This window comes from Vibrio sp. QJM3NY_15 (assembly GCF_057785995.1).
On record NZ_CM173517.1, the window covers coordinates 3,516,183 to 3,573,853 of the forward strand.

Consider the following 57,671-nt stretch of genomic DNA (forward strand, 5'->3'; position numbering starts at 1 on the left):
CTAAGGTCTCCACATCGGCAGTATCGACGTCATCAACAACAGTAACCACATGCGGGTTACCCATGCTTACGGCACCGCAGAACAAGGTGTGTGCATCCGTTCTCAGGATATACGTCTTCTCTGACTGCTTTGCCTTGAACGGAATTTTGCCTGGTTCGAACTCAGGAATACCCATGTTCACAGTGATCTGGTCATTGTCTTCAATCTTGAGAACCATTTTTCCTTTCTTGGTGCTCACGTTGATGCTGTACTTATTCGTTAAGCCTTTCATGCGAACGAATCGTGCAAAACAACGAGCGCCATTACCACACTGTTCCACTTCACTGCCATCCGCATTGAATATGCGGTAATGGAAGTCAGTTTCTGGATCATAGGGAGCCTCAACCACAAGTAGCTGATCAAAACCCACGCCAGTGTGACGATCCGCCAAACGACGGATCAAATCTGGAGAAAAGAAAATATTTTGAGTAATGCAGTCCACGACCATGAAATCATTGCCCAAACCATGCATTTTAGAAAAGTGGAAGTGCATAACGCTTAAAATTACTCCGGAAGAATGTTTTCAAGTTCCCACAGACTCGTAAGCTCTTCACGCTGACGAACCAAGTGAGTTTTATCGCCATCAACCATCACTTCAGCCGCACGCGAACGAGTGTTGTAGTTAGATGACATAGCGAAGCCATAAGCACCAGCAGAACGAACGGCCAGTAGATCGCCCTCTTCAAGAACAAGGTCACGATCCTTACCTAGGAAGTCACCTGTCTCACAGATAGGGCCAACCAAGTCGTAAGTCACAGCTTCACCCTGACGCGGGCTCACTGGCACAATATCTTGCCAAGCTTGGTAAAGTGCCGGGCGCATCAGATCGTTCATTGCCGCATCTATGATGGCAAAGTTCTTATGCTCAGTAGGCTTCAGGAACTCGACTTTCGTTAATAATACACCAGCGTTAGCAGCAATCGCTCTTCCAGGCTCGAAAATCAGCTCTAGATCAGAATGATTGTCTAGACGAGCCAACAAAGCTTTCGCGTAGTCTGAAGGTTGTGGTGGTAATTCATCGCGGTAAACCACGCCTAAACCGCCACCGACATCAAGATGTTTGATGTTGATGTCATTAGCACGTAGTTGGTCGATCAGTGCAAGCAGGCGATCAGTGGCATCGATGAAAGGTTCGATATCCGTTAACTGAGAACCGATGTGGCAATCAATACCATGGATAGACAAGTTATCGAGTGTTTTTGCAAACGCATAAACAGCAGGGGCACGGTCGAAGGCAATGCCGAACTTGTTATCACGCAGACCCGTAGAAATGTAAGGGTGAGTGTTCGCATCAACATCTGGGTTAATACGCAGTGAAATCGGCGCCTTAACACCAAGCTCACCAGCCACTTTATTCAATCGCTCTAGTTCTGGCTCAGATTCTACGTTGAAACATTTAATGTTCAACTCAAGCGCACGCTTCATTTCAGCGGCTGTTTTGCCGACACCAGAGAATACAACTTTTGCTGGATCGCCACCGGCAGCAACTACACGCTCTAGCTCACCGCCAGAAACGATGTCGAAGCCAGAGCCCAAGCGAGCCAAAGTATTCAACACGCCAAGGTTCGAGTTAGCTTTAACGGCATAACACACTAAGTGTGGGTGCTCGCCAACCGACGAATCAAACGCATTCCAGTGGCGTTCTAATGTTGCACGAGAATATACATACAGCGGTGTACCATATTGCTCTGCTAGTTGTGAAAGTGCGACGTCCTCAGCCCAAAGCTGGCCATCTTCCTGATAGTTGAAGTAATCCAAAGTTCTTATCCCTTATAAATAACGATTTCTGCGTGTTTTCACTTATTGTGATTGTTCAGTCTGCTGAACTTCATCAGGATCGTACAAAGGACCCGTTTGACCACAACCAGAAAGTCCAATAACGGACACCATAAACAGAGCGGTAATTAATTTTTTCATTTTGCATATCGTGATTATTAACTCAATGCCCCCTATAATCGCACCACACTCAGGAAAAGCAATAGGATAGAAAGGATGAACGAGACTGAATTTCATCAACTGGTCGATATACAGATGCAAAACATCGAAGAAGCTATCGATGAATCAGAGGCAGATATTGATTACGAAGTGACTGGTAACGTAATGACGCTGGAGTTTGAGAACCGCAGCCAAATCATTATCAACCGCCAAGAACCAATGAAAGAAATCTGGTTAGCGTCTAAATCTGGTGGTTTTCACTTCAAGCTAATCGACGATAAGTGGACATGTTCTAAGACGGGCATGGAATTGTTTGAGATGGTTAAAGAAGAATGCGCGAAGCACGCAGATGAAGAGATCGATTGGGTCTAATCATTTGTAAGCAAAACTAAAAAAGGAGTGAATCAATCACTCCTTTTTTAATATCAATCAGTCTTAGTAATACTAGATGTTGACTATTTTTGAGCTCCGAGAAGCTAAAGTCGCATCGTTACGATAAGGTACAACGTAAGAGTTGCCCTCTTCTGGATGAACGATTTGGTAGTACTGAGGTAGATTAAAGTTAATCAACTTAGACGACATCTTCGACTCATCTTTTACCGACGTGTAGAAAGAATTCACGCTCGCGATCATCTCATCTTTTTCACCGCTGTACTGGTGATACACCTCAACTTGATTCGACTCGTCCAATACATAGATATTGAAGCCTTTGTCAGTATCTTCGAAGAAAAATTGAATTAACCCTTCACTCGCAAAGCCATCAACCACATCTGGCAACTGATACTCTTGCTCTTTATCAAGCATCAGTAAAGGTGAGCCCTTAAGCTTGTTGGTTGAGATACTGCGGTAGAAATCGACCGAGTTTTCCAACATCTGTACCGAAACGCCACGACGTTCAAAGAACAGACCAAACATCTTGTTGGCTAAACGAATAGCTTTAAAGCGGCGACGTTTCTCTGGTTCAATCGGTTTCAATCGCAAGTCGATACACTCGGCAAGCAGCTGGTACACCATGTTACGCATGACACCGCGTAGGTTTTTGCTGTAACAGAACACATCGACCGACTCTGGCGGTAAGGCATCTTGGTGCATTTTACCCAGCACCGTCTTGAGCGCGTCCAGCATCGCGGTATCACCTTGGAAATGAAGCGTACGTACTTCATGCCAAGAGTTACGATAAACCAGATCAACACTGCCGACTAAACTCTTACCTTCTTCACCAAAACTGAAGATATCGGCGTTCTTAAGATCAACCTTCAATGCGCGACCACTTAATTCAGAAGTCGGGTCATTTTCAAAGTTGATGAACATCGCCAGTTGGCTAATTTCACACGGGCTCGCCAATGCTTGCATACTTGGGCGGCGCTTACGCAAAGAAAAAGTATTACGAAGGTCACTCACCATTTGATAGAACTTATCGATATCAATGTGGGCGTCACGAACCACAGAGTGCAAACGCGTCGATTCAGTAATCAAACCATTAAAGAATGACCAAGCCACCAATTTACTCAAGTACTCATGGTGCTCAAGAGATGGTTGACCAAGAATACGGTGAGCAATTAATGGTTGTTTATATAGATACCAACCTGGCTTATTTGCCTGACCTTGACGAACTTCGATGAAGCTCAAATCCGGTTCATGCAAATCCGGAGAGATTTGAGGATTCAATAAGGTCACTTTACCCGGCAAGACCTCAAATGCAGCATAAAGCTTACGAGCCAAAATACTGATATCTTGCGGGCTGATAGCTGAAGTGATGTCATTGCGACGTGCAAACTGAATCAGATTACGGTAGCTCAGCATCAAGGCATCAAGCAATGCATGGTGCACCACTTTAACCTGCTCAACCTTCCAATTACGGCGGTTGTCGAGCTCAGCAATGGTTTCTTGTCCCCAGTTCCAAGATTTAGTCATCTCAGTTAAGGCTTCACGACGCCATGCCACAGAACCAATGCCTGCTTCACGCGACAACTTCTCATGAGTCTTAAGGTAGAAACAACGTCTCACCAGATCCAAACGAGTGTGGTCGTTAATACGTTCTAGATAGCGCGTTACCTTCTCTAGCATCAGATAGTAACTATCCATACCATACAGATCAGGTTCATCCGCAAAGAAGCGACGCTTGGTATCAATACTCAGCAGTTGGGTATTTGGGTATTCCCATGAATATGCTTCTAACAGGATCGCCTTCAACACCGATTTATACGGTGAGTCGATACTCTTATAAAGTTGCCATAGGTTTGAACCAAAGTATTCTTCAGCAGGAATGCGATTCAGCTTGCCGAAATCGATCCACTGTGAACAATCAAGATAACCATCCTGACATAAGCCTTGAACGTATTGGTCATAACACTCTTCCATCTCAGGAGGAATGATTTGCCATAGCAAACGTTGGCCAGCCAAGCGAACTGCTGAGCGATAAAACTCATCAAGCAACAACAAGTGCTGTGAAGAACCGCAGTTATCACCGGTCATCTCTTCAGAATGGTTCGAGCGAAAACGCTGTTCATCCATCAAGAAGAAATTTGCCTCAACCCCTAAGGTTTCCGCCCAATCAGTAATAAGCAGACATTTATTGGTCAGGCTATCGCGCGATGCGCCATCCATATCTGGAGACACACACACCCAGATATCAAGATCACTTGAGGTGCTTTGGCCAATAGAAGAGGTGCTACCCATGGTGTACAAACCAAGGATTGCCGGTTCAGCAGCCTCAGTGAGTTTTCCACCAAGCGTTAATTCGGTATCAGACACAAATTGCTTTTGGAATTCATTAAGCGTGAAGCTACGAATTCCAAAAGGAACTTGCTGGTCATAGTAACCAGGCATCATTGGATGATTGAAATGAAGCAGTGCGGGGATAAGGTTGAAAACTCGCTGACCTTGGACATTCATCAACGCCAACGCACGATCAATGCGCTGCTGATTTAGATTGTCTAACCGTTGAATCAAAGTCTGAGTGTAAGCCTGCAAGGTAAGTCCTTGGTTTGAGATTAAATGCACTTCTGTTTAGTTACTGAACGAAAGCAGCAACAAAACGTGATCAATTTAACACTTTTACCCTTATTGGTAAAGTAAAGGAAGCCGTCATACTGGCCAATCCCTTGATGACAGAAAGTTAAACTCACGGCGCCGTAGTGTCCTCTTTATTGACTATTTCTAATAATAGCCCATGTTTCAAATGAGATACTAATCACACTATTTTGGTGAACTCATGAAAATCTCCCAGCTATCAAAGCATGGAATGATCAAACAGTAAGAATTTTCCCCTCACAATGTTAGGATTAAGCTATTACAGAACCTATATCGGAAACACCATGACAAATTCAGCACCAATCCGTATCGCTACCAGAAAAAGCCCTCTTGCCCTTTGGCAGGCATACTTTGTAAGGGATGCACTTCAAGCTGCTCACCCTGGTTTAGAGGTTGAGTTGGTAACTATGGTGACCAAAGGTGACATCATCCTTGATACTCCGCTTGCTAAAGTGGGTGGTAAAGGGCTGTTCGTTAAAGAACTCGAAGTGGCAATGCTAGAAGGTCGTGCTGACCTCGCAGTTCACTCAATGAAAGATGTGCCAGTCGACTTTCCTGAAGGTCTAGGTCTGGTAACTATTTGTGAGCGCGAAGATCCTCGTGATGCATTCGTATCAAACACTTACAACAACATTGATGAATTGCCACAAGGCGCTGTCGTGGGTACGTGCAGCCTACGTCGCCAATGTCAGTTACTAGAATACCGCCCTGATTTAATCATCAAAGAACTACGCGGCAATGTAGGTACTCGTTTAGGTAAACTCGATGACGGTCAATACGATGCGATCGTACTGGCTGCAGCTGGCCTTAAACGTCTGGAACTAGAAGAACGTATTCGTAGCTTCATCGAACCAGAACAATCTCTACCAGCGGTAGGTCAAGGCGCTGTAGGTATTGAATGTCGTCTTGATGATGAACGCTTAATCAAACTTCTTGAGCCACTGAACCACAAAGACACCGCCGATCGCGTACTATGCGAACGTGCAATGAACCTAACTCTGGAAGGTGGTTGTCAGGTGCCTATCGGTAGCTACTCACTATTAGACGGCGACAACATCTGGCTGCGTGCACTTGTCGGTGAACCAGACGGTTCTAAAATGGTTCGCGGCGAGATATCTGGTTCTCGTAAAGATGCTGAAGCGCTTGGCGTGACTCTGGCGAATCAACTGCTGGATGACGGTGCGAGAGAAATCTTAACCAAGCTATACGCAGACCAAGAATAACTATGACAGTGTTGGTGACTCGTCCCGGTTCAGAGGGACAATCGCTTTGCCAACAACTAGCGGATGAAGGGATTCAAGCAATCCATCATCCGCTTATTCGTATCGTTGATAATCCAGACTCAGTGGATCTAAGCACCCAGCTTAATAACAGCGATATTATTATTGCAGTCAGTCACCATGCCGTGACCGCTGCCCAAAGCATCCTTTCGAAAACTTCATCTATTTGGCCTACTTCGCCGCTTTATCTTGGCGTTGGTCAAAAAACTGCGCACGTTTTAAGCAAAGTCTGTAAACAAAAAGTAAACTATCCCCAAGTTAGTGATAGTGAACATCTTCTTAAACTTACTGAACTTAATGGCGTAGATAATAAATCCATTTTGATACTGCGTGGCAATGGTGGGCGTGAGCTCATTCGAGATTCTTTACTCATTCGAGGTGCACAAGTCTCTTATTGTGAGACCTATCGTAGAGAATATATTCCCATTAGCGACCACAATACCTATCAAACATGGATAAACAAAAACACGTCCAAAGTTGTCATCACTAGTCAGGAGCAATTGGAGTATCTCTGCTCAATTACCCCTGATGAGTATTTGGCTTGGCTTTCAACAAGACAACTATTTGTCCCAAGCCAGCGCATAGCAGATCGAGCACAACAACTCGGATTCTCTAGCGTGACCAATACTCAAAGTGCTACGAACCAAATATTACTGGCTGCTCTCCGGCCTTAGCTAGAAACAGGAAATAAGCATGACAAGCAAAAAAAATAATGAGCATATTGAACCTGAACAGAAACAAGACACTCAGCCAGTAGTTGTTGAAAACGAAAAAGCTGAATCTACAGAGACAAAACAGCCTGAACAAAAACTTGATGCCTCTGCGTCAAATACCGCTCTAAATGAACAGCCTCAAGCTGAACATAAAGAGCAAATAGAGAAAGCGGAAAAGCAAGGTAAGCGCGGTGTCAAACTAGGCGCTATTGCGATCGCTATTTCTATTATTTTCAGCGGCGGCATCGCGTTTCAAATGCAACAAAAGAGCGCAGAGTACTCAGCTCAGATCGCAGCTCTTCAAGCACAACTGCAAAATACTCAATCTGCAGTAAATAAAGACCTACAAACCATCAAGCAAGAGACCATCCAAGAAGCATCACATGCGGTGGAGAAAACTCAAGTCGTGCAATCTCAGCAACAGAAGAGCATTCAAAGCCTACAGCTAGCGGTTGCTGACGTTAAAGGTCGCCGTCCAAATGACTGGTTGCTCGCTGAAGCTGATTACCTTGTGAAACTTGCTGGTCGTAAACTGTTCCTAGAGCATGATGCCGTTAGTGCCACCAAACTAATGGAAAGCGCCGATCAACGTATCGCCGCACTGAATGACCCAAGCTTGGTCTCTCTTCGTCAATCAATGACCAATGACATTACTAAGCTTCGCACTATCCCCCTGATCGACCGTGATGGCTTAGTTCTTCGTATCACAAGCCTACAAAAACAAGTCGATACTCTACCGCTTGCCAATGCGATTCTTCCAGAAGCTGCGGTTGTTGAGAAAAAAGCCGTATCGCAAGACATCAATGATTGGCAGAACAACCTAATGACGTCGATGAAAGATTTCTCAGAAAACTTCATCACCTTCCGCAGTCGTGATGGAGAAGTCATTCCTCTACTATCACCAGAGCAGCACTTCTACCTGCGAGAAAACATCAAAGGTAAATTAGAAACCGCGATTCGCGCTATCTACAAAGAGCAAGGCGATATCTACAGTGCAGCACTGCAAACAGCTAACGAGTGGTCGAAGTCGTACCTAAACCAAGATAACAACTCAGTGATTGAGTTTGAGAAGGCAATTAAGCAGCTGAGCGAGCAGAATATTTCTGTGAAATACCCTGTGAAACTTGAGTCTCAAAATGAGTTGTCAGATGTGATACGCGAGCGCCTGCGTCGTGAAGTCACCGTTATGACCACGGAGGAAAAATAATGATTCGTTGGATTTTTCTTTTTCTCGTTCTAGGTGCTGGGTTAATTGTTGGTACTCAGTTCTCAGGTCAACAAGGCTACGTTCTGATCTCAATTGCGAATAAGACTATTGAGATGAGCGTGACAACACTGGTTATCTTTGTCATTGCTCTTCTAGCGGCTCTATTCGGCTTAGAGTACCTATTTAAAAAGCTTATGTACGCAAGCTCGACAACTTGGAACTGGTTCAGTGTTCGTAAACTGAAACGCTCTCGTCGCTATACTAATGAAGGCATCATCAAGCTTCTTGAGGGTGACTGGAAAGGCGCAGAGAAGAAGGTAACTCGTTGGGCTAACCACCACGACATGCCGCTACTTTGTTATTTAGTCGCTTCTCAAGCTGCTCACGAACAAGGCAACACAAGTGAGCGTGATAAGTACATCGAGCTTGCTAGCCAACAAGAGGACTCTCTATTGGCCGTTGAACTAACGAAAGCAAAACAACAGATCAGTGAATCGAATTACGAAGCGGCTTTCGATACACTTTCAACATTGAAAGGTTCGTACCCGAATAACACAGCTGTACTTGGCCTGCTAAAAGCCACTTACATGCAGCTTAAACTTTGGCAGCCATTGTTAGAGCTAACGCCAAAACTCGCTAAGAACAAGCTTCTTACAGCTGAGGAGCAAGTTGAGTTGGAGCAGAAAGCACAATGTGGCTTACTTCACGATGTCGCACAGCAGCAAGGTAGCGAAGGTTTAATCAGCCATTGGAACAAGCTTTCAAGAAAGCAGAAACAAAGCTCTCACCTTGTTTCCTGTTTTGTGAAGCAACTGATCGCTCGTAAAGCTGATTCAGAAGCCTTTACCGTGATTAAAGAGAACATTGCGAAGAGTGGTTCAAATGAGCTCTATATGTTGCTTCCTGAGCTTAATCTTGCTGATCACCACCCAGTAGTCGTAATGCTAGAACGCGCTATCAGTAAAGATGGTAGTAATGCCGAGGCACACAGCGCATTGGCTCAGTTCTACCTAAGAGAACAGAGGTGGGCAGAAGCGCAAAGTCACTTTGAAAAAGCACTAGCACTTCGCTCAAACGTATCAGATTACGGATACCTATCTGATGCACTAGAAAAGCAAAACCTAACGAAAGCAGCTCACGAGGTTTCTCGTAAAGCGCTCGCTCTAGTTCAACCAGCGTAATTCAAAACGACTCAAACTAAGCCGATGTCTGGCATCGGCTTTTTTGTATCTGTTATTTGCCTCTACAACACATCTCATCGAACCCTGCGCGTCCAACGTCACGCCACCAAACTAACTAACTATTAAATTACGCAATGGAGCCTCTCAAACACACGGAGAACTACTTTAATTGTGTCTGTATGTAGTTTTGCGACTTTTATAAACAAGCTCTTAGAAGAGGTTAGAGAGGTATCATAAATAAAAGTGACGCCTCTAATCTGAAGAGTAAAAGGAGCTCACTTTGAGAGAGGACATTTAAAGATATCTACCAACAGACCGAAAGCCGCGTTAAATCACGCTGAATTAGCAATTAAATGGCCATCAATATTCCAACTATAAAACGCTAAAGCCGGGGCTTCACGTAACTGCTTAATAGGTTCATCTATCAAACAGTAGAGATATAGCAAGAGTTGCCGAACCAGCAAAACCTTGTGAATAAAGACGAGACATCTTTATCAACCAGTTCAAATTAGTAGGAAGTAAACCTCACTAAGACATTCTCTAAAGGTTAATCATTGAATCGATAGCCACAAATATCAACTAACGTAATCAAGCGCTTCTAGAAAGAGCAGGACTTTTATAATAAGTGTTGGAATATCAGAGTTCGTGAGCAACGAAAAACGCTTCAACAAAAGTCGGAGACGAATAATAAACTCAGATGCCGGAAACGACGAAAGCCTAGTCGTCAGACTAGGCTTTCTAATATGTGCCGATATAGCGTGAAGTGCAGGGGCGAGATAGCTTTACAGCACTCATACAACCTAGCAGAAAAACACTTTTCTCCAAATGTAAAAAAGCCCTGCTATTTCTAGCAGGGCTTCTCTAATAAGTGGCGGAGTGGACGGGACTCGAACCCGCGACCCCCGGCGTGACAGGCCGGTATTCTAACCAACTGAACTACCACTCCGCAGTGGTCAACTCACTAAGTGAGCGTCCATATCTCCAGGTCGGTCAACCTAAAGATTTAATTTAAAGCCTGGCGATGTCCTACTCTCACATGGGGAAGCCCCACACTACCATCGGCGCTATTGTGTTTCACTTCTGAGTTCGGCATGGAATCAGGTGGGTCCACAATGCTATGGTCGCCAAGCAAATTTTAAAATTCGGAAAACTGATTTAAAAGTCTCTTTCAAACTCATTCAAGGTCTGTCTTTGAGTCCACAAAACCCCTTGGGTGTTGTATGGTTAAGCCTCACGGGCAATTAGTACAGGTTAGCTCAATGCCTCGCAGCACTTACACACCCTGCCTATCAACGTCGTAGTCTACGACAACCCTTTAGGACGCTTATAGCGCCAGGGAAAACTCATCTCAAGGCTCGCTTCCCGCTTAGATGCTTTCAGCGGTTATCGATTCCGAACTTAGCTACCGGGCAATGCCATTGGCATGACAACCCGAACACCAGAGGTTCGTCCACTCCGGTCCTCTCGTACTAGGAGCAGCCCCTTTCAATTTTCCAACGCCCACGGCAGATAGGGACCGAACTGTCTCACGACGTTCTAAACCCAGCTCGCGTACCACTTTAAATGGCGAACAGCCATACCCTTGGGACCGACTTCAGCCCCAGGATGTGATGAGCCGACATCGAGGTGCCAAACACCGCCGTCGATATGAACTCTTGGGCGGTATCAGCCTGTTATCCCCGGAGTACCTTTTATCCGTTGAGCGATGGCCCTTCCATTCAGAACCACCGGATCACTATGACCTGCTTTCGCACCTGCTCGAATTGTCATTCTCGCAGTCAAGCGGGCTTATGCCATTGCACTAACCACACGATGTCCAACCGTGTTTAGCCCACCTTCGTGCTCCTCCGTTACTCTTTGGGAGGAGACCGCCCCAGTCAAACTACCCACCAGGCACTGTCCGTAATCCCGATTCAGGGACCGACGTTAGAACATCAAAACTACAAGGGTGGTATTTCAAGGACGACTCCACCACATCTAGCGACGCGGTTTCAAAGTCTCCCACCTATCCTACACATGTAGGTTCAATGTTCAGTGCCAAGCTGTAGTAAAGGTTCACGGGGTCTTTCCGTCTAGCCGCGGGTACACTGCATCTTCACAGCGATTTCAATTTCACTGAGTCTCGGGTGGAGACAGCGTGGCCATCATTACGCCATTCGTGCAGGTCGGAACTTACCCGACAAGGAATTTCGCTACCTTAGGACCGTTATAGTTACGGCCGCCGTTTACCGGGGCTTCGATCAAGAGCTTCGACCGAAGTCTAACCCCATCAATTAACCTTCCGGCACCGGGCAGGCGTCACACCGTATACGTCATCTTACGATTTTGCACAGTGCTGTGTTTTTAATAAACAGTTGCAGCCACCTGGTATCTGCGACTCTCGTCTGCTCCATCCGCAAGGGACTTCACTGATAAGAGCGTACCTTCTCCCGAAGTTACGGTACCATTTTGCCTAGTTCCTTCACCCGAGTTCTCTCAAGCGCCTTGGTATTCTCTACCCGACCACCTGTGTCGGTTTGGGGTACGATTCCTTACAATCTGAAGCTTAGAGGCTTTTCCTGGAAGCATGGCATCAATGACTTCACTACCGTAGTAGCTCGACATCGTATCTCAGCGTTAATGAAAGTCCGGATTTACCTAAACTTTCCGCCTACGTACTTGAACCTGGACAACCGTCGCCAGGCCCACCTAGCCTTCTCCGTCCCCCCATCGCAATTGTAAGAAGTACGGGAATATTAACCCGTTTCCCATCGACTACGCCTTTCGGCCTCGCCTTAGGAGTCGACTTACCCTGCCCCGATTAACGTTGGACAGGAACCCTTGGTCTTCCGGCGAGGGAGTTTTTCACTCCCTTTATCGTTACTCATGTCAGCATTCGCACTTCTGATACCTCCAGCAGCCCTTACAGACCACCTTCAACGGCTTACAGAACGCTCCCCTACCCCACATACCCTAAGGTACGTAGCCGCAGCTTCGGTGTATAGCTTAGCCCCGTTACATCTTCCGCGCAGGCCGACTCGACCAGTGAGCTATTACGCTTTCTTTAAATGATGGCTGCTTCTAAGCCAACATCCTGGCTGTCTGAGCCTTCCCACATCGTTTCCCACTTAGCTATACTTTGGGACCTTAGCTGGCGGTCTGGGTTGTTTCCCTCTCCACGACGGACGTTAGCACCCGCCGTGTGTCTCCCGGATAGTACTTACTGGTATTCGGAGTTTGCAAAGGGTTGGTAAGTCGGGATGACCCCCTAGCCTTAACAGTGCTCTACCCCCAGTAGTATTCGTCCGAGGCGCTACCTAAATAGCTTTCGGGGAGAACCAGCTATCTCCAGGTTTGATTGGCCTTTCACCCCTAGCCACAAGTCATCCGCTAATTTTTCAACATTAGTCGGTTCGGTCCTCCAGTTGATGTTACTCAACCTTCAACCTGCCCATGGCTAGATCACCTGGTTTCGGGTCTAATCCTAGCAACTGTACGCCCAGTTAAGACTCGGTTTCCCTACGGCTCCCCTAAACGGTTAACCTTGCTACTAAAATTAAGTCGCTGACCCATTATACAAAAGGTACGCAGTCACACCACGAAGGTGCTCCTACTGCTTGTACGTACACGGTTTCAGGTTCTATTTCACTCCCCTCACAGGGGTTCTTTTCGCCTTTCCCTCACGGTACTGGTTCACTATCGGTCAGTCAGTAGTATTTAGCCTTGGAGGATGGTCCCCCCATATTCAGACAGGATATCACGTGTCCCGCCCTACTCGATTTCACTGATTATGATGTGTCGGTTACGGGGCTATCACCCTTTATTGCGAGACTTTCCAGACTCTTCACCTGCATCATTAAAAGCTTAAGGGCTAATCCAATTTCGCTCGCCGCTACTTTCGGAATCTCGGTTGATTTCTCTTCCTCGGGGTACTTAGATGTTTCAGTTCCCCCGGTTTGCCTCCTGTTGCTATGTATTCACAACAGGATACGTGCTTATGCACGTGGGTTTCCCCATTCAGAAATCCCAGACTCAAAAGGTTATTACTACCTAATCTGGGCTTATCGCAAGTTATTACGTCTTTCATCGCCTCTGACTGCCAAGGCATCCACCGTGTACGCTTAGTCACTTAACCATACAACCCGAAAGGGTCTTAGTGTATGGCAACTAACCAAGGTTTTTGGTTGTCATCAAGAAGGGTTAATTCTTGATAACTGTTTGCCGGACTCAATTGTGAATCAAACTAACGTTTGATTCGAATACAAGACACTTGAATGTGTTTGTTGTGTTTATCAATAAAGATAAACATTGAGAACTTTTAAATTTGATTGAATTACTCGTAAGTAATCAATCAGTCAGCTTTCCAAATTGTTAAAGAGCTTGATTTCTTTCGAAACCATTTTTAAAGATTCTTAAGGAAAAACCCTTAAAGATGGTGGAGCTATGCGGGATCGAACCGCAGACCTCCTGCGTGCAAGGCAGGCGCTCTCCCAGCTGAGCTATAGCCCCATCTAGGTATCTAGTCGATATTGGTGGGTCTGAGTGGACTCGAACCACCGACCTCCCGCTTATCAGGCGAGCGCTCTAACCAGCTGAGCTACAGACCCAATATCGTCTCTTTTACTTTCTAAACCTAATCAATCTGTGTGGACACTCATCGTGGTATCTTCGTATAAGGAGGTGATCCAGCCCCAGGTTCCCCTAGGGCTACCTTGTTACGACTTCACCCCAGTCATGAACCACAAAGTGGTGAGCGTCCTCCCCGAAAGGTTAAACTACCCACTTCTTTTGCAGCCCACTCCCATGGTGTGACGGGCGGTGTGTACAAGGCCCGGGAACGTATTCACCGTGACATTCTGATTCACGATTACTAGCGATTCCGACTTCATGGAGTCGAGTTGCAGACTCCAATCCGGACTACGACGCACTTTTTGGGATTCGCTCACTATCGCTAGCTTGCTGCCCTCTGTATGCGCCATTGTAGCACGTGTGTAGCCCTACTCGTAAGGGCCATGATGACTTGACGTCGTCCCCACCTTCCTCCGGTTTATCACCGGCAGTCTCCCTGGAGTTCCCGACATTACTCGCTGGCAAACAAGGATAAGGGTTGCGCTCGTTGCGGGACTTAACCCAACATTTCACAACACGAGCTGACGACAGCCATGCAGCACCTGTCTCAGAGCTCCCGAAGGCACACCTGCGTCTCCGCTGGCTTCTCTGGATGTCAAGAGTAGGTAAGGTTCTTCGCGTTGCATCGAATTAAACCACATGCTCCACCGCTTGTGCGGGCCCCCGTCAATTCATTTGAGTTTTAATCTTGCGACCGTACTCCCCAGGCGGTCTACTTAACGCGTTAGCTCCGAAAGCCACGGCTCAAGGCCACAACCTCCAAGTAGACATCGTTTACGGCGTGGACTACCAGGGTATCTAATCCTGTTTGCTCCCCACGCTTTCGCATCTGAGTGTCAGTGTCTGTCCAGGGGGCCGCCTTCGCCACTGGTATTCCTTCAGATCTCTACGCATTTCACCGCTACACCTGAAATTCTACCCCCCTCTACAGCACTCTAGTTCACCAGTTTCAAATGCAGTTCCGAGGTTGAGCCCCGGGCTTTCACATCTGACTTAATGAACCACCTGCATGCGCTTTACGCCCAGTAATTCCGATTAACGCTCGCACCCTCCGTATTACCGCGGCTGCTGGCACGGAGTTAGCCGGTGCTTCTTCTGTTGCTAACGTCAAGATGTGCAGCTATTAACTACACACCCTTCCTCACAACTGAAAGTACTTTACAACCCGAAGGCCTTCTTCATACACGCGGCATGGCTGCATCAGGCTTTCGCCCATTGTGCAATATTCCCCACTGCTGCCTCCCGTAGGAGTCTGGACCGTGTCTCAGTTCCAGTGTGGCTGATCATCCTCTCAGACCAGCTAGGGATCGTCGCCTTGGTGAGCCATTACCTCACCAACTAGCTAATCCCACCTAGGCATATCTTGACGCGAGAGGTCCGAAGATCCCCCTCTTTGGCCCGTAGGCATTATGCGGTATTAGCCATCGTTTCCAATGGTTATCCCCCACATCAAGGCAATTTCCTAGGCATTACTCACCCGTCCGCCGCTCGACGCCCATTAAATCCTCCGAAGAATCAATAATGTCGTTTCCGCTCGACTTGCATGTGTTAGGCCTGCCGCCAGCGTTCAATCTGAGCCATGATCAAACTCTTCAATTTAAGATTTTGTGACTCAACGAATACTGACTTCAAAACTACTATGTAATTTTAAAGCTATTACCATTCCAACAGAATGGTAATGAATTGACTGTGCCGAATAACTACAAGTAGTTAAACGTATTGGTCACTCAGTTCATTGAAATCATTGTGTTACCGAAGTAACTGTCATTACGCCCTTTCGAAAAAGAACCAATAACGTTTTGATATTCATCAACGAGTGCCCACACAGATTGATAGGTTTAAATTGTTAAAGAGCTTTGCTTTCAGTGCCTTAGCACGTAAGCAGGACGCGTATAATACGCCTTCCACTTTGAAAGTCAACATAAAACTCTAAGAAAACTTAGAACTCTATGGTGACTTGTCTAGAAACTAGACAAAGTCGAAATTAAAGCCTGGCGATGTCCTACTCTCACATGGGGAAACCCCACACTACCATCGGCGCTATTGTGTTTCACTTCTGAGTTCGGCATGGAATCAGGTGGGTCCACAATGCTATGGTCGCCAAGCAAATTTTAAAATTCGGAAAACTGATTTAAAAGTCTCTTTCAAACTCATTCAAGGTCTGTCTTTGAGTCCACAAAACCCCTTGGGTGTTGTATGGTTAAGCCTCACGGGCAATTAGTACAGGTTAGCTCAATGCCTCGCAGCACTTACACACCCTGCCTATCAACGTCGTAGTCTACGACAACCCTTTAGGACACTTATAGTGCCAGGGAAAACTCATCTCAAGGCTCGCTTCCCGCTTAGATGCTTTCAGCGGTTATCGATTCCGAACTTAGCTACCGGGCAATGCCATTGGCATGACAACCCGAACACCAGAGGTTCGTCCACTCCGGTCCTCTCGTACTAGGAGCAGCCCCTTTCAATTTTCCAACGCCCACGGCAGATAGGGACCGAACTGTCTCACGACGTTCTAAACCCAGCTCGCGTACCACTTTAAATGGCGAACAGCCATACCCTTGGGACCGACTTCAGCCCCAGGATGTGATGAGCCGACATCGAGGTGCCAAACACCGCCGTCGATATGAACTCTTGGGCGGTATCAGCCTGTTATCCCCGGAGTACCTTTTATCCGTTGAGCGATGGCCCTTCCATTCAGAACCACCGGATCACTATGACCTGCTTTCGCACCTGCTCGAATTGTCATTCTCGCAGTCAAGCGGGCTTATGCCATTGCACTAACCACACGATGTCCAACCGTGTTTAGCCCACCTTCGTGCTCCTCCGTTACTCTTTGGGAGGAGACCGCCCCAGTCAAACTACCCACCAGGCACTGTCCGTAATCCCGATTCAGGGACCGACGTTAGAACATCAAAACTACAAGGGTGGTATTTCAAGGACGACTCCACCACATCTAGCGACGCGGTTTCAAAGTCTCCCACCTATCCTACACATGTAGGTTCAATGTTCAGTGCCAAGCTGTAGTAAAGGTTCACGGGGTCTTTCCGTCTAGCCGCGGGTACACTGCATCTTCACAGCGATTTCAATTTCACTGAGTCTCGGGTGGAGACAGCGTGGCCATCATTACGCCATTCGTGCAGGTCGGAACTTACCCGACAAGGAATTTCGCTACCTTAGGACCGTTATAGTTACGGCCGCCGTTTACCGGGGCTTCGATCAAGAGCTTCGACCGAAGTCTAACCCCATCAATTAACCTTCCGGCACCGGGCAGGCGTCACACCGTATACGTCATCTTACGATTTTGCACAGTGCTGTGTTTTTAATAAACAGTTGCAGCCACCTGGTATCTGCGACTCTCGTCTGCTCCATCCGCAAGGGACTTCACTGATAAGAGCGTACCTTCTCCCGAAGTTACGGTACCATTTTGCCTAGTTCCTTCACCCGAGTTCTCTCAAGCGCCTTGGTATTCTCTACCCGACCACCTGTGTCGGTTTGGGGTACGATTCCTTACAATCTGAAGCTTAGAGGCTTTTCCTGGAAGCATGGCATCAATGACTTCACTACCGTAGTAGCTCGACATCGTATCTCAGCGTTAATGAAAGTCCGGATTTACCTAAACTTTCCGCCTACGTACTTGAACCTGGACAACCGTCGCCAGGCCCACCTAGCCTTCTCCGTCCCCCCATCGCAATTGTAAGAAGTACGGGAATATTAACCCGTTTCCCATCGACTACGCCTTTCGGCCTCGCCTTAGGAGTCGACTTACCCTGCCCCGATTAACGTTGGACAGGAACCCTTGGTCTTCCGGCGAGGGAGTTTTTCACTCCCTTTATCGTTACTCATGTCAGCATTCGCACTTCTGATACCTCCAGCAGCCCTTACAGACCACCTTCAACGGCTTACAGAACGCTCCCCTACCCCACATACCCTAAGGTACGTAGCCGCAGCTTCGGTGTATAGCTTAGCCCCGTTACATCTTCCGCGCAGGCCGACTCGACCAGTGAGCTATTACGCTTTCTTTAAATGATGGCTGCTTCTAAGCCAACATCCTGGCTGTCTGAGCCTTCCCACATCGTTTCCCACTTAGCTATACTTTGGGACCTTAGCTGGCGGTCTGGGTTGTTTCCCTCTCCACGACGGACGTTAGCACCCGCCGTGTGTCTCCCGGATAGTACTTACTGGTATTCGGAGTTTGCAAAGGGTTGGTAAGTCGGGATGACCCCCTAGCCTTAACAGTGCTCTACCCCCAGTAGTATTCGTCCGAGGCGCTACCTAAATAGCTTTCGGGGAGAACCAGCTATCTCCAGGTTTGATTGGCCTTTCACCCCTAGCCACAAGTCATCCGCTAATTTTTCAACATTAGTCGGTTCGGTCCTCCAGTTGATGTTACTCAACCTTCAACCTGCCCATGGCTAGATCACCTGGTTTCGGGTCTAATCCTAGCAACTGTACGCCCAGTTAAGACTCGGTTTCCCTACGGCTCCCCTAAACGGTTAACCTTGCTACTAAAATTAAGTCGCTGACCCATTATACAAAAGGTACGCAGTCACACCACGAAGGTGCTCCTACTGCTTGTACGTACACGGTTTCAGGTTCTATTTCACTCCCCTCACAGGGGTTCTTTTCGCCTTTCCCTCACGGTACTGGTTCACTATCGGTCAGTCAGTAGTATTTAGCCTTGGAGGATGGTCCCCCCATATTCAGACAGGATATCACGTGTCCCGCCCTACTCGATTTCACTGATTATGATGTGTCGGTTACGGGGCTATCACCCTTTATTGCGAGACTTTCCAGACTCTTCACCTGCATCATTAAAAGCTTAAGGGCTAATCCAATTTCGCTCGCCGCTACTTTCGGAATCTCGGTTGATTTCTCTTCCTCGGGGTACTTAGATGTTTCAGTTCCCCCGGTTTGCCTCCTGTTGCTATGTATTCACAACAGGATACGTGCTTATGCACGTGGGTTTCCCCATTCAGAAATCCCAGACTCAAAAGGTTATTACTACCTAATCTGGGCTTATCGCAAGTTATTACGTCTTTCATCGCCTCTGACTGCCAAGGCATCCACCGTGTACGCTTAGTCACTTAACCATACAACCCGAAAGGGTCTTAGCGTATGGCAACTAACCAAGGTTTTTGGTTGTCATCAAGAAGGGTTAATTCTTGATAACTGTTTGCCGGACTCAATTGTGAATCAAACTAACGTTTGATTCGAATACAAGACACTTGAATGTGTTTGTTGTGTTTATCAATAAAGATAAACATTGAGAACTTTTAAATTTGATTGAATTACTCGTAAGTAAATCAATCAGTCAGCTTTCCAAATTGTTAAAGAGCATAAAGCAAAAAGCTTTAATCAATAACTTACGTTATTAATTAAAGCTCTGGCTTTAACTAAATCTAAACCATCAATCTGTGTGGACACTCATCGTAAGTATCTTCGTATAAGGAGGTGATCCAGCCCCAGGTTCCCCTAGGGCTACCTTGTTACGACTTCACCCCAGTCATGAACCACAAAGTGGTGAGCGTCCTCCCCGAAAGGTTAAACTACCCACTTCTTTTGCAGCCCACTCCCATGGTGTGACGGGCGGTGTGTACAAGGCCCGGGAACGTATTCACCGTGACATTCTGATTCACGATTACTAGCGATTCCGACTTCATGGAGTCGAGTTGCAGACTCCAATCCGGACTACGACGCACTTTTTGGGATTCGCTCACTATCGCTAGCTTGCTGCCCTCTGTATGCGCCATTGTAGCACGTGTGTAGCCCTACTCGTAAGGGCCATGATGACTTGACGTCGTCCCCACCTTCCTCCGGTTTATCACCGGCAGTCTCCCTGGAGTTCCCGACATTACTCGCTGGCAAACAAGGATAAGGGTTGCGCTCGTTGCGGGACTTAACCCAACATTTCACAACACGAGCTGACGACAGCCATGCAGCACCTGTCTCAGAGCTCCCGAAGGCACACCTGCGTCTCCGCTGGCTTCTCTGGATGTCAAGAGTAGGTAAGGTTCTTCGCGTTGCATCGAATTAAACCACATGCTCCACCGCTTGTGCGGGCCCCCGTCAATTCATTTGAGTTTTAATCTTGCGACCGTACTCCCCAGGCGGTCTACTTAACGCGTTAGCTCCGAAAGCCACGGCTCAAGGCCACAACCTCCAAGTAGACATCGTTTACGGCGTGGACTACCAGGGTATCTAATCCTGTTTGCTCCCCACGCTTTCGCATCTGAGTGTCAGTGTCTGTCCAGGGGGCCGCCTTCGCCACTGGTATTCCTTCAGATCTCTACGCATTTCACCGCTACACCTGAAATTCTACCCCCCTCTACAGCACTCTAGTTCACCAGTTTCAAATGCAGTTCCGAGGTTGAGCCCCGGGCTTTCACATCTGACTTAATGAACCACCTGCATGCGCTTTACGCCCAGTAATTCCGATTAACGCTCGCACCCTCCGTATTACCGCGGCTGCTGGCACGGAGTTAGCCGGTGCTTCTTCTGTTGCTAACGTCAAGATGTGCAGCTATTAACTACACACCCTTCCTCACAACTGAAAGTACTTTACAACCCGAAGGCCTTCTTCATACACGCGGCATGGCTGCATCAGGCTTTCGCCCATTGTGCAATATTCCCCACTGCTGCCTCCCGTAGGAGTCTGGACCGTGTCTCAGTTCCAGTGTGGCTGATCATCCTCTCAGACCAGCTAGGGATCGTCGCCTTGGTGAGCCATTACCTCACCAACTAGCTAATCCCACCTAGGCATATCTTGACGCGAGAGGCCCGAAGGTCCCCCTCTTTGGCCCGTAGGCATTATGCGGTATTAGCCATCGTTTCCAATGGTTATCCCCCACATCAAGGCAATTTCCTAGGCATTACTCACCCGTCCGCCGCTCGACGCCCATTAACGCACCCGAAGGATTGTTAGTGTCGTTTCCGCTCGACTTGCATGTGTTAGGCCTGCCGCCAGCGTTCAATCTGAGCCATGATCAAACTCTTCAATTTAAGATTTTGTGACTCAACGAATACTGACTTCAAAACTAATATTCATTCGAAAATGAACATGTAATTCTAAAGCTATTACCATTCCAACAGAATGGTAATGAATTGACTGTGCCGAATAACTACAAGTAGTTAAACGTATTGGTCACTCAGTTCATTGAAATCATTTTGTTACCGAAGTAACTGTCATTACCTAAGTAATAACGTTTTGATATTCATCAACGAGTGCCCACACAGATTGATAGGTTTAAATTGTTAAAGAGCTTCACTTGTTGAGCGTTCCTTTTAAGTAAGGAGCCTCTCGAAGTGGACGGCCATTCTAGCGAATTAACATTCAGTGTCAAACACTTTTTGAAAATTAATTTTTGTCGCTTTCCGCCTGACTGATTCTTGCTGAAGCCTTGTGGCGTCTGCCGTCTCAGTGGTGTCGCATTATAGGGAACCCTCTCAGCTTAGCAACTACTTTTTCATGAAAAATGAATAAATAGAGCTTAAGTGCCTAATAGTTCACCTAAACGGAAAAAAGAGAGTATTTCTGCTCTCTTTTTGCTCTAAATCTAAAAGAATTCTTAGATAAACGCGTAAGCATCTGCGTACATATGGTCACGCTTTGCTTCTTTATTCTGAGTAAATAAGTCTCTTGCAGCACCTGCCATTTCGAAACGACCCGCAATGTAGATATCAAAATCAGCTAATGATTCGAAACTTTGCGTGATTGCTTCAAGTACATTACCCGTTTGACCGTGCCAAACTTCAGGTGCTTCTTCTACTACTGGTACAAAATGTACATTGCTGTGTTTTGCTGCAATGTCGACAAGCTCTTCTTTCGCATACAGTTGGCACTCATCTTTTGCGCCCCAGTATAGATGAATCTCTTTTTTACTGTTCTGCGCGATGCAGTGATCGAGAATAGAGCGCACGTAGCTAAAGCCAGTACCACCAGCAATTAGTAACAGAGGACGATCGCTTTCTTCTTTAACCCACGCATCACCGTGCGGAGCATCAATAGCTATGTCGCCATCTTCAGCTTGCGCTTTCTTCATTGCCTCAACAACTTCTGAAGCGTAAGCATTGTGCTCAGCTGCACCAATGTGTAACTCAAGCTCACCTTCATGACGACAAGGGCTGCTTGCAATCGAAAATGGACGCTTGTCTTTTTCACCCATTTCAACCATCAAGTATTGGCCCGCTTTAAAAGCGACCGGTGTTTCTGGGTGAAGTAGGATTTGGTAAGTGTTACAAGCCAAAGGCTCGATAGATTTCACTTTACATTTAATAGTCATGTTCTTCCTCTCACTAACCCTTAATCGGCAAAGGTTAGAACTAAATTACTTTCTGCAAATGCTTGGCAAGCAAAAACCCAACCTTGTAGCTGCTCTTTCTCTGTGAGCATGGGTTCAAGGTGGTAACTCACTTGGCCTTCTAATTTTTTGCACATGCACATAGCGCATGCACCAACTTGGCAACGGTTTGGAAAATTGATATTGCTGTTGAGCGCAGCATCCAAAACCGTTTGCCCTTTTTCTACGGTAAAACTGATATTTTCTGGGTATAAGACTACTTGGAAGCTCATGAGATTCCTAGTTGTTCCCAGATGCTATCAATCTTTTTAACGACGTCTGGGTTCTTAGTGATTGGAACGCCCCACTCACGTAGGCATTCACCTTCAAACTTGTTCGTCGCATCTAGACCCATTTTTGAGTGTCCAGTTTGGTTTTTCAGGAAGAACGTATCTCTTGCAGGATCCATTCTTGTAGTCACCGCCCAGATAATGTCATTCCAGTCACTGACGTTAACGTCACTATCACACACGATGACAAACTTGTTCTCATCGAACTGAGACCAAACCGCTTCAATGATTTTCTTACCATTGCCTGCCGCTTGTTTATCGATAGACACAACGACCATGCACGCATTGTCATTCTGTAAGTGAATATCAATAATTTCAGGGAAGGTTTCGGTTAGCTCAGCTAGGCAACCTTCAACATGCTGACTATCTATAGGTAAAGATTTAGCATCAGGTGATAGTGCCAACTCCGCATCCCACTTCTTAGTAATGTCTAAACCCATTTTTGAGCCTAAACCTACCACTGGCGATGCGAAATCTAGTGAATCGATAGGTGTGTTCTCTATCATCAGGCTGTCACGAGACGGATCCATATGTTCACACATAGCAGCAGTCACTTGAGACCAATCACGTGCATTCACATCTTCATCGCACACCAATACAAATTTTGTGTACATGAATTGGCGTAGGAAAGACCATACACCCATCATCACTCGCTTAGCGTGACCTGGGTATTGCTTCTTCATGGTCACGACCGCCATTCGGTACGAACAACCTTCAGGCGGCAAGTAGAAGTCTTCTATTTCTGGGAATTGCTTTTGAAGAATAGGAACAAACACTTCATTTAACGCAACACCTAATACTGCGGGCTCATCAGGTGGACGGCCAGTATAGGTACTGTGATAGATCGGATTCTCGCGCATGGTTACATGAGTAATAGTAAACACATGATGCTTTTCTTTCTCGTTGTAGTAACCAGTATGGTCTCCGTACGGCCCTTCGTCTGCGAACTCATTCGGGTCGATGTAACCTTCCATTACGATTTCAGCACTCGCTGGCACTTCTAGGTCGTTACTGATTGATTTAACGACCTCAGTTTTACTGCCACGCAACAAGCCGGCAAACGCGTATTCCGATAAGGTATCTGGAACAGGCGTAACGGCACCAAGAATCGTGGCAGGATCGGCACCAAACGCTACCGATACAGGGAATGGCTTGCCTGGGTTGGTTTCCATCCAATCACGTAGATCAAGCGCTCCACCACGGTGGGCTAACCAACGCATGATGATTTTATTCTTGCTGATCTTCTGTTGACGATAGATGCCTAAGTTTTGGCGTTTCTTGTTTGGACCACGAGTAACCGTTAAACCCCACGTTAGCAACGGTGCGACATCATCAGCCCAGCAACTCATCACCGGAATTTTATCAAGATCGACGTTATCACCCTGCCATACGATTTGTTGACAGGCCGCCTTACGAAGACGCTTAGCTGGCATGTTTAAGACCTGCTTAAACACAGGCAGCTTATCGATAGCGTCTTTAAAGCCTTTTGGTGGCTCAGGTTCTTTTAAGTAAGCAAGCAGCTTACCTACTTCGCGTAACTCTTTGACCTCTTGACGCCCCATACCAATGGCTACGCGATCAGGCGTACCGAATAGATTGGTCAAAACAGGCATGTCATAGCCTACGGGATTTTCAAATAAAAGAGCCGGGCCACCAGCACGTAGAGTACGGTCGCTAATCTCGGTCATTTCATAGTCTGGGTCGACGGGGTGAGAAATGCGTTTCAACTGACCAATGCTTTCAAGATGGTCGACAAAATCACGTAAATCTTTAAAACTCATAGGGCTTCTACATGCTGATTATTCTGCGCTCAGTATATCAAAAAGGGCGACACTGAGATCCCCCTTTTTAGTAAGGTTATTGAGAGCCAAAATCCACTTTAAGGTAATGCTTGCTCGATCAAAGAACTCTTAACCTGAGGGTTATCATTCACAAGATCTTGCAACCAGCGAGTATGGCCTTGTTTTGCCAGCTCACGAGCAACCAACGATGCTTCATCGGCTATCGCCATCCGAGAGACAAGAAACTGTTTCACCTCTTCTGAGAGCGGGTTCACCTTGGTCAATAACATGATGGCTTCATCTTTCAAGCGCGGGTTCTTAGTCGCAGCCATAACCTGTTCAAGCGCGAACGTTTGTTTGGTTTCAGCAAGGCGCACCAGCTCTGCTTGGCTATGGTAATCGGCCTTCATTCGCCATAGAATTTTGTAGACTTCAGGGTCTTCACTGACCTGTGCCAGTCGAACCACAACTTCCGTTGAGGGCAACCAACTTACGATAGACGAAGTGGTCAGTTGCTTAGTCAAATAATCAACGGCTTCAGGGGACAAGCTATCAAGCTCTCTGATTAACAGCGCTTCTCGCGCTTGAACCTGATGTTCTGGGCCAGATAACCACTCTTTTAAATCGAGCTCTTGCTTCTCAGCATCTAACACAAAGACCAGTGTCTTTTGGTCTTGGCGCCATTGTTTGATTAACCGATTAGCAATCGAAGGGTAATTAAAGGCAGGTACCGTAAACTCATAGCCATCGCCACGCTCCAATACTTGGTAAGTTGGCGTAATAGCAAGTTGCTGTTCAATGAAGATAGACATCTTAGGAGTGAGTACGACTTTTTGCTGTTCGAGCTTTTTCAAGAGTTGGTAACGAGCCACCTCTTGCTGAGGAAATGTCAGACGCTCGAGTGCAAAGCGCAGCGAATTGACTTCGTCACGTACGACAAATTCGAGTAATTCAGCAGTTTTCAGTTTTACTTGATCATTCTCAAGCCAAGACTCTACTGTCGTTGGAGACATCTCAGTGGCATAGCTCATACCGACCGGGGAAAGTAACAGTGAAGTAGACAGGAGTAATGATGACAACAGTCCATGTTGCATTTTAACTTCCTTGTAACACTTTTGGTCATTCTGCAAGCTGTCGCTACAAAATGCAAATAAAAAGCGCCACCCGAAGGCAGCGCTTTTTAATAACTATCAGCTAATCAAGACTACTGACGACGCATTGCGTCAAAGAACTCATCGTTCGTTTTGGTCATTGCTAGCTTATCGATAAGGAATTCCATTGCGTCGATTTCGCCCATTGGGTGAACAATCTTACGCAGGATCCACATCTTCTGTAGTTCATCGCTCTTCGTAAGAAGCTCTTCACGACGAGTACCAGAGCGGTTGAAGTCAATCGCTGGGAATACACGCTTTTCAGCAATCTTACGGTTAAGGTGCAGTTCCATGTTACCTGTACCTTTGAATTCTTCGTAGATAACTTCATCCATCTTAGAACCAGTATCAACCAGTGCTGTTGCGATGATAGTTAAGCTACCGCCTTCTTCTACGTTACGTGCCGCACCGAAGAAACGCTTTGGACGATGTAGAGCATTCGCATCAACACCACCAGTAAGAACTTTACCTGATGAAGGAATTACAGTGTTGTAAGCACGAGCTAGACGAGTGATTGAGTCCAGTAGGATAACCACGTCTTTTTTGTGTTCAACAAGACGCTTCGCCTTCTCGATTACCATTTCTGCAACTTGCACGTGGCGAGATGCTGGCTCATCGAAAGTCGATGCGATTACTTCGCCTTTTACTAGGCGCTGCATTTCTGTTACTTCTTCTGGACGCTCATCGATAAGTAGAACCATTAGTTCACACTCAGGATGGTTGCGAGCAATGCTTTGTGCAATATTTTGCAGAAGCATTGTTTTACCTGCTTTAGGCGGAGCAACAATCAGACCACGCTGACCTTTACCAATTGGTGAAGCAAGGTCAAGAATTCGAGCTGTGATATCTTCAGTCGCGCCGTTACCCGCTTCCATTACCATACGTTCGTTGGCATGAAGAGGAGTCAGGTTTTCAAAAAGGATTTTGTTACGAGCGTTGTCTGGCTTGTCGTAGTTAACCGTATTTACTTTAAGCAGTGCAAAGTAACGTTCGCCATCTTTAGGTGGACGGATTTTACCGCCAATCGAGTCACCTGTGCGAAGGTTAAAACGACGAATCTGGCTTGGTGATACGTAAATATCATCTGGTCCAGCAAGGTACGAGCTGTCGCCGCTACGCAGGAAACCAAAACCGTCTTGAAGAATTTCTAGAACACCATCACCAAAGATGTCTTCACCACTTTTTGCATGCGCTTTAAGGATGGAGAAGATAATGTCTTGTTTTCTTAGACGAGCTTGATTTTCAAGACCTAGGCTTTCGCTAAGTTTAACAAGTTCAGACACAGGTCTGTTCTTCAGTTCAGTAAGATTCATAGTGGTGGAAGTTTGTTTAGTCAAAATAGGATCTGTTTTCTTAAGTTAAGAAGGAGTTGGTCACAGGATCGACCAAGAAGAGAAATTCGTTCAATTAACGTGCGATAAATTAGCACTAAAACTAAGACTAGTCCATAGCTTAGAAAAAACAAAACCGCGCATTTGTTAACTGCGCGGTTTCTTTTCAAAGGCTCACCTAATTAAAGGTTAGCGTCTAGGAACTCTTTAAGTTGAGTTTTAGACAATGCACCAACTTTAGTTGCTGCTACGCCGCCATCTTTGAAAAGAAGTAGCGTTGGAATACCACGAATACCAAACTTTGGTGGAGTTCCAGCATTCTGGTCGATATTTAATTTACCGATAGTGAGCTTGCCTTCGTACTCGTCTGCGATTTCATCAAGAATCGGAGCAATCATTTTACATGGACCACACCATTCTGCCCAAAAATCAACAAGAACCGGGCCTGCAGCGTTGATCACATCGTTATCAAAACCGTCATCAGTTAGCTGCAAAATCTTATCACTCATCTTCCACTCCAATGTATTTTTTAGAACTGGTTGGATGATAACCAGTAAATAGATGCCCTATTGGAATGTATTTACTTTCGTATTGCAAGCTTAAGCTGATATTCTATAGCAATGAAAAAGACGCATATCACAGAGCAAAAGTTCGCCGACTTGGATTTACTCCCGCAAGTCATTGAAGGATTGGAGAAAAAAGGGTTCGATTACTGTACCCCTATCCAAGCCTTGGCGCTCCCGGTACTGCTCACCGGCCAAGACATCGCAGGCCAGGCCCAAACGGGTACTGGTAAAACGCTAGCGTTTCTTACTGCTACATTCAACCACCTGCTAAAAACACCTGAGCATGAAGGCCGCAAGCCTAATCAGCCACGTGCGATTATTATGGCACCAACGCGTGAACTCGCGATTCAGATCTACAACGATGCTGACTCTCTGGTTGAAAGCACGGGTATCAAAGCAGCATTAGCTTACGGTGGCGAGAGCTACGACAAGCAACTAGGTAAGATCGAAGAAGGCGCAGATATCTTAATTGGTACGACTGGCCGCATCATCGATTTCTACAAACAAAAGGTATTTAACCTTAACCACATTCAAGCTGTTGTTCTTGACGAAGCTGATCGCATGTTCGATCTTGGTTTCATCAAAGACATCCGCTTCTTGTTCCGCCGTATGCCAGAACCTAAAGATCGCCTGAACATGCTGTTCTCTGCGACGCTGTCTTACCGCGTACAAGAACTTGCATTCGAACACATGCACAACCCAGAGCATGTCGTTGTTGAACCTGAGCGCAAGACTGGTCACCGTATTCAAGAAGAGCTTTTCTACCCTTCTAACGAACACAAAATGGCTCTTCTACAAACGTTAATCGAAGAAGAGTGGCCAGATCGCGCAATCATCTTCGCTAACACTAAGCACAAATGTGAATCAGTTTGGGGCCACTTGGCTGCCGATGGTCACCGTGTTGGTTTGCTAACGGGTGATGTTCCTCAGAAGAAACGTGAAAAGATTCTTGAGCAATTCACTAAAGGTGATGTTGACCTGCTTGTCGCAACGGATGTTGCAGCACGTGGCCTACACATCCCTCAAGTAACACATGTATTCAACTTTGACCTACCTGACGATTGTGAAGATTACGTTCACCGTATCGGCCGTACAGGTCGTGCTGGTGAAAGCGGTCACTCGATCAGCTTTGCTTGTGAAGATTACGCAATCAACTTGCCACCAATCGAAGAATACATTGAGCACGCTATCCCAATGTCTGACTACGATGCTTCTGCACTACTAGAAGATCTGCCAGCACCGATGCGCTTACGTACACGTAACCCGCAACAACGTCGCTCAAACAACAATGGTCCACGCAACGGTAACCGTAAACCAAACCAGAACCGTCGCCCACGCCAACCGCGTCATAACAAGGAAGCTTAGTCGCTTATGAGTCAAACAGTGTCACCCCCGCTTTACGCTGCAATCGACCTCGGGTCGAACAGTTTTCATATGCTCGTTGTGCGTCATATCGATGGCAGCGTTCAAACCATGGCTAAGATTAAGCGCAAAGTGCGTTTAGCTGCAGGCTTAAATGAAAATAATGCGCTTAGTACAGAAGCTATGCAGCGCGGCTGGGACTGTTTGAGTCTCTTTGCAGAGCGACTGCAAGATATTCCAAAAGAAAATATCCGCATTGTCGGTACCGCAACCCTGCGTACAGCGACTAATGTGGATATCTTTCTAGAGAAAGCGAACCAGATACTCGGTTACGACATCAATGTTATCTCTGGTGAAGAAGAAGCTGCGACTATCTATAAAGGCGTAGCACACACTTCTGGTGGCAGCGGCCGCCGACTAGTGGTTGATATTGGTGGTGCGAGTACCGAGATGATCATCGGTGAAGGTTTCTCAGCCAAAGCCTTAACCAGCCTAAAAATGGGTTGTGTTACTTGGCTTGAACGCCACTTTAAAGATCGCCAATTAACCGCAACCAACTTTGACAACGCTATTGAAGCGGCTAAGTCTACGTTAGCTCCTATCCTTGATAGCTACACTGATATCGGATGGGATGTGTGTGTGGGTGCCAGTGGCACTGTTCAAGCACTGCAAGAAATCATGTTGGCGCAAGGCATGGATGAAGTCATTACTCATGCCAAACTTAAGCGTCTACAAAAACAAGCGATGATTACAGAGCGCTTAGAAGAGCTAGAGATAGAAGGCTTAACCCTTGAACGTGCATTAGTGTTCCCAAGTGGTCTTTCTATTCTTATCGCGATTTTTGAGCTGCTTGAAATTGATTCGATGACACTCGCTGGCGGCGCACTACGTGAAGGCCTAGCCTACGAGATGGTTGACGAACTACGCCAAGACGATATCCGAGCACGTACCGTGACAAGCGTTCAATCGCGCTACCAGATGGACGTGAGCTACGGTGAACAAGTGGCTGTATTAGCACAAACGTTGTTTGAACAAGCAGGAGCCGAAACTTGGGTTTCAGAGCCTCAAGCTAGCGTATTGTTGCAAACTGCCGCGAAGCTTCATGAAATCGGTTTAACCATTGATTTCAAAAAAGGCGGTGAGCACAGCGCTTACTTGCTACAAAACTTAGACTTGCCAGGCTTTACCCGAGCTCAAAAGCACTACTTGGGTGAGTTAGCACGTCGCTACCGTGAGCAATTAACCTCACTACCAGAGCAACACGCTGTTTCTGGTACGAGCAGCAAGCGTATTTTACGTATTCTGCGTTTGGCTATTTTGCTTACCCATCGTCGTACTCCTGAACTGGAACCTAAAGTTCAACTGACGACAGAAGGCGACAATCTGACACTTACGATCTCAAAGCAATGGCTGCAAGACAACCCTCTCACAGCCGCAGAGCTAGAAATCGAATCCAATCGACAAACTGATATTGGCTGGCCACTGACTATTTTAGAGCGTTAACACCTAACAAGGCTCTTAAGAACTAATCATTAAACCCTCTCTAGGAGGGTTTTTTATTATCTGTTAATGCTGAATTGAACGTAAAAAGCCGCTCACAACCTGGCTATCTAGTTGAGTGGCCGATTAATTTACAACCACCTCATAGGTAATGTGCTTAACTGTTAATAATAGATAAGGACATCTAACAGCAACCAACGGCCGCGTATCTTTTCGCTGCTGAAGCGAGCCTATTATTAATCGAATAACTACAATCCGGACTGTTTTCCGAGGCAACCAAAGAGGTAATAATGTCGAGCTATCTTGAGACCATTTTCAGTTCACTAAAGGAATACGAATTATTACTGGCGATTCTATTTTTCTGTGTGTACTGGTTACTCAAACGAACCACAGAGAAAACCATCAAAGCATTGGCTGAAAAGAAAACCGTCCACGCAACTCGAACCGCCTTTATTAATCGCTGCTTTAGCATTACCTACTTCAGCTTCTTATTCGCGGTATACATCATTGTTAGTGGGATTGGTTACGGTAACTTCTCTATTTTCATTTCTTCTGTGTTTACCGTTATCGGCGTTGGATTCATTGCTCAATGGTCGATACTCAGCAACATCACTGCAAGCTTTCTTATTTTCTTTGTATTTCCGTACCGGATTGGAGATTCGATCATTGTGGCGGATGGGGATGGTATAGAGGGAGAAATTTTAGATATACGGATGTTTCACACGTTGCTCAAGCACCCTGAGGGTAATGTGATTACCTATCCAAATTCTTTGCTATTACAAAAAAGCGTAACGAAGATCTTACCCAAAGCAGCAACAAAACCTGCCTCAGTTTCAAAACCCATGAACAAAAATCGCAAAGCAAACTGAGAATAAATAAAGCAAAAGAAGAGAAGAGAAGAGAAGAGAAGAGAAACAATAACGTCACTCTCTCAAAGCTAGGCGCTCTAAGACAGTGACGTTTCAAACATGCTAAGCGTTAACGCCCGTTGCTTTGAAGTCAGGATTCACAGCGGTTAGCTTCTTAACCACGTAATTTAGAAGCACACCGTACATTGGAACAAATAGACCTAAGCTGATGATAAGCTTGAATCCGTAGTCGACCAACGCAATTTCAGTCCAGTGCTCAGCCATGAATGGATCTGGGCTTTGGTAGAAAGCAATCGCAAAGAACGCGATGGTATCAATAGCATTACCGAATAACGTTGAACACGTTGGCGCAACCCACCATTGCTTCATTTGGCGTAAGCGGTTGAACACATGTACATCCAAGATTTGACCGAGCAGATAAGCCATGAAGCTTGCCGCTGCGATGCGTGCAACAAACAAGTTGAACTCGCCTAGTTGGCTAAATCCTTGGAATGAACCTTCAAAGAACACCACTGACAATAAATAAGAAACGGCCAGCGCTGGTAACATCACTAAGAAGATGATTTTACGAGCAAGCTGCGCGCCAAAAATACGTACGGTCAGGTCGGTCGCTAGAAAGATAAACGGGAAAGTGAAAGCACCCCAAGTGGTGTGCATACCGAAGACGGTAAAAGGTAGCTGAACCAAATAATTGCTTGATGCAATAATGATCAAATGGAACAAAACTAATAGTGCTAGGGCTTTGCGCTGTTGCGCAGGGGTAAAGTTACTCATGCTGTACCTTTTTAGTTTGGTTTGGGGGTGAGGGAACCCAAATCGAGTCATTTCTTCGAATAAACTAAGAAAGCTCTTACCAATAATGTGAATTAAAAATGTTTCTATAATTTGCTCTATTGAGCGGCGGGCGATTATACATTAATCAATATTGGCTGCAACGGTGAGAACAAACGCAAACGTTTATCCTCACTTTTATTGATGAATGACGTTAGAAGCCAAGTTTTAAAAGCCAGGTTAGAAGATACGTTTCAGAAGCCATGCAAAAAGTTAGAAACCGCGCTTAAAAAGCGTCGCGAGATAATCGAACTCTTCTCGGCTTTCTTCAGCGTTTAACGACTCAAACCAGATTGATTCGCTGTAATGCTCAGACTTTAAAAACATTCGACAATCTTCAAAATCAATCAACCAAGAGTGCATATCGGCGTCCCATTGCTTTTCAACAACAGAAGCTGACAGCAACGCCACCAGCTTTTCACCTAGCACTTCATAAGAATCAAAATCAAAACTTGGAGACGTAATCAATAAACGCCCTTCCTCAGCCAAATACTCTCTTAAGCCAAATTCTGTTGGTTTTGTCATGTCCCTATCAACCTTATTCTTTTTCTATAAGCCCATCGTTTTTATAAGCTAGTCGTTTCTCGCAAGCTAGCCGTGTGTGGTGATGTGTTCTTGAATCAAATCTAAGAATGGGTCTGCGTACTTATCAAGTTTACGCTGACCAACGCCATTGACTGCCAGCATCTCGCCATAAGATGTGGGTAGGATTTCAGCCATATCAATCAGCGTCGCATCACTGAATACCACGTATGGTGGCAAGCCATCTTCATCAGCAATCGACTTACGCAGCTTACGCAGTTTGGCAAACAGCTTCTTATCGTAGTTCTTACTGCTAAGTTTATCGGACTTCGCATTACGCACTGCTGTATCTAAACGAGGTACAGCCAACTCCAAAGACATCTCACCACGCAGTAACGGGCGAGCTTCTTCTGTTAACTGTAATGTTGAGTTACGAGTGATGTTTTGGAACAACAAGCCTTTGTGAATTAGCTGACGGAAGATACTGATCCAGTAATCGTGGCTGTGGTCACGGCCAATACCGTAGGTAGAAAGTTTATCGTGACCATTATCGCGGACACGGATATTCTGCATACCGCGCATCACTTCCACCACATAGCCCATACCAAATGACTGATTAACGCGGTACACACAAGACAACGCCTTCTGTGCCTCTTGGGTCGCATCAAAGTGTTTTGGTGGGTCTAAGCAGATATCGCAGTTGCCACATTGCTTCTCGCGATATTCGCCGAAGTAGTTCAACAGAACCTGACGACGACACGTTTGCGCTTCGGCAAAGGCACTCATCGCGTTCAGCTTGTGCATCTCAACTTGTTTTTGCGGGCCTTCTTCTTTCTCATCCAGCATACGACGCAGCCAACCCATATCAGCAGGGTCAAACAACATCATCGCTTCAGCAGGTAAGCCATCACGACCCGCGCGGCCTGTCTCTTGATAATAAGATTCGATGTTGCGTGGGATATCAAAGTGCACCACAAAGCGTACGTTGGGTTTATTGATGCCCATACCGAAGGCCACTGTCGCCACAACGATCTGAATATCATCACGTTGGAAAGCTTCTTGAACGTAAGCGCGTTCGTCGGTGTCCATGCCTGCATGATAACCCGCAGCGCGAATACCGTTATTGCACAGCTTCTCGGTCACCATTTCCACTTTCTTACGGCTGCCACAATAGATGATGCCGCAATTGCCTTTCTGCGTTTCTAGGTAGCGAACCACCTGAGACACGGGTTTGTGCTTCTCAACTAGGTTGTAGCGAATGTTAGGGCGATCGAAGCTGCCTAAGTACGTGTGCGGCTCCACCAGCTGCAAACGCGAGATAATATCTTTGCGCGTCGCATCGTCAGCGGTTGCTGTCAGCGCCATATAAGGCACATGCGGGAAATACTGTTTAAGCTGGCCTAGCAAAGCATATTCAGGACGGAAATCGTGTCCCCATTGAGAGATACAGTGCGCCTCATCCACCGCAATCATCGAAAGCGGCAAACCTTGTAAGCGCTCGATGAAGTCACGCATCAACACACGCTCTGGTGAAGCATAAACCATCTTCAATTGGCCTGAGTTCATGCGGTTGAACACGCTCAACAGTTGATCGCGTGGCATCGATGAGTTTATGCACTCAGCCGCCACACCATTGGCTTTCAATTGGTCAACTTGGTCTTTCATCAATGAAATGAGCGGTGAGATAACCAAAGTCAGCCCATCACGCACTAAAGCCGGGATTTGGTAACACAGAGACTTACCACCACCGGTTGGCATAATCACCAAGCTGTCTTTACCTTCAACGGCTAGGTCTATGACCTCTTGCTGACCATCACGAAAGCTTTGATAACCAAAGACATCTTGTAAGATATCTTGCGCATCATTCGCGGGAGTTGGTGTTTGCTCAGCAATCAGAGTGGCGGTCATTGTGGTTCCTAATCAAGGTATAAAGTCAGCGTGCAGCATTGGCAAGCAAGGCGCACATTGTAGAGGGGAACGCTGGCGAATTAAACCGCAAATTGTTAGGTGAAAAGGGTTAACGCTCCTATACTGACCAACTCTCTTTATAAATCTTATTAATAAGCACTCAGTGCTAGAGAAAGTTACATGACACAAGACGACCAACAACGTACGCGACAGGGAATTTTGCTTGCCGTTGCCGCTTACACCATGTGGGGAATCGCTCCCATATATTTCAAATCTTTAAGTGAAGTATCCCCATTTGAGATTCTTAGCCACCGTGTAGTATGGTCTTTTTTCCTACTCGCTTTTCTACTGCACATGAGTCGTGGCTGGCGTAAGGTTCGAGACACCCTCACCTCTAAACCAAAAATGCTCTATTTAGTCGCCACTTCGATTTTAGTGGGCGCCAACTGGCTTATTTTTATTTGGGCGGTGAATTCCAATCACATGCTCGATGCCAGCTTAGGCTATTACATCAACCCGCTGATTAACGTGTTGCTCGGGATGTTCTTCCTTGGCGAACGCTTACGCAAGCTCCAATGGTTTGCCGTTAGTCTTGCTGCGATTGGCGTGATAATTCAATTGATCGCGTTTGGCTCCGTGCCGATCGTTGCCATTGCCCTAGCCTTCAGTTTTGGTTTCTATGGCTTGTTACGTAAAAAGGTTAGCTTGGAAGCTCAAACTGGCTTATTCATTGAGACGCTGGTGATGCTGCCTATCGCAGCAACGTACTTATTGTTTATCGCAGACAGCGCAACGTCAGATTTCTCGATGAACCCAATGCAGCTCAATCTATTATTGGTTGCAGCAGGTGTGATCACCACGGTTCCATTGCTTTGTTTTACTGGCGCAGCAACCCGCTTGAAGCTATCGACACTCGGCTTCTTCCAGTACATCGGCCCCAGCTTAATGTTCTTGCTCGCAGTTCTGATTTACGGTGAAGCCTTTACTTCAGATAAAGCGATTACCTTCGCCTTTATTTGGGGCGCTCTGGTAATTTTCAGCTTTGATGGCCTACGTAACAACAAGAAGAACAAACGCGCTAAGCAGTAACACTGATCGTTTTTACAAGACAATCCCTTAATACGAAGATAAGCTTGGTTGAATTGATGACTATTTGACCAAGCTTTTTTGTACCATGGATAAAGTCCACTACTACTCTACCCCAACAGAAGATATCAGCCTGATCCAAGCTCAGTACCAAGAGTTTGCCTTTCAGCGCCACTATCATTTGGACTTTCACATTGGCTTAATTACCCAAGGACAGCAGAAATTCGTCTATAAAGGGACGAGCCATAATGTTGGTGCTGGCCAAGTTGTTATCATGCCACCCGATGAGCTGCATGATGGGCACTCCAAGCTCGATTCGGGTTATCAAGTCAGTGTATTTGCGGTTTCTCCCCAATGGTTTCAAGATCTTGCCGATCCCAAGAAAAATGGTCACACATTAGGCTTTTCTGAATTGATCCTCTCCGATCAAGCTGCATTTTCACAATTACGCAACTTACATGGCCTGTTAATCAATCAAAACATCAGCCAACTCGCTCAAGATTGCTTACCTTTCGAAGGATTCTCGACGATTGTCGATCGTTATGCGAAATTTGGATCGAAAAGCGACATCAAACTGGGTAATCAATCGATTGATACGCTAAAAGACTATTTGATGGCGAATTTGGATCAACCAGTGCGATTAGAACAACTGTCTGAGTTGTGTGGTTTAACCACGACTCAATTCCAACGCCATTTTAAAAACAAAATGGGCATTACGCCTTATGCATGGCTAAGCCGTTTACGCATGGAACAAAGCATGCGCCTGATTAAGTCTGGGATATGTGGTACTAAGGTTGCGCACCAAGTAGGCTTCTATGATCAGGCACACTTCTCCAAGGCTTTCAAAACCACGTTCGGCGTACCACCCTCACAAATCAACTAAGTGTTGATAATTTACAATTGCTCGATTTCAAATCACGGTAAGCTACGCTCAATACGATTACTTATTTAAAAATAGCGGCAACGTTATTGAGAACTGATGATGAACGAAGTCACCATACTGATCACCCTAGCCTCTATCCACTTCATCGCTTTGATGAGCCCCGGCCCTGACTTTGCGTTAGTCGTGCAAAATGCGACGCGTCACGGACGCCAGACAGGCTTGTACATTGCGCTTGGCTTATCTTGCGGGATCTTGCTGCACTCATTACTGAGCCTGACGGGAATCAGTTACCTAGTCCACCAGCAACCCACACTATTTGCCATTATCCAATTGGCCGGCGGTAGCTACTTACTGTACTTAGGTTACGGTGCACTTAAAGCAACCTGGCAAATCATTCAGAACCACGACGATGACGCCGATACCGTTAATTCTAAAGATCTGATTCTGACCAACAAGCGAGATGCATTTTCTAAAGGGTTTATGACCAACATTCTCAACCCAAAGGCTTTGGTGTTCTTTATTAGTTTAATGTCGAGCTTAGTCCCTGTGGATATGTCGCTGTCAGGCAAAGGCTTTGCCCTGATCATCCTATTTGGCCTCTCACTGTTTTGGTTCTCACTGCTGGCGTGGATGCTTTCAACCAAAACACTGCAGAAGAAACTCAGCGAAGCGACCGTTTACATCGATGGCTTGTGTGGCGTGTTATTCAGCCTTATTGGCGCGAGTATTCTTTGGCAGTCACTGTCCGGTTTAATCGCTTAAATTCGAATCAAGATTACAATTCGTTAACAACGCTCTGGCTATCTCATCTTTCCACTGCCAATCTAGCTCTGCATATTAAAAGGAGAAGATCATGCAGTGGAAAACAAAACTAACAACCCTCGCCACTTCTACCCTACTTTTTGCCTCTCACGTCAGTTGGGCAAATCAAGCTGCCGATTCCGTCGCACCCGAACAAAGTAGTGGTTTAGAAACCAAACAACTCGTTAAAGCCAATGACTGGATGGTCACCGCAGCCAACCCATTAGCAACACAGGCTGGAGCTGATGTGCTTGCTCGTGGTGGTAACGCCATTGATGCGATGGTTGCCGTTCAGCTTATGCTTGGCTTAGTAGAACCTCAGTCATCAGGTATTGGTGGTGGTGCGTTCCTTGTTTATTTTGATGGCAAGGACAAGCAACTCAAAACTTACGATGGTCGTGAAACTGCACCACTTGATGCCACACCACGTCTATTCCAAGACGAAAACGGACAACCGCTTAAATTCTATGATGCAGTGGTTGGTGGTCGCTCAGTTGCGACACCGGGCACGGTGCAATTGCTGTGGGACACTCACCAGAAGTACGGACAACTAGAGTGGGCATCACTGATTAAACCTATCGCTCAGCTAGCTGAAGAAGGTTTTACTATTAGTCCACGCTTAGCTACCTTGATTGAAAATGACCAAGAGCGACTAAGCCGATTTGCGACAACTAAAGCCTACTTCTTCAATGCCGATGGCAGCCCGAAAACAGCGGGTACTCAACTTAAGAACCCAGAATACGCGGCAACGTTAAACGCTATCTCAAAGGATGGTGCTAAGGCCTTCTATCAGGGTGAGATCTCTGCCGACATCATTAATACTGTGCACACTGCCAAAGGTAACCCTGGCGTATTGGCACAGAAAGATTTCGATGCGTATTCAATTAAGCAACGTGAGCCAGTTTGTTCTGCTTATGAAAGCTATCAAGTATGTGGAATGGGACCACCAAGTTCAGGTGCATTAACGGTTGGGCAGATCTTAGCGATGACCGAGCAGTTTGACCTCAAATCATGGGGACCAAACAACGCGAAATCTTGGCAGGTGTTAGCAGACGCTTCTCGCCTAGCCTTTGCTGACCGTGGTATGTACATGGCCGATCAAGATTACGTGCCAATGCCAACCCAAGGGTTAGTCAATACTGACTATTTGCAGGAACGTGCTCAGTTAATTACCGCAGGTAAGGCACTATCAAGTGCACCTTCAGGCACGCCACCGTGGGATCACGCCATGCTGCGAAGCCAAGATGTTTCTATTGAATTACCATCCACCAGCCACTTCAATATCGTCGATAGCGATGGCAATGTCGTTTCGATGACCACCACCATTGAGAATGCCTTTGGCTCACGTTTGATGGTGAGAGGCTTCCTACTCAATAACGAACTGACCGACTTCTCATTCAAGACCCACAACGATGGTAAGCCTATCGCTAACCGACTTGAGCCGGGTAAGCGTCCACGTTCTTCAATGGCACCCACTATCATCATGCAAGACGATAAACCTTACATGGCGATTGGCTCTCCCGGTGGCAGCCGTATCATCGGTTATGTAGCACAAGCGATCATTGCGCATACCCAATGGGACATGGATATTCAGCAAGCGATCAACCAACCACACTTCCTAAACCGTTTCGGTACCTTAGATTTGGAAAAAGGAACATCAGCGGAAAACTTCAAACCTGAGCTAGAAAAGATGGGATTTGAAGTCAACGTTCGCGATCTTAACTCTGGTTTACACGCGATTCGCATCACAAAAGATGGTTTAGAAGGCGCTGCAGACCCTCGTCGTGAAGGTGCAGCCATTGGTCAGTAGGGAATAACCCTCCCTTTTTACTCGCTGCCTTGTGCGAGATCTCTCACAAGGCAGTGAGTAAATATCGATATTTGATGACGAAATTAGTCACCTCGACATCGTAACCAATTGAAATTAAAGGATACGTACATTTATCATTCAAATAATTATATAGAAATTCGCTTATGCACCATTGCTGATAAATAAGGAATCGGTAATATGAATGGTGTCGGAAGGATGCTGACACGGAACAGGAAACGCCAAGGACTTGGTTATCTTCAGGATGAAGATTCGATTACTCAGGATGAATAATCGGCATGGATAGCGAAATGGACATTGAATGGACGCAATAGTAACTAGGATGGTTGCTACTAAGGAAAGACAATGGACACCTCTGGACGAGGAAAGGACTGAACATCAGGATGATGTAAAGGACACCGCTCAAGGAACAAGTGACGCGCGCTAACGAGGATTGTTGGCAGATCAGGATAAGATCAAGGACACCGCTAGGAAGGCGATGAAAGGAATACGCTGAAGGATAACAGCACACTATCATGGATTTGATGCATGGAGCACACTTAGTAGCCGGATTGCTGCGAGTAAGACTATAGACCCCGATGAGCGCAAGCTCTCGGGGTTTTTCTTTATCTGTCGTCCCACCTTTTCTTCCCCTAAAACAAATAAATCAAAGACCTTTGATTACAATTCTGACATTTAAACCATTCACTTCTTAACCACTTCCGAGTAACGTAAGTCGAACTAGGCTCAACTAGTTTCATAACCATAATTAAACTAAGGACAAATTCATGTCACACGTTACCTTCAAAGGCGCTGCTGTACCGCTAACAGGCACATTCCCACAAACTGGCGAACAAGCACCAAGCTTTGCACTGACCGCAGGCGATCTTTCTGAACTGACTCTTGCTTCTCTTGAAGGCAAGAAAGTAGTTCTAAACATCTTCCCAAGCATCGATACAGCAACTTGTGCAACGAGCGTACGCACGTTCAACGCAAAAGCGGCAGAGCTTGAGAACACGGTTGTTGTTTGTATTTCTGCTGACCTACCGTTTGCTGCGGGTCGCTTCTGCGAACTAGAAGGCATTGAAGGCGTTCAACACGCCTCAACTTTCCGTTCTCCTGCATTCGCATCAGACTACGGCGTAGCGATTGCTGAAGGCCCACTATCAGGCCTAACAACACGTGCCGTTGTCGTTGTTGATGAAAAAGGTGTGGTAACACACAGCGAGTTGGTTGCAGAGATCACTGAAGAACCAAACTACGAAGCGGCGCTTGCAACACTGTAAGTCCTACTTTATGCAGAAATGCCTTAAGCTCGATTCAGCATAGTACCGAGCAATAAAAAAGAGCAGCCATTGGCTGCTCTTTTAGTTTTAATAATGAACGATTTTTAGATGTCGAAGGAGCAGATTAAAGCTGTTCTAATCGAGCGTAAGCCGTTACTAACCACTTGATGCCTTCACCATTGAACGCAACTTGAACTCGACTCTGTGGGCCACTTCCCTCGAAGTTGATAATGGTACCTTCACCAAACTTAGGGTGCTTAACGCGAGAGCCTAAGCTAAAGCCTGTTTCATTGAAGTTCTCTTTCACAGCGGTTTGGCTAAAGCGACCACTGCTTGCAGGGCGACTCACTTGCGCCTTCATACGCACTTCATCCAGACATGTCTCTGGTAGCTCACGAATAAAACGAGATGGCTTGTGATACTTGTCTTGACCGTACAAACGACGCATTTCAGCGTAAGTGATGTAGAGCTTCTCCATCGCACGGGTCATGCCGACGTAACACAGGCGACGTTCTTCTTCTAAACGCCCCGCTTCTTCGGCCGACATCTGGCTTGGGAACATGCCCTCTTCAACACCAACCATGAATACCATTGGGAACTCTAGGCCTTTGGCACTGTGCAGAGTCATGAGCTGAACCGCATCATCAAACTCATCAGCCTGACCTTCACCCGCTTCCAAAGCCGCATGAGTTAAGAACGCTGTTAGCATGCTCATTTCATCCGCTTCTTCTGGTTTTTCAAACTGACGCGTTGCCGTTACCAATTCTTCCAAGTTCTCAATACGAGCCTTCGACTTCTCACCTTTCTCTTGCTCGTACATAGCAAACAAGCCAGACGATTTGATTACGTGGTCGGTTTGCTCATGAAGTCTCAGTTCTATGGTGTCATCTTCAAGTGCATTGATAAGTTCAATAAAGCGGCTCAAAGCACCCGCAGCACGACCTGGTAACACTTGCTCTTCTATCAGAGCAACACTGGCTTCCCACATGGTTGCACCACGATCACGCGCTGCAAGACGAATCGTTTCTAACGTTTTATCACCCAAGCCACGAGTCGGCGTATTAACGACACGTTCGAATGCCGCATCATTGCTGCGGTTACTCATTAAGCGCAGGTAGCTCAAAGCATCTCTGATTTCCTGACGCTCGAAGAATCGCATGCCACCGTAGATTCGGTAAGGTAAACCACCTTGAATCAACGCTTCTTCAAGCACACGAGATTGGGCGTTATTACGATAAAGCATTGCGGTATCTTCTAACGCACCGCCTTTCTCTTGCCACTCTTTGATTTTGCTAACCGTGAAACGCGCTTCATCTAACTCGTTATAAGCTGAGTAAACAGAGATTGGCTCGCCATCGTTGCCATCAGTCCACAGCTCTTTACCCATACGCTCAGTGTTGTTCGAGATAAGCTCGTTCGACGCCTGCAGAATGGTTTTGGTTGAACGGTAGTTTTGTTCGAGTCGAACCGTTGAAGCACCTGGGAATTCATCCAGAACTTCTGAATATTTTCAATTTTAGCGCCACGCCAGCCATAGATAGATTGGTCATCATCACCCACGATCATCACGCGACAATCCGGGCCTGCCATCATGCGAAGCCAAGCGTATTGGATGTTGTTGGTATCTTGGAATTCGTCGACAAGAATGTGCTTAAAGCGAGCTTGGTAGTGCTCGCGGATGTGTTTTTTATCGCGCAATAGTTCATGCGATCGCAACAAGATTTCAGCAAAGTCGACCAAGCCAGCGCGATCACATGCCTCTTGGTAAGCAGAGTAAATCTTTAACCACGTTTGAGTTATTGGATCATGGTAGGCGTCAATGTGACTTGGGCGCAGCCCTTCGTCTTTCTTTCCATTGATCCACCAAGAAGCTTGCTTAGCTGGCCACTGCTTTTCATCAAGATTTTGCGCCTTAATTAAGCGACGCAGCAAACGAATCTGATCATCTGAATCAATGATCTGGAAGTCTTCTGGCAGTTTTGCATCTAGGTAGTGAGCACGAAGAATGCGGTGACAGATACCGTGGAAGGTGCCGTTCCACATGCCCGACGAGCTACCCATCATCAACTCTTCAATACGACCACGCATCTCTGCTGCCGCTTTGTTGGTGAAGGTAACCGACATGATAGAGAACGGTGATGCTTGCTCTACGCTTTGTAACCAAGCGATACGATGCACCAACACTCGCGTTTTACCACTGCCAGCACCTGCCAGAATAAGTAGGTTTTCTAAAGGTGCTGCGACCGCCTCACGTTGTTTGTCGTTTAGGCCATCGAGTAAAAGCGAAGGATCTATCATTGGATATGCTCACTACTGGGTATTTATACATAAAAGTTGATTATAACCTAAACACTAGGCTGCGTTTAGGATAATAAGAAGAAAAAACATTCAAAAATTAACATCATAAAATCAATGAGTTAAAAGGCAAATCATCATTAATATTGATATTTCTTATAATGTCGTGAAATTATTTCCTGGTTCTTCCTATCCTTTTTAGTAAGCAAGTTAACAATCCATTAACCTGCGATATAAAATACTATTAAGTCCTAGAGGGAATGACTATGAAAAATTCTAATCTTGCTGTTACAGCTGCAATCACAAGTGTACTAGCGTTCGGCGGTGCAGTTCTTACATCAGCACCCGCGGAAGCTGCAGCAAAAGAAAAATGCTACGGCGTGGCAAAAGCTGGCCAAAATGATTGTGCAACCAAAACAAGTTCATGTGCGGGTACAGCAAAAGAAGACAACCAATCCGATGCATTCGTAGTCGTACCTAAAGGGCTGTGTGGCAAATTATCAGGTGGTAACACTCAATCATCATAATTGAGCTGCTTAGTATGGTGAGCTGACATTCAGCTCACCTCCACTTCTTATTAGGAGAATCGTTGTGACTCAAACTCTTCACCCCAACACAGGGGTTGGCCTTAGAACACCGCACTTGGACTTCTTTAGCCAAAACCCAGCCTTAGTGAGTTGGTTAGAGGTGCACAGCGAGAACTACTTTTTAACTCAATCACCGCAACGTCAACAACTCAGGGAAATTCGTAACGCCCACAACATAAGTTGCCACGGTGTTGGGTTGTCTCTAGGTTCTGTTGAGCGCATCAACCCAAATCACTTACTGCAGTTAAAAGATCTGATTGATGATATCGAGCCGTTCTTGGTTTCTGACCACCTCAGCTGGAGTCAGACCGGCGGCCATTACTTCAATGATTTATTACCGCTGCCCTATACCGAAGAGGCGTTGGAAGTCTTTTGTCGAAATGTATTAGAGGTCCAAGACAGCCTGCAACGTCCTATGCTGATTGAGAACCCATCGAGTTACCTCGCCTTCAAGCATTCAACGATCCCAGAATGGGAGTTTTTAGCCGAGGTACAGAAGCGCACCGAATGTCGCCTCTTACTCGATTTCAATAATATTTTTGTCTCATCTTTTAATCATGGTTTCAGCTGTGAAGAGTACTTAAGCGGAATACCTGCAGACAAAGTGGAAGAGATTCACTTAGCAGGTTTTACCAAAAAGAAACTCGAACAAGGTGAGATCTGGATAGACACCCACAGTAAACCAGTCTGTGACGAAGTGTGGCAACTCTACACACAATGGATAGCACAACATGGTTTGCGCCACACCTTGATTGAATGGGATCTAGACATCCCAGAACCACAAGTCTTATTGGCTGAAGCAACCAAAGCCAGTGATATCTTGTATCAACACGACAAGTTCAACCAAAGGAGTCGCGCATCATGAGCCACTCTTTAGCTAATGTGCAATCGGAGTTTGCGAACGCGTTACGCTACCAAAACAATGGTGAGCATTGCGACATCGTGAGCGACCATTTTACTGATGAGCAACGCATCCAGATTTACCGCAACAACTTTGTGATTAGCTTGAGCGAAGTACTGGCAGCAACCTACCCACTCACTGAAATGCTGGTTGGTGAAGAGTGCTTCCAACAGATGGCTCGTCAACATGTCTTAAGTTATCCATCAACCTCTGGTGATGTCAGCGGTTATGGGGAACACTTTGAACAGACTATCCATGCCTTTCCTGCTGTTATTGAGGCTGCACCTTATCTAGCTGAAGTGGCTTTGTATGAATGGCAAAAAGATAGCTTGGTGAGATGTGTTTCAGAATCACATGTCGACCAACGTCCCCTTTCTTGTTTAGCTGATGTGCCACAAGAGCAACAAGGCGCTTTAGTATTTCATCTCAAAGGTTCAATCACACTAGTCAATTCTAGCTATACGATGATCGCGCTTGAGCAAGCTATCTATCAGCAGCAACTCGACGGGTTAGACATCAACCAACCTGAATTTGGGGTGTTAATCCGAGCCGAGAATTCACAGATTGAGAGTCATTGTTTGACAGAAGAATGCCACCAACTATTAACTGAATTGCAATCGGGTCAAACGCTCGCTGAGATTGACCCTTCATTACTACAACATCTGAATACTGTCATGGCGCTTAACGTCATCTCAGGTTTTTCAATCGATGCCGAATTGGAGACATAATATGGATAACAACACAGTCACGAACATGATGGCTCAATACGACAATTTGATTGAGAAATCACAGGCACTTTTTGTTCCAGTGCTTCTGCTATTTTGTCGCCTTTGGGTGGCATGGGTATTCTTTAATTCTGGGCTGACTAAAATAGCAACTTGGGATAGCACTCTGTACTTGTTTGAATTGGAATACCAAGTCCCACTGTTACCTTGGGAGTTAGCGGCCTATATGGGTACTGCCGCTGAATTGATTCTGCCAGTATTCTTAGCACTTGGTTTATTAACACGACCTATGGCTGCAGCACTATTCGTTTTCAATATCATGGCCGTCGTGTCATACCCTGTATTGTGGGCGCAAGGCTTCTACGATCATCAGCTTTGGGGATTAATGATTCTTATCGTCGTTGTATGGGGCGCAGGACCATTTTCATTGGATAGAATCTTGAAGAAGCAATTCAGCAACTAGTCCTCATCGCAAATCCAAAAACGCAAAAAACCACTCAAATGAGTGGTTTCTTTTTAACTGGTGAAAAACTACTTGCTCAGAAAAGCTTGTAATTCCTCAGCTGAAATACCTTGCTCTGCCAGCTCTTTTGCTAGTAGCTGAACTTGTTCACCTTTACGAGATTCAACCACGCGTTGAAATTGGTAAATGATATCTCGCAAAGTGTCGATTGGAACTTGTTTTGCCGCACTGCGAATACGCTCTTCACTTTGGTTTCCTAGCTCTTTAAGCAATTTACCAAACATGACCTTTTCAGGTGCATCTTCCATTTGTTCTAAGATGCGCGCCATTTCGTAGGTTGTTAATGACATTACAGTATTTTCCGTTGGGGACTAACGTTTCAATGAGTGACAAATATACCATGTTTTAACGTTTCGCAAACCGCCATTTGTATATTTTGTCACCCTTGAGACTTATGCCTTAGCAAACGTCGTGTGCCACGACTTACCTGCTTTGCTCGCAAGTACTAACAATGCAGGAACAATAAGGAACATTTGCAGGGCAATCATCACTTGCGATGTTAAATCAAGGCGCTGCATGGTACCAACCAGTAACCCTGAACCACTCATTTGGAACAAACCAAGCAACGCAGCTGCGGTACCCGCACGGTCACCGAAAGGTTCAAGTGCCTTACCGGCTGCAGCACCAAGAATCCAAGCAAAACCAACTGAAGACAAGAAGATTGGCAGCATGAATGCGATCGCACTAGCATGGTCAGCAAGTACCAACATAATGACGCCAGCCAGACCCAATGTTGAGATGCCTACAACTAACGCCTTATATGTACCAAAACGGTCCATGAACTTCGGAGCAGTGAATGCAGCCGTGATGTTGATAACCGCGTTAATACCAAACCAGAAGGTAAATTCGTTCATCGTCAAACCTAGGTTTTCCATCAACACAACAGGTGCAGAGGTAACGTAAGCAAGGATTACTGCCATTGCCATCAAGCACAATGTCGCATGGAAGATGAATGATGGTGTTTTCAATACCGACCAGTAACGCTCAAGTTTGAACACCGCGACCTTTTCTGTCGCTGGATTAGACTCTTTCATTTGGAAAAACAAAATTGTGCCAACCACGACAGCGAACACAGCCATGAAGCTGAAGTTCGAGCGCCAGCCAAACTGTTGAGTCAACCACGCACCCAGAATCGGTGCTAATGCAGGAATAAAGCAAATTGCACCATTGAGGTAACTGATCATACGGCCACTCTTCTCAGGGCCAAATAGATCGCGAACCGTCGCAAAGGCTGCTACAGAAGTCGCACAAGCTCCTAAGCCTTGTAGCAGCCGAGCTATTAGCATCATATCAATCGATTGAGCTGCCCACGCCAAGCAAGCACTCAATGCATAGATACTAACACCTCCCAATGCAACGGTTCGACGTCCTAGCTTATCAGCCAAAGGGCCTGCAAATAATTGCCCGACACCCATGGCGAATAAAAACCAAGTAATCGTATCTTGTGCTAGTGCGTGTTCCACGTGAAACGCTGTTGAAATTTGTGGCAGAGCTGGAAGATAAATATCTATAGCCAGAGGGCTAAATAGAACCAGCATTGCCAATAAAGCAACCTGCAGTTTACTAGGGATTGGAAGCGCGTTAGAAGGCACAAGATTCTCCGAATGAGTTAATTTAGGTGCATAATAACCAACTAAAGATATGAACAAAAATGGCATATACTCATTAGCATTATTCCAAATAGGAAACTCACATGAATATCGAGAAACTATCACGCCTCGACCTCAATCTATTGGTTTGCTTACAGGTGCTGATGGAAGAGCTGAGTGTCACTCGCACCGCACACCGATTATGCTTGAGCCAATCAGCCGTGAGTAAGTCGCTAGCCAAGCTTCGTGAACAATTTAATGACCCTCTTTTTACGCGAAGTGCTCATGGCCTACGACCAACACCGAAAGCTGTTTTCCTTAAGCCTCGGTTAGAAACGTTGATCAACCAACTTGATGTTCTCACTCAGCCTGAGACATTCATTCCCAACAACAGCGACCACAGTTTTCATATTGCTGCCGTTGAGAGTGTTTACCCGCTGATTCTTCCGCACTTCTTACCGGCAATATTTCGACAAGCACCTAAGGTCAATATCAACACCCATGCTTGGACAGAACAAACCTTTAAGAAACTGCAACTTGGTGAACTAGATATCGGACTCACTGGCAAAGACATCGACATCAACGATGCGCGTTTAACTATGCTGCCGCCAGACGACATTTGCGAACAAGAGATCTACCGCGACGCACAGATGTGTGTGCTAAGACGCAACCACCCTGCTCTGAGTGGTAAATGGGATCTGGAAACCTACCTTGCGCAGCGTCATGTACAAGTAAGGTGTGATGGTAACGACCGCTGGCTGCTCGACTACAAACTGGCTGATCTTGGCCATCAACGTGATATCGCTATTTCTGTTCCAGACTTCAATAGCGCTGCAAGCCTGTGTACTTACACCGACTTTGTGTTTACCGCACCAAGCCACTTTACTTACCTCGTCGCTAAGCAACTCGACTTAGTGGTTGTTCCTCTACCAATGGAATTCCCACCGATGGCATACACTCTGTTTTGGCACCGTGATAGAGAAAATGACCCAGCCTTAACTTGGTTACGAGATATCATCAAAGAAAAAACTCTGCACCTTAGATAAAAATGGCGTACAGCGTTTGCAGCAAACGAACAAAAGCGCTAGCTTATTGACCTAATAAGTCCCCTCGCATGTACATCGACTGTGAGTGTTAACAAGGACCCTAACAATAAGGATAAACACAGATGCACAATATCACTGCTGAACGCGTTGCTGCGGTTCGAGCTTGGCTTGAAACAAACAACGTAGATGCCGTTATCATTCCACATGAAGACGAATATCTAGGTGAATACGTTCCCGCTCATAACGAGCGACTTCACTGGTTAACAGGTTTTACCGGCTCTGCAGGTGCCGCTGTTATCACTCGTGATACTGCTGCTATTTTTGTTGATGGTCGCTACACCGTTCAGGTTCGTAAGCAGGTACCAGCAGAGTTATTTGAGTATCGCCACCTTATTGAAGAACCGGCTTTAGATTGGATCATCAATTCATTGCCACAAGGCAGTAAGGTTGCATTCGACCCACGCATGCACACCGCCGCTTGGTTGAAAGGCGCACAAGTAAAACTAACGGAGAAAGTTGAGCTAACAACGTTATCAGCAAACCCGATTGATAAGCTTTGGTCTGACCGTCCTGAGCCTGTTGTATCTGATGTTCGCCTAATGGCAACAGATGCCGTTGGTCAATCAAGTGAAAGCAAACGTGCGGAGATTGCTGGCTTACTAAAAGCAAAAGGTGCGGACGCCGCTATCCTTACCGAGCTTGACTCAATCTGTTGGTTGCTTAACATTCGTGGTTTAGACGTATCTCGCCTACCTGTTGTACTGTCTAATGCAATCATTCACGCTGATGAAAGCGTCGATTTCTTCCTAGACCCAGCACGCATCCCAGCAGGCTTTGAAGCACACGTTGGTAATGGTATTCGCGTTTCTCACCCATCAGAGCTTGAAGCGCGCCTTCAATCTTTAACAGGCAAAAATGTATCTGTCGATTCAGGTACCAGTAATGCTTGGTACACGTTGGTTCTACAAAATGCTGGTGCTCATATCATTGAAGCAGCAGACCCATGCTTAATGCCAAAAGCTGCTAAGAACGCAACTGAAATTGCGGGCATGAAAGCGTGTCACATTCGAGATGGCGTGGCGATGGCGAAATTCCTGTCTTGGATTGATGCAGAAGTCGCACAAGGTAACCTACACAACGAAGCGGTATTAGCTGACAAAGTACAATCGTTCCGTGAGCAAGACCCAACGCTGATGGACTTAAGTTTTGACACAATTTCAGCAGCAGGTGGCAACGCTGCAATGTGTCACTACAACCACGAGAACCAACCTGAACCTGGTCAGCTAGAACTGAATACTTTGTACCTAGTCGATTCAGGCGGTCAGTACTTAGATGGCACAACCGACATCACTCGTACTATCGCGATTGGCCAGCCAAGCGACGAAATGATCCAGCAGTTCACATTAGCGCTTAAAGGCCACATTGGCATTGCACGTGCGCGTTTCCCACAAGGCACTCGTGGTTTCCAACTGGATATCCTAGCGCGTCAACATCTTTGGGCAGAAGGCTTCGATTACGATCATGGTACTGGTCACGGTGTTGGTCACTTCCTAAGTGTTCATGAAGGTCCGCAAAGCATCTCTAAGAAGCTTATCGACGTACCTCTTGTTGAAGGCATGGTGTTATCAAACGAGCCGGGTTACTACCGTGCTGATGAGTTTGGTATCCGCATCGAAAACCTAGAACTGGTTGTTGAACTGCCAACTCAAGGTGATTTCTCAGTACTAACGTTTGAGTCGCTAACACGTTGCCCTATCGATAAGCGCAACATCAATGTTGATTTGCTAACACGACCTGAATTGGCGTGGCTGAACGACTACCATCAGAAGGTATGGAACGATGTTAGCCCATTAGTTGAAGGTGATACATTGGAATGGTTACGCCAATCGACAACTCCATTGGCTCACGCTTAATGCTTCGCTAAACGCTTAACTGACCCAAAACGAGCTTGCTCGGTTAATAAGTTAAATAGCAAATAGCAAAACGGCTACCCAAAGGTAGCCGTTTTTATTTGCCTGTATCATTACATCGATGTTTCACGTGGAACATCGAGCAATATGTTGCTTAACCAGAATAGGCACTGTGCCAGTCTCGCCACACTGGATCGAAACCTCGCTGACGAATCATTGACTCGACATCAGCAGCAGTTCTCTCGTCACTGATCTCAAACTGCTCAAGTTCTTCTTCACCGGAAGCATAACCACCAGGCTGGGTTTTAGAAGCCGCCGACATACTCGTGATACCCAATGGCAACACATTGTCGCGGAAGGTTGCAGACTCACGAGTAGATAGAGATAGCTCGACTTCAGGATTCAAGAGTCGATATGCGCAGATAAGCTGAACCAACTGTTTATCGTTCATGACTGATTTAGGCTGTAATCCTCCACTAGAGTCTCCACCCTCACACGGGCGAAGACGCGGGAATGAAATTGAATAGCGAGTCTGCCAATAAGTGCGCTCTAGGTAATCTAAGTGAGCAGCAACAAAAAAGCAGTCGGTTCGCCAATCTTCCAAACCTATCAAGGCACCAATACCTATCTTATCAATTCCCGCCTTTGCCAAGCGATCGGGGGTTTCAAGACGATATTCAAAATCCATTTTATTGCCACGTAGATGATGCTCAGCATAGGTCCTTGGCTGATAAGTCTCTTGGTAAACCATCACCGCATCTAAACCGAGCGTTTTAAGTTCTGCGTAATCTTGTTGATCAAGCGGCTGCACTTCCATTGCAAGGTAGTTGAATTGCTTTTTGATATTCGGCAACACCTGTCGAAAGTAATTCATCCCGACCTTAGTTTCGTGTTCACCGGTGACCAACAAAACGCTATCGAACTTCATCTTTTTGATAGCCGCACTTTCGGCATCAATCTCATCCAAAGTAAGCGTGCGGCGCTTGATACGGTTCTCCATTGAAAAACCACAATACGTACATGCGTTAGCGCACAGGTTAGACAGGTACAAAGGAATATAAAGCGACATCGTATTGCCAAATCGCTTACGAGTTAGCGCCAACGATTGTTGTGCCATCTGCTCTAAGTAAGGTTCTGCCGCCGGAGAGATCAGAGCCTTAAAGTCTTCTAAGTCGCGTTTGGGTTTACTCAGAGCACGTTCAACATCCGCTGCCGTTTTACTGAAGATAGACATACCAATGTCATCCCAGTTGAGCTGTTTAAATTGATCAACAAACGTCATAGCAATACTACTCGTCTAGGAATGAAGTTAACGGGCTCGAAGCAACCGCGTGAGATACTTTTCCTGCAAGTCCAGCAAGGTAAGCCATTCGACCCGCCTCAACCGCCAGCTTAAAAGCAATCGCCATCTCAACAGGCTGTTGAGATGCAGCTATAGCCGTATTCACTAACACAGCGTCTGCGCCCATTTCCATTGCACGAGCAGCATGAGATGGCGCACCAATCCCCGCATCAACAATCACAGGGACATTCGCTTGGTCGATAATGATCTCTAAGAAATCTGCAGACGCAATACCCTTATTTGAACCAATCGGCGCACCTAACGGCATAACCGCAGCACAACCCACCTCTTCCAAGCGCTTACACAATACTGGGTCGGCATGGCAGTAAGGCAACACAACAAAGCCATCTTTAACCAGTTGCTCAGCGGCTTTAAGCGTTTCAATTGGGTCTGGCATCAAGTACTTTGGATCTGGGTGAATTTCCAGTTTGAGCCAATTTGTGCCTAGCGCTTCACGAGCCAAATGCGCAGCAAAGATGGCGTCTTTTGCATTCTTAGCACCTGATGTATTCGGTAGTAAGTTCACGCCAGCATCAATGATGGGTTGTAAAATGTCGTCTTGCTCAGAGCGAATATCAACCCTCTTCAACGCCATGGTTGCCAGTTGAGAACCGGAAGCTTCGATAGCACTCGCCATCAAGTACTTATTGGCGAACTTACCCGTTCCAGTGAAGAGTCGAGATTGAAACGTTTTATCTGCGATAGTTAGCATGGTTAGCCTCCTGCAATGGCTTGGAAAAGAGAAATAGCGTCGCCTTCATTAACGACCGTTTGTTGCCACTGACTACGCGGGACAACCGCATTATTGATTGCAAATACACAACCTAGATCAGGTAATGATAGAGCTTGGATAATGTCCGCTAGAGACGAAGAGTACGCTACCTGTTCTGGTTGCTCGTTTATCGAGATCGTTATATGGCTCATTGGATTTCTTCTTCTAAATGCTTAACTACAGACGCACTGCACACAGGACATTCACTATCTTGAGTGACCATAAGGTTTTGCCAATTCATCGTCTGGCCATCGAACAGTTTAAGTTGGTGTGTTGCGACCTGAAACTCACCACGAGTTAGACGTTGAATAGCAGCCAAAGCTTGAAGGTTACCTATGGTGCCAACAACTGGGCCTATGATGCCGCTATCGCTACAACGCGTCGTTTGTGGATGCTGTTTGAACGGGAACAAGCAGTGATAGCACCCTTTCTGATTCTGATAATCAAATACAATAAACTGGCCTTTCCAGCCAATTGCAGAACCAGAAATCAAAGGAGTCTTCGTGCTGAAACATGCTTGGTTAACCTGCTGGCGTGACTCGAAGTTGTCAGTACAATCCAACACTAAGTCAGCTAGCATCACTTCAAGCTCAAGCTGACTTTCACTCATTCGTTGATTGATGGTTCTTACTTGGCTGCGACCATTGAGCTCACTCAGTTGTTGCTTCAACGCTTCAACCTTAAGCGAACCTAACTGAATTTCCCTGAACGCGACCTGTCGTTGCAGGTTCGATGAATCGACACAATCATCATCAACCAGCACGATCTTTCCAACACCAGAAGCAGCTAGATAAAGAGCCGCGGCATTACCTAAGCCACCACAACCAATCAACAACACATGACTATTTAGTAAGTTGCGTTGCCCTTGCTCACCCACTTCAGGTAACGCAATTTGTCGTTGATAACGAATGAATTCAAAGTCACTAAGCATAGCTAGGCTCCTGCATAACCTCTTCCTTAAGAGTTGGAGATTTAGGTGCCATCAGTTTTTCGAAAAATTCGATCACTTTCTGTGGGTCTTCCGCCAATGTAATCGCACGTACCACCGCCAAGCTCGATACCCCACACTCCCACACCTGCTCAGCTGTCGATTGGTCAATACCGCCAATAGCAACCGTCGGATAACCGATGAGTTGTTCTGTGTATGGGATAGTATCAATCAGCTGTTGGTACAGAGATAAACGAACTAAACCCTGAGGTTTCGATGGCATCTGTTTAGTTGTTGTTGGGAAGATATGCCCTAGCGCAATGTAGCTTGGGTTGATTTGAACAATGCGTAGCAACTCGTAATAGCCATGAGTCGAGAGACCGATCTTAATACCTGCTTGGCTCAACTGTGAGAGATTTGATTCTTCAATATCCTCTTGCCCCAAATGAACACCAAACGCGTCATGCTTGAGTGCAAGCTGCCAATAATCATTGATAAAAACCTGAGCGTTATGCTCTCGACCAAGCTCGATTGATCGAGCAACTTGTTGTTCTAAGTCCGCTTGCTGAGGGTTTTTAATACGTAGTTGAACAGTGTTAATTCCAAGCTTGAGCAACCTTTCGATCCACTCAACATCATCAACCACAGGATATAGCCCTAGGCTACTCTTGCTCAATTCAGGGAACGAAAGTGATGTTCCTTGGTGCGCCCAACCAACACTAATATCCAGTCGCTCATCTTCCAAAACTGGAATTGGAAAGTTTTGGTAATGTGCTGGCCATGTTCCACGTGAAACATTGGACGATGCGCGAGCTAAAACCAATGCGTCCTCTAATGGGAATTCCAGAGCCAACAAAGTAAGTAACCAAGCAAAGTGGCCGCGATTATCTAATTCCTGATGAGCTGTAGTGTCACTCTTGATAGCACGATTAGCATCCCGGTGTGACCAGATATCCAGTACAGTTGAATCATCTGAGACACCGACATAGATGGTATTCGGAGTTTGTATAAAGGCATCACAAACGTCAGTTAGCGCGACTGAATTACTGTAATCAACAACATGGTTCAGTTCCGCCAACTGACACTTCGCCAATGAATCAACATCATGAGCGAAGCCAATAGATAACGCATGCTGAGTGTCAACGATAGAGAAGTATTGAGTTGGGCTTACACCCAACTCAACTGCATCGATTGCCAAGCCTTGTCGCTTAGCAACCAATAGACAGTTCTGCACCTCTCCCGTTAACTCAATATTTTGAGATGGGATGAGTATCTTCACTGTCATTATTCCTCTAATTGAGCTTCTTTTGCAGCTACTGCAGGGTGGTAAAGTTCAGAGCCAGTATCACGGAACTCTTGTGATTTCTGACGCATCCCTTCCAACGGGTTATCTAGCATCTTAATCTCGATAGCCTGATCCGCGGCTACTTGTTCGGTATCTTTCGCATACTCTCTGACTTCCTGAGAGATCTTCATCGAGCAGAATTTAGGTCCACACATTGAGCAGAAGTGAGCAACCTTACCGGATTCTTGTGGCAGAGTTTCATCATGGAAAGAACGTGCTGTTTCAGGGTCTAAAGCTAGATTAAATTGGTCTTCCCAACGGAATTCAAAACGTGCTTTAGATAATGCATTATCTCGGATTTGTGCGCCCGGGTGCCCTTTCGCAAGGTCAGCAGCGTGTGCAGCAAGCTTGTATGTAATCAGGCCGGTCTTCACATCTTCTTTATTTGGTAGACCTAAATGCTCTTTAGGCGTGACATAACAGAGCATCGCACAGCCGTACCAACCAATCATGGCCGCGCCAATACCAGAGGTAATATGGTCGTAACCAGGGGCAATATCTGTCGTCAATGGGCCTAAAGTATAGAAAGGCGCTTCATGGCAGTGTTCTAACTGCTCATCCATGTTCTCTTTGATTAGGTGCATTGGCACATGTCCTGGGCCTTCAATGATCACCTGCACGTCGTATTCCCAAGCTACCTTAGTCAACTCACCTAAAGTACGTAACTCCGAGAATTGAGCCTCATCATTAGCATCTGCAATAGAACCCGGGCGTAGGCCATCACCCAATGACAGGGCAACATCGTACTTCGCACAGATCTCGCAGATCTCGCGGAAGTGAGTATAAAGGAAGCTCTCTTGGTGATGTGCAAGACACCATTTCGCGATAATAGATCCACCACGAGAGACAATACCTGTCAAACGTTTAGCCGTCATCGGAACGTAGCGAAGCAACAAACCTGCGTGGATAGTGAAGTAATCAACACCCTGCTCTGCTTGTTCAATCAAGGTATCGCGCATCACTTCCCAATTAAGGTCTTCCGCAACGCCATTCACTTTTTCAAGGGCTTGATACATAGGAACCGTACCAATTGGTACAGGGCTATTACGTAAAATCCATTCGCGAGTCTCGTGGATATTACGGCCAGTGGAAAGGTCCATTACGGTGTCGCCGCCCCAACGAGTTGACCATACTAGCTTCTCAACTTCTTCTTCAATCGAAGAGCTTACTGAAGAGTTACCAATATTAGCGTTCACCTTCACTAAGAAGTTTCGACCAATAATCATCGGTTCTGATTCTGGGTGGTTGATGTTTGAAGGGATGATAGCTCGACCTTCAGCAACCTCTTTACGCACAAACTCAGGAGTAATTTCTTTCGGCAGGTTTGCGCCAAAGTTATGACCAGGATGTTGGTGGTTCAACTGCTCATCAGCAAACTTCTGACGTCCCATGTTCTCACGTATAGCAATGTACTCCATCTCAGGAGTGATAATCCCCTGACGAGCATAGTGCAGCTGAGTAACACATTGATTGCCAGTCGCGCGACGAATTCTAGGTAGGTTGCCGTAACGAAGGTCGTCTAGAGTTTCATCTTCTAAACGTTCTTTAGTGTAAACAGAGCTTACATCGTCTAACAGTTCCGTATCACCACGCTCATCAATCCATTGCTCACGCAACTTAGGAAGGCCGCTATACAGGTCTATTTGATGTGTGGGGTCAGTGTAAACACCTGAGGTATCGTAAACTTGAATGGGTACATTAGGTTCGAATACAGGCTCTTTTTTGGTACCACCGACAAGGCTATCAGCGAGTGATATTTCTCGTACAGGGACTTGAATATCTTCTCGAGATCCTTGGATGTAAGCTTTTTTTGAATTTGGATAAGGTTGTACGGATAAAGAATCGATGAAATTCTTCGCTTCCAGTCTTGCTTGTTTACGACTCGACATAGCATTTTTCCTTGGCTTTTAGCCATTATTTATAGGGATAAAAATGCTTGACGGATTAGATGCTACAAGAGGGATCACGGTAAGAAATACAGTTGTGATCTGGAGATAGATCTCTAGAAGGATTCTAGTTAGATATCTACTCTTGTTCCCTTCGCAGGTATTAGCCTGATCAGGTTCAACGGATCCCGAGTTAACGGTCTCAGCCATATGGCACTCCGACAAGTTCGATCGAGTATATAAAAACGGCTTAGATAAACCAAGCCGAGTTGTTAACAAATCGTAAGAAAGTTTTAAGACTTTATCAAAAGTTGGAAGCCGATCCATGCTGCTGAGATGCTGAGAACCACGTTGAGTAACACATTGAGTCCCATCTTAAAGAAAGCACCCTGCTGCATAAGAAGCACGTTATCCATCGAAAATGTAGAAAATGTAGTCAGTGCTCCAAGGAAGCCAAGACCGATAATTTGTCTCCATGGTTCTGTCGCAACCATCTCATTCTCAAACGCTGCGATGAGTAAGCCCATAATTAAAGAGCCAATCACGTTAACAGTTAGCGTACCATAAGGAAAACCACGCCCTAGCATCACCACACATAACTCTGAAATCAAATAGCGCGAACAAGCACCAAATGCGCCACCAATGGCAATAAAACCTAAAATAGATAACTGACCCATGAATCCTCCCAAACAATAATCCCTATATTCTAGCTTTAACGCCGATAAAAGCGAGGGTAGAAACTAAGAATGCATGCGCAAATATTAAACGTTACAGGTGTCACTTAACTTCGATATATCCCATTAAACCCGTTTTCATGTGTTCTATAACATGACAGTGATACATCCAACGTCCTGGGTTGTCCGCAACAAATGCGGCTTTCGCTCGACCGTTTTTTCCAAGTAGCACGGTATCGGTGTGGAAAGGTTCTTCAATTTTTTTACCATCACGTTCCAATACAGTGAATGTATGACCATGAATATGAATCGGGTGATGATATTGAGTGACGTTCTTAAGATCGAATATGTAAGTCTTACCTAGATCTAAAGTCGCCAACGGCTCAGGGATATTGTCTTTGCTCATCCCCTCCCACGCTCGTTTATTAGTAAGCCAAAATTTAGGCATCGATTTACCATCTTTAGATACAGGTGAAACTGCACCCTCCCACTCGAACACGAAATCGATCTCTTCAGCATTAGCAAGATCTAGGTTAGGTACTGGATTCAATGGTAATAATGGCAACACTCGCTCTTGAGTAAATGCTGAATCTACGACTTCAAATTCACACAAAGAAAATGGGAAACGCCCCTTCATTTGGAGAACGTTAATTCGCTCACCAGCTTTAGGAGCGATCAGTCCGATATCAACACGCATACCCGGACCAATTTTATGTTGAGTCAGTTTATAAGGCGTTTTCACAGGGTTACCATCAATGGCAATCACCCATGCATCAGCCCCTTCGATAGCGATAGGATAAGTGATCGTATTATCGACATTGGCAATCCGCAGTCGAGTCGTT

The 57,671-nt window shown here is 46.0% G+C and carries 42 protein-coding genes, 3 tRNA genes, 6 rRNA genes, 1 pseudogene and 1 riboswitch (2 of these 53 cut by a window edge); of the genes and pseudogenes, 19 read left to right on the forward strand and 33 right to left on the reverse strand.

Annotated features, from left to right (window positions below):
- The 3 genes in view from dapF to lptM are tightly spaced (at most 42 nt apart) and all read right to left on the reverse strand, a layout consistent with a single transcriptional unit that may run on beyond the window.
- A protein-coding gene (dapF, locus tag AC3CKG_RS15860) for a diaminopimelate epimerase (protein ID WP_488528567.1) crosses the window boundary here: on the reverse strand, positions 1-532 show its 5' portion. 299 nt of this gene lie to the left of the window's left edge; the window shows 532 of its 831 coding nt (coding positions 1-532); it begins with the start codon at positions 530-532; the stop codon falls past the left edge of the window.
- 11 nt (positions 533-543) lie between these two features.
- A complete protein-coding gene (lysA, locus tag AC3CKG_RS15865) occupies positions 544-1,797 on the reverse strand; it encodes a diaminopimelate decarboxylase (RefSeq protein ID WP_009848209.1) in 1,254 nt (417 codons plus the stop codon).
- A 42-nt stretch (positions 1,798-1,839) separates the two neighbouring features.
- Positions 1,840-1,956 carry an LPS translocon maturation chaperone LptM gene (gene lptM / locus AC3CKG_RS15870; RefSeq protein ID WP_407829960.1) on the reverse strand — a complete coding sequence of 39 codons (117 nt, stop codon included), beginning with the start codon at positions 1,954-1,956 and terminating at the stop codon, positions 1,840-1,842.
- Between the two features lie 75 nt (positions 1,957-2,031).
- On the opposite strand from lptM, the gene cyaY reads away from it, so the two are divergent.
- Positions 2,032-2,346, forward strand: a complete 315-nt coding sequence (cyaY, locus tag AC3CKG_RS15875; RefSeq protein WP_102353436.1) for an iron donor protein CyaY — start codon at positions 2,032-2,034, stop codon at positions 2,344-2,346.
- 72 nt (positions 2,347-2,418) lie between these two features.
- Here the strand turns inward: cyaY and AC3CKG_RS15880 are convergent, their stop codons facing one another.
- The gene (locus tag AC3CKG_RS15880) at positions 2,419-4,947 is read right to left on the reverse strand and encodes a class I adenylate cyclase (RefSeq protein WP_017104753.1); all 2,529 of its coding nucleotides are present in this window, start codon (positions 4,945-4,947) and stop codon (positions 2,419-2,421) included.
- 344 nt (positions 4,948-5,291) lie between these two features.
- Between AC3CKG_RS15880 and hemC the strand changes: the two genes are divergently transcribed.
- The 4 genes from hemC to AC3CKG_RS15900 are packed head-to-tail and all read left to right on the forward strand — an operon-like array spanning position 5,292 to position 9,388.
- On the forward strand, positions 5,292-6,230 hold the full coding sequence (gene hemC / locus AC3CKG_RS15885; RefSeq protein WP_065104291.1) for a hydroxymethylbilane synthase: 939 nt from the start codon (positions 5,292-5,294) through the stop codon (positions 6,228-6,230).
- 2 nt (positions 6,231-6,232) lie between these two features.
- On the forward strand, positions 6,233-6,961 hold the full coding sequence (locus AC3CKG_RS15890; protein ID WP_372111797.1) for a uroporphyrinogen-III synthase: 729 nt from the start codon (positions 6,233-6,235) through the stop codon (positions 6,959-6,961).
- 19 nt (positions 6,962-6,980) lie between these two features.
- A complete protein-coding gene (locus AC3CKG_RS15895) occupies positions 6,981-8,207 on the forward strand; it encodes a uroporphyrinogen-III C-methyltransferase (protein ID WP_372111795.1) in 1,227 nt (408 codons plus the stop codon).
- On the forward strand, positions 8,207-9,388 hold the full coding sequence (locus AC3CKG_RS15900; protein WP_488528568.1) for a heme biosynthesis HemY N-terminal domain-containing protein: 1,182 nt from the start codon (positions 8,207-8,209) through the stop codon (positions 9,386-9,388). The genes AC3CKG_RS15895 and AC3CKG_RS15900 overlap by 1 nt, the downstream gene beginning before the upstream one ends.
- Positions 9,389-10,257: 869 nt before the next feature.
- On the opposite strand, the gene AC3CKG_RS15905 is transcribed toward AC3CKG_RS15900, so the two are convergent.
- The 15 genes from AC3CKG_RS15905 to trxA form a co-directional block, all read right to left on the reverse strand.
- Positions 10,258-10,334: transfer RNA gene (locus AC3CKG_RS15905), tRNA-Asp, on the reverse strand.
- Positions 10,335-10,401: 67 nt separating this feature from the next.
- Positions 10,402-10,517: ribosomal RNA gene (gene rrf / locus AC3CKG_RS15910) — 5S ribosomal RNA — on the reverse strand.
- Positions 10,518-10,608: 91 nt separating this feature from the next.
- Positions 10,609-13,502 (reverse strand): 23S ribosomal RNA (locus AC3CKG_RS15915).
- A gap of 298 nt (positions 13,503-13,800) precedes the next feature.
- A tRNA-Ala gene (locus AC3CKG_RS15920) sits at positions 13,801-13,876 on the reverse strand.
- A gap of 21 nt (positions 13,877-13,897) precedes the next feature.
- Positions 13,898-13,974, reverse strand: a tRNA-Ile gene (locus tag AC3CKG_RS15925).
- Between the two features lie 66 nt (positions 13,975-14,040).
- Positions 14,041-15,595 (reverse strand): 16S ribosomal RNA (locus tag AC3CKG_RS15930).
- 390 nt (positions 15,596-15,985) lie between these two features.
- Positions 15,986-16,101, reverse strand: a 5S ribosomal RNA gene (rrf, locus tag AC3CKG_RS15935).
- Between the two features lie 91 nt (positions 16,102-16,192).
- A 23S ribosomal RNA gene (locus AC3CKG_RS15940) occupies positions 16,193-19,086 on the reverse strand.
- 354 nt (positions 19,087-19,440) lie between these two features.
- Positions 19,441-20,995 (reverse strand): 16S ribosomal RNA (locus AC3CKG_RS15945).
- The 16S, 23S and 5S rRNA genes sit together here with 3 tRNA genes alongside, the layout of an rRNA operon.
- 566 nt (positions 20,996-21,561) lie before the next feature.
- The gene (gene fre, locus AC3CKG_RS15950; protein WP_009848201.1) at positions 21,562-22,275 is read right to left on the reverse strand and encodes an NAD(P)H-flavin reductase; all 714 of its coding nucleotides are present in this window, start codon (positions 22,273-22,275) and stop codon (positions 21,562-21,564) included.
- A 20-nt stretch (positions 22,276-22,295) separates the two neighbouring features.
- A complete protein-coding gene (locus AC3CKG_RS15955) occupies positions 22,296-22,565 on the reverse strand; it encodes a 2Fe-2S iron-sulfur cluster-binding protein (RefSeq protein ID WP_102515997.1) in 270 nt (89 codons plus the stop codon).
- Positions 22,562-24,403: a 4-hydroxy-3-polyprenylbenzoate decarboxylase gene (ubiD, locus tag AC3CKG_RS15960; protein ID WP_488528569.1), complete on the reverse strand. Its 1,842-nt coding sequence runs from the start codon at positions 24,401-24,403 to the stop codon at positions 22,562-22,564. The genes AC3CKG_RS15955 and ubiD overlap by 4 nt, the downstream gene beginning before the upstream one ends.
- 98 nt (positions 24,404-24,501) lie before the next feature.
- Entirely contained in the window at positions 24,502-25,497 is a 996-nt protein-coding gene (locus AC3CKG_RS15965) for a hypothetical protein (protein WP_076668516.1), read from the reverse strand.
- Positions 25,498-25,607: 110 nt separating this feature from the next.
- Complete coding sequence (gene rho / locus AC3CKG_RS15970) at positions 25,608-26,867, reverse strand: transcription termination factor Rho (protein WP_488529252.1); 1,260 nt, start codon at positions 26,865-26,867, stop codon at positions 25,608-25,610.
- Positions 26,868-27,067: 200 nt separating this feature from the next.
- Entirely contained in the window at positions 27,068-27,394 is a 327-nt protein-coding gene (trxA, locus tag AC3CKG_RS15975; protein ID WP_010440700.1) for a thioredoxin TrxA, read from the reverse strand.
- A gap of 111 nt (positions 27,395-27,505) precedes the next feature.
- On the opposite strand from trxA, the gene rhlB reads away from it, so the two are divergent.
- From rhlB to AC3CKG_RS15990, 3 genes are all read left to right on the forward strand, one after another.
- Positions 27,506-28,816, forward strand: coding sequence for an ATP-dependent RNA helicase RhlB (gene rhlB, locus AC3CKG_RS15980; protein ID WP_004736636.1), 1,311 nt, complete (start codon positions 27,506-27,508; stop codon positions 28,814-28,816).
- A 6-nt stretch (positions 28,817-28,822) separates the two neighbouring features.
- A complete protein-coding gene (gppA, locus tag AC3CKG_RS15985) occupies positions 28,823-30,316 on the forward strand; it encodes a guanosine-5'-triphosphate,3'-diphosphate diphosphatase (RefSeq protein ID WP_102561041.1) in 1,494 nt (497 codons plus the stop codon).
- Positions 30,317-30,603: 287 nt separating this feature from the next.
- Complete coding sequence (locus AC3CKG_RS15990; RefSeq protein ID WP_065112062.1) at positions 30,604-31,182, forward strand: mechanosensitive ion channel family protein; 579 nt, start codon at positions 30,604-30,606, stop codon at positions 31,180-31,182.
- A gap of 102 nt (positions 31,183-31,284) precedes the next feature.
- Here the strand turns inward: AC3CKG_RS15990 and AC3CKG_RS15995 are convergent, their stop codons facing one another.
- The 3 genes from AC3CKG_RS15995 to recQ form a co-directional block, all read right to left on the reverse strand.
- A complete protein-coding gene (locus AC3CKG_RS15995; protein ID WP_009848193.1) occupies positions 31,285-31,956 on the reverse strand; it encodes a 7-cyano-7-deazaguanine/7-aminomethyl-7-deazaguanine transporter in 672 nt (223 codons plus the stop codon).
- 270 nt (positions 31,957-32,226) lie between these two features.
- Complete coding sequence (locus AC3CKG_RS16000; RefSeq protein WP_488528570.1) at positions 32,227-32,538, reverse strand: DUF3630 family protein; 312 nt, start codon at positions 32,536-32,538, stop codon at positions 32,227-32,229.
- A gap of 66 nt (positions 32,539-32,604) precedes the next feature.
- Positions 32,605-34,443, reverse strand: coding sequence for an ATP-dependent DNA helicase RecQ (recQ, locus tag AC3CKG_RS16005; protein ID WP_009848191.1), 1,839 nt, complete (start codon positions 34,441-34,443; stop codon positions 32,605-32,607).
- A 180-nt stretch (positions 34,444-34,623) separates the two neighbouring features.
- Between recQ and rarD the strand changes: the two genes are divergently transcribed.
- From rarD to tpx, 5 genes are all read left to right on the forward strand, one after another.
- On the forward strand, positions 34,624-35,532 hold the full coding sequence (gene rarD, locus AC3CKG_RS16010; protein WP_017103322.1) for an EamA family transporter RarD: 909 nt from the start codon (positions 34,624-34,626) through the stop codon (positions 35,530-35,532).
- Positions 35,533-35,617: 85 nt separating this feature from the next.
- Positions 35,618-36,412: an AraC family transcriptional regulator gene (locus AC3CKG_RS16015; RefSeq protein ID WP_102279609.1), complete on the forward strand. Its 795-nt coding sequence runs from the start codon at positions 35,618-35,620 to the stop codon at positions 36,410-36,412.
- Positions 36,413-36,511: 99 nt separating this feature from the next.
- The gene (locus tag AC3CKG_RS16020; protein ID WP_488529253.1) at positions 36,512-37,174 is read left to right on the forward strand and encodes a LysE family translocator; all 663 of its coding nucleotides are present in this window, start codon (positions 36,512-36,514) and stop codon (positions 37,172-37,174) included.
- Between the two features lie 91 nt (positions 37,175-37,265).
- Positions 37,266-39,023, forward strand: coding sequence for a gamma-glutamyltransferase (gene ggt / locus AC3CKG_RS16025; protein ID WP_488528571.1), 1,758 nt, complete (start codon positions 37,266-37,268; stop codon positions 39,021-39,023).
- Between the two features lie 785 nt (positions 39,024-39,808).
- Entirely contained in the window at positions 39,809-40,306 is a 498-nt protein-coding gene (gene tpx, locus AC3CKG_RS16030) for a thiol peroxidase (RefSeq protein ID WP_488528572.1), read from the forward strand.
- A 124-nt stretch (positions 40,307-40,430) separates the two neighbouring features.
- Here tpx and uvrD read toward each other — a convergent pair.
- Positions 40,431-42,604: pseudogene (gene uvrD, locus AC3CKG_RS16035) on the reverse strand (DNA helicase II).
- Positions 42,605-42,867: 263 nt separating this feature from the next.
- Between uvrD and AC3CKG_RS16040 the strand changes: the two are divergent.
- The 4 genes from AC3CKG_RS16040 (at position 42,868) to AC3CKG_RS16055 (ending at position 45,277) form a co-directional block, all read left to right on the forward strand.
- Entirely contained in the window at positions 42,868-43,128 is a 261-nt protein-coding gene (locus tag AC3CKG_RS16040; RefSeq protein WP_004736650.1) for a BufA1 family periplasmic bufferin-type metallophore, read from the forward strand.
- A gap of 64 nt (positions 43,129-43,192) precedes the next feature.
- Complete coding sequence (bufB, locus tag AC3CKG_RS16045; RefSeq protein WP_488528573.1) at positions 43,193-44,053, forward strand: MNIO family bufferin maturase; 861 nt, start codon at positions 43,193-43,195, stop codon at positions 44,051-44,053.
- Positions 44,050-44,817: an HvfC/BufC N-terminal domain-containing protein gene (locus tag AC3CKG_RS16050; RefSeq protein ID WP_017110610.1), complete on the forward strand. Its 768-nt coding sequence runs from the start codon at positions 44,050-44,052 to the stop codon at positions 44,815-44,817. The genes bufB and AC3CKG_RS16050 overlap by 4 nt, the downstream gene beginning before the upstream one ends.
- A 1-nt stretch (position 44,818) precedes the next feature.
- Entirely contained in the window at positions 44,819-45,277 is a 459-nt protein-coding gene (locus AC3CKG_RS16055; protein WP_016787601.1) for a DoxX family protein, read from the forward strand.
- Between the two features lie 68 nt (positions 45,278-45,345).
- Here AC3CKG_RS16055 and tsrA read toward each other — a convergent pair whose 3' ends face one another.
- Together tsrA and AC3CKG_RS16065 are read right to left on the reverse strand one after the other, a co-directional pair.
- On the reverse strand, positions 45,346-45,627 hold the full coding sequence (tsrA, locus tag AC3CKG_RS16060; RefSeq protein WP_016787602.1) for an H-NS-like global regulator TsrA: 282 nt from the start codon (positions 45,625-45,627) through the stop codon (positions 45,346-45,348).
- A gap of 102 nt (positions 45,628-45,729) precedes the next feature.
- On the reverse strand, positions 45,730-46,929 hold the full coding sequence (locus tag AC3CKG_RS16065) for a multidrug effflux MFS transporter (protein WP_488528574.1): 1,200 nt from the start codon (positions 46,927-46,929) through the stop codon (positions 45,730-45,732).
- 101 nt (positions 46,930-47,030) lie between these two features.
- Here AC3CKG_RS16065 and AC3CKG_RS16070 point away from each other — a divergent pair, with 101 nt between their 5' ends.
- Together AC3CKG_RS16070 and AC3CKG_RS16075 are read left to right on the forward strand one after the other, a co-directional pair.
- Complete coding sequence (locus tag AC3CKG_RS16070; protein ID WP_012605070.1) at positions 47,031-47,972, forward strand: LysR family transcriptional regulator; 942 nt, start codon at positions 47,031-47,033, stop codon at positions 47,970-47,972.
- 122 nt (positions 47,973-48,094) lie between these two features.
- The gene (locus AC3CKG_RS16075; protein ID WP_488528575.1) at positions 48,095-49,885 is read left to right on the forward strand and encodes an aminopeptidase P family protein; all 1,791 of its coding nucleotides are present in this window, start codon (positions 48,095-48,097) and stop codon (positions 49,883-49,885) included.
- Positions 49,886-50,036: 151 nt separating this feature from the next.
- Here the strand turns inward: AC3CKG_RS16075 and thiH are convergent, their stop codons facing one another.
- The 8 genes from thiH to AC3CKG_RS16115 all read right to left on the reverse strand — a co-directional run.
- Positions 50,037-51,164: a 2-iminoacetate synthase ThiH gene (gene thiH / locus AC3CKG_RS16080; protein ID WP_488528576.1), complete on the reverse strand. Its 1,128-nt coding sequence runs from the start codon at positions 51,162-51,164 to the stop codon at positions 50,037-50,039.
- A gap of 7 nt (positions 51,165-51,171) precedes the next feature.
- Positions 51,172-51,936: a thiazole synthase gene (locus AC3CKG_RS16085; RefSeq protein ID WP_488528577.1), complete on the reverse strand. Its 765-nt coding sequence runs from the start codon at positions 51,934-51,936 to the stop codon at positions 51,172-51,174.
- 2 nt (positions 51,937-51,938) lie between these two features.
- Positions 51,939-52,148: a sulfur carrier protein ThiS gene (thiS, locus tag AC3CKG_RS16090; RefSeq protein WP_016789613.1), complete on the reverse strand. Its 210-nt coding sequence runs from the start codon at positions 52,146-52,148 to the stop codon at positions 51,939-51,941.
- Entirely contained in the window at positions 52,145-52,927 is a 783-nt protein-coding gene (locus tag AC3CKG_RS16095; protein ID WP_488528578.1) for a HesA/MoeB/ThiF family protein, read from the reverse strand. Before AC3CKG_RS16095 ends, thiS begins: the two co-directional genes overlap by 4 nt.
- A complete protein-coding gene (locus tag AC3CKG_RS16100; RefSeq protein ID WP_488528579.1) occupies positions 52,920-54,209 on the reverse strand; it encodes a thiamine phosphate synthase in 1,290 nt (429 codons plus the stop codon). Before AC3CKG_RS16100 ends, AC3CKG_RS16095 begins: the two co-directional genes overlap by 8 nt.
- Positions 54,209-56,158, reverse strand: coding sequence for a phosphomethylpyrimidine synthase ThiC (thiC, locus tag AC3CKG_RS16105; protein WP_488528580.1), 1,950 nt, complete (start codon positions 56,156-56,158; stop codon positions 54,209-54,211). Before thiC ends, AC3CKG_RS16100 begins: the two co-directional genes overlap by 1 nt.
- A 129-nt stretch (positions 56,159-56,287) precedes the next feature.
- Positions 56,288-56,386, reverse strand: a riboswitch (TPP riboswitch).
- 62 nt (positions 56,387-56,448) lie between these two features.
- A complete protein-coding gene (gene crcB, locus AC3CKG_RS16110) occupies positions 56,449-56,832 on the reverse strand; it encodes a fluoride efflux transporter CrcB (RefSeq protein ID WP_004736665.1) in 384 nt (127 codons plus the stop codon).
- A 100-nt stretch (positions 56,833-56,932) separates the two neighbouring features.
- Positions 56,933-57,671, reverse strand: partial view of a multicopper oxidase family protein gene (locus tag AC3CKG_RS16115; RefSeq protein WP_488528581.1) — the 3' portion only. The gene runs 644 nt beyond the window's last position; the window shows 739 of its 1,383 coding nt (coding positions 645-1,383); the start codon falls outside the window, past its right edge; the stop codon is at positions 56,933-56,935.

Coding starts and splice junctions, on each gene's coding strand:
- lptM (WP_407829960.1), bottom strand. CDS start 1,956: ATGAAAAAATTAATTACCGCTCTGTTTATGGTGTCCGTTATTGGACTT.
- cyaY (WP_102353436.1), top strand. CDS start 2,032: ATGAACGAGACTGAATTTCATCAACTGGTCGATATACAGATGCAAAAC.
- hemC (WP_065104291.1), top strand. CDS start 5,292: ATGACAAATTCAGCACCAATCCGTATCGCTACCAGAAAAAGCCCTCTT.
- AC3CKG_RS15890 (WP_372111797.1), top strand. CDS start 6,233: ATGACAGTGTTGGTGACTCGTCCCGGTTCAGAGGGACAATCGCTTTGC.
- AC3CKG_RS15895 (WP_372111795.1), top strand. CDS start 6,981: ATGACAAGCAAAAAAAATAATGAGCATATTGAACCTGAACAGAAACAA.
- AC3CKG_RS15900 (WP_488528568.1), top strand. CDS start 8,207: ATGATTCGTTGGATTTTTCTTTTTCTCGTTCTAGGTGCTGGGTTAATT.
- fre (WP_009848201.1), bottom strand. CDS start 22,275: ATGACTATTAAATGTAAAGTGAAATCTATCGAGCCTTTGGCTTGTAAC.
- AC3CKG_RS15955 (WP_102515997.1), bottom strand. CDS start 22,565: ATGAGCTTCCAAGTAGTCTTATACCCAGAAAATATCAGTTTTACCGTA.
- ubiD (WP_488528569.1), bottom strand. CDS start 24,403: ATGAGTTTTAAAGATTTACGTGATTTTGTCGACCATCTTGAAAGCATT.
- AC3CKG_RS15965 (WP_076668516.1), bottom strand. CDS start 25,497: ATGCAACATGGACTGTTGTCATCATTACTCCTGTCTACTTCACTGTTA.
- rho (WP_488529252.1), bottom strand. CDS start 26,867: ATGAATCTTACTGAACTGAAGAACAGACCTGTGTCTGAACTTGTTAAA.
- trxA (WP_010440700.1), bottom strand. CDS start 27,394: ATGAGTGATAAGATTTTGCAGCTAACTGATGACGGTTTTGATAACGAT.
- rhlB (WP_004736636.1), top strand. CDS start 27,506: ATGAAAAAGACGCATATCACAGAGCAAAAGTTCGCCGACTTGGATTTA.
- gppA (WP_102561041.1), top strand. CDS start 28,823: ATGAGTCAAACAGTGTCACCCCCGCTTTACGCTGCAATCGACCTCGGG.
- AC3CKG_RS15990 (WP_065112062.1), top strand. CDS start 30,604: ATGTCGAGCTATCTTGAGACCATTTTCAGTTCACTAAAGGAATACGAA.
- AC3CKG_RS15995 (WP_009848193.1), bottom strand. CDS start 31,956: ATGAGTAACTTTACCCCTGCGCAACAGCGCAAAGCCCTAGCACTATTA.
- AC3CKG_RS16000 (WP_488528570.1), bottom strand. CDS start 32,538: ATGACAAAACCAACAGAATTTGGCTTAAGAGAGTATTTGGCTGAGGAA.
- recQ (WP_009848191.1), bottom strand. CDS start 34,443: ATGACCGCCACTCTGATTGCTGAGCAAACACCAACTCCCGCGAATGAT.
- rarD (WP_017103322.1), top strand. CDS start 34,624: ATGACACAAGACGACCAACAACGTACGCGACAGGGAATTTTGCTTGCC.
- AC3CKG_RS16015 (WP_102279609.1), top strand. CDS start 35,618: ATGGATAAAGTCCACTACTACTCTACCCCAACAGAAGATATCAGCCTG.
- AC3CKG_RS16020 (WP_488529253.1), top strand. CDS start 36,512: ATGAACGAAGTCACCATACTGATCACCCTAGCCTCTATCCACTTCATC.
- ggt (WP_488528571.1), top strand. CDS start 37,266: ATGCAGTGGAAAACAAAACTAACAACCCTCGCCACTTCTACCCTACTT.
- tpx (WP_488528572.1), top strand. CDS start 39,809: ATGTCACACGTTACCTTCAAAGGCGCTGCTGTACCGCTAACAGGCACA.
- AC3CKG_RS16040 (WP_004736650.1), top strand. CDS start 42,868: ATGAAAAATTCTAATCTTGCTGTTACAGCTGCAATCACAAGTGTACTA.
- AC3CKG_RS16050 (WP_017110610.1), top strand. CDS start 44,050: ATGAGCCACTCTTTAGCTAATGTGCAATCGGAGTTTGCGAACGCGTTA.
- AC3CKG_RS16055 (WP_016787601.1), top strand. CDS start 44,819: ATGGATAACAACACAGTCACGAACATGATGGCTCAATACGACAATTTG.
- tsrA (WP_016787602.1), bottom strand. CDS start 45,627: ATGTCATTAACAACCTACGAAATGGCGCGCATCTTAGAACAAATGGAA.
- AC3CKG_RS16070 (WP_012605070.1), top strand. CDS start 47,031: ATGAATATCGAGAAACTATCACGCCTCGACCTCAATCTATTGGTTTGC.
- AC3CKG_RS16075 (WP_488528575.1), top strand. CDS start 48,095: ATGCACAATATCACTGCTGAACGCGTTGCTGCGGTTCGAGCTTGGCTT.
- thiH (WP_488528576.1), bottom strand. CDS start 51,164: ATGACGTTTGTTGATCAATTTAAACAGCTCAACTGGGATGACATTGGT.
- AC3CKG_RS16085 (WP_488528577.1), bottom strand. CDS start 51,936: ATGCTAACTATCGCAGATAAAACGTTTCAATCTCGACTCTTCACTGGA.
- thiS (WP_016789613.1), bottom strand. CDS start 52,148: ATGAGCCATATAACGATCTCGATAAACGAGCAACCAGAACAGGTAGCG.
- AC3CKG_RS16095 (WP_488528578.1), bottom strand. CDS start 52,927: ATGCTTAGTGACTTTGAATTCATTCGTTATCAACGACAAATTGCGTTA.
- AC3CKG_RS16100 (WP_488528579.1), bottom strand. CDS start 54,209: ATGACAGTGAAGATACTCATCCCATCTCAAAATATTGAGTTAACGGGA.
- thiC (WP_488528580.1), bottom strand. CDS start 56,158: ATGTCGAGTCGTAAACAAGCAAGACTGGAAGCGAAGAATTTCATCGAT.
- crcB (WP_004736665.1), bottom strand. CDS start 56,832: ATGGGTCAGTTATCTATTTTAGGTTTTATTGCCATTGGTGGCGCATTT.